This window comes from Mastigocoleus testarum BC008 (genome assembly GCF_001456025.1).
Classification (GTDB): Bacteria; Cyanobacteriota; Cyanobacteriia; order Cyanobacteriales; family Nostocaceae; genus Mastigocoleus; species Mastigocoleus testarum.
On record NZ_LMTZ01000151.1, the window covers coordinates 115,344 to 173,014 of the forward strand.

A 57,671-nucleotide genomic window follows, 5' to 3' on the forward strand; every position below is an offset into this window, starting at 1 on the left:
AGTCCCAAAGGGACTTATTTTCATTAGCGGATCCGTAAGGTAGCGGCTCCGCAGGTAGCGCAGCTATAGCTATAGCGTGACCGCAAGGTCATTGGTTTGAGATGAACCGCACCTACGGTGAATGCTATTTCCTTGCAGAAACGCTTTACTAACCCATCGTCGTAATGACTGTAATTGCATTGTCCGTGCGCAAGTCCTGTACCAGTTAATTATCGAACTCGTACCTATTGGAGAAAAGGTTTTAAGCTGTCAGCTAAAGCTTTAACGTGGGGTTCCAAAATAAAAGTATAGTGATTGCCCGGAACATCAACAATCTTAATATCCTGTGCTGCCATCACAGAGAATAATTCAACCCAAACTAAGGTTGGATCGGGAGCCATAATATGTTTTTCCCTAGCGCGGAAGACAGTAACCTTTCCTGGATATGGTCGACGTACGTAAGAGTAAGTTGCTTTAAGAGTTCCCACCAACACATCAAGAATTCGGCGATTTTGCTGGCGTTCTACACCTGGAGGAAATATCTTGAGTTCTCTTGCCTTCTCAATAATGTAATCGATTTGTTCTTCCACACCCAAATGTTTAATCTCATCTGGCGAAACCAAATTATCTTTACCAAACATCCCACCAAAAACTCTTGACAATACTCCTACTAGATAAGGATTGTCAATTTTCTTTTGTTTATCCAAAATAACTGGCATGTAAGAATCTAATATTGCTAGTAGGGAAACCTCATGTCCTTGTTTTTGTAGTTGTTGAGCTACTTCAAATGCTACTACCCCACCAAATGACCAGCCACCAATTTGATAAGGTCCATTAGGTTTAATTTTTTGAATGGCTTGGACGTATAAGCTTGCCATATCCTCAACTTTTGTCAAGGGTTCTTCTTCGCTGTTAAAACCTTGGGCTTGTAAGCCATAAAATGGTTGGTCGTCGCCCAAATAACGCGCCAAATTGAAATAGCATAGAACATGACCACCTGCAGGGTGGACGCAGAAAAATGGTTCTTTATTACCTTTTGTTTGAATCGGAACTAAAGGAGAATTATCAAAACTATCAGAACTTAAATGGAGAATATTACTCAGTTCTGCAATTGTTGGATTCGTTAAAACTGCTGCTAGGGGTAAATCTTTTGCAAATTGTTTTCTAATTTCAGCCATCAAATAAATTGCACTAAGGGAAGTACCACCTAATTCAAAGAAGTTATCGAAAACACCTATGGGTTGAATGTCGAGAATCTGCGACCAGATCTTTGTCAAACCTTTCTCTGTATCGTTGCGTGGAGGAATAAAATTATTTTGCTGGCTAAAGTTCGTAACTGTTGGTTTGGGTAATCCCCGACGATTTACTTTTCCGCTTGGTGTTAGTGGTAGGGCTTCCAGAATAACAAAAGCTGCAGGTACCATGTAATCGGGTAAGTTCTGCTTGAGAAATTCCCTGAATATATCCGGTGTTGGCTGTTCCCCATCAACAGTAATATAAGCTACTAGTTGTTTGTCTCCCTGTTTATCACTGCGAGTAATTACAACAGCTTCGCGGACTTGTGGATGAGCAGATAAAGCATTTTCAATTTCGCCTAATTCAATTCGAAAACCTCGAATTTTAACTTGGTAATCTGCTCGACCAATATATTCAATATTTCCATCCGCTAAATAGCGACCTAAATCTCCAGTTTTGTATAGATTGGGGACTGGGGTTAGCGGATCCGCAGGTAGCGCAGCTATAGCGTGACGCGACAGCGTCATATTGGGACTGGGGATTGGGGTTAAGAGATCGGGAGGTGCGATCTGTTTTGACTTATAAAAAGGGTCGGGAATAAATCTTTGTGTTGTTAATTCAGGAAGGTTTAGATAACCTCGTCCAACTCCAAACCCACCAATGTAAATTTCTCCTGTGACCCCTGTTGGTACTGGTTGCATTTGGGAATCAAGGATATAAATCTGCGTGTTAGCAATTGGACGACCAATGGGTACAGATGTGAGTTGGTTATTGTTATGACGTTGACATTGCCAAAATGTGACATCAATTGCTGCTTCCGTGGGACCGTAAAGGTTATGCAGTTCGCATTCTAAAAGTTGGAAAAATCTTGTTTGTAAGTCTAATGGTAAAGCTTCACCGCTACAGATTACTCGTCTGAGAGATTTACATTTTTCTAAACCACCTGTGTCTAAAAAGACTTGTAACATAGAAGGAACAAAATGCAAAGTAGTAATCTGGCTTTTGATTATAAGATCCCTGAGGTAATTATTATCTCTATGACCCCCCGGTTTAGCAACTATTAACTCCGCTCCATTTAATAAAGTCCAGAAAAATTCCCACACTGAGACATCAAAACTGAAGGGAGTTTTTTGTAATACCCTATCCGTTGAATCAAGGTGATATGCTTCCTGCATCCACAGCAAGCGATTGCAGATACCTCGATGGGTATTCATTGCACCCTTGGGTTTACCTGTTGAACCAGAGGTATAGATTACATAAGCAAGATTCTCTGGGCTAATATCGTTGATTGGGTTACTTGTTTCTTGAGTACTAATCTTTTCTTCCCACTCACTATCCAAACAGACTATCTCTGGAGAGAGATGAAGTTTTAAATCTTTATCTTTCTCTGGAGTGGTGGATAATTCTTGGGTATGAGTTTGATTTTTGGGTAGTTGTTTTAAAAGTTTTTCTTGGGTTAATAGGACCGATACTTGAGAGTCTTCCAAGATATCAGCTAAACGTTGTGAAGGATACTCAGGATCTAGAGGGACATAAGCGCCGCCAGCTTTGAGAATACCTAAAAGTCCTATTACCATTTCTAGAGAACGTTCTATACAAATACCCACCAAAACTTCTACTTTAACTCCCAGAGTTTGTAAGTAATGTGCTAATTGGTTTGCTTTATTATTAAGTTCTTGATAAGTTAGTGTTTCTTCGCCAAAAGTAATAGCATTAGAGTTGGGATTACGTTTAACTTGATACTCAAATAACTGATGTAAACAACGAGACAAATCGTAATTTTTTGCTGTATTATTCCAATTTATAAGTAATTTATTTTGCTCTTTTTTTGTAAGTATCTCTAATTGAGAAATTGATTTTTGTGGAGTTTCAATAATTGATTCGAATAGAACCTGCAAATGTTCTACTGCGCGATTAATACAATCTTCATCGAATAAAGTACTGTTGTAATGAATAGAAGCAAGAAAATTTTCTTGAGATTCAAGAAGAGATAAACTTAAATCAAATTCTGTACTTTGTTGAGTAAATTTAAAAAATTCAAATTCGTGATTGTTTTGGTCTAATATTTGGGAAATTTCTTCTAGTTTTGCTAAATTGTAATATTCAAACCCTACCTGACAAATAGGTGGATAACTTAATTGGGAATTGGGTTGTAGCTCTTTGACGAGTTGAGAAAAAGGATAATTACACCTAGGTTTGGCTAATTCGACTTCTGTTTTAACTTGCTGAAGATATTCTACGAAGTTCAAATGATGAGAAATATTATTTTTAATTACAGTTATATTTGCTAAATTTCCAACTAATTTGTCATATTTAAATTCGTTTCTCAAAGCTGATAGTAAACCGATTAAAATGTCTTCAGTATCAGTGTAACGATAAATTAGTAAACCAAAAGCTGATAAAAAGAATGTAGAAATATCGACTTGTTGTATCTCGGTAAATTTCTTAATTTTAAAAACTAATTCAGAAGGAATAGTAAATTGAATTGATCCACCTTGATAACTTCTTAGGGGAGGACGGGAACGCGAACTAGGTAAATCTATTATCGGTAACTCACCTGTAAGTTTACTGTGCCACCATTTTCTTAGGGTTACTCCTGCTGCACTCTCTAATAAATTATTTTCTTTCTCTACATAATCTTGATAAGTTGTAGAAATTCTTTCTATATTAATATTTATATCTCGACCAGATATTTGACATTTATATAAAATTAAAAATTCATCGACTAGTTTTAATAGACTCCAATGATCGCCTGCTATTCGATGTATAGTGAATAAAACTATATGATTTACAGGAGTAATATTAAAAACTCCGACTCTTAATACGATTCCTTCTGCTAAATTAAATGAAATGTGAGAAAATCTCGAGAGTTGATGTTGTATTTCCTCTTCATTCCAACTAGCAGCATCAACAAATTCTAAAATATTTTCTAATTTAACTTGTACTTGGCTTTTTATACTTCTAGTAACTTTACCAACATCTTCTATATATATACTATTTAATAATAGATGACGTTGTAAAAGTTGCTGTAATGCTTGTGCAAAAAATTGATTATTTATTTTATTATGCCAAGAAAAAGCAAAACTAAATTTATCTGCACAACTGTTATTTTCTAATCTATATAAAAACCAAGCATTTTCCTGTACTTGTGAAAGAGGTAATTCAGTCTTGTTTTGGGTTGAAGAAAGTGAAATTCTATTATTAGTCTGCATAATTTTGTGTGAGTTATAAAACTAGCGCATCCCTAGAACGAGTTAATAGTGTCAGATAAACCCAGACACTAAACCTGTGGAGATGAATGTAGGAAATGCAAAATTTTTCGAAATTGTAATTTGTAGGGATTATAGGGATAATTCCCAACAATTATAAAAGGGGCTTAACAGTCATATCAAGTATGACTGTTATAAAATTAAATGTAAAACTAAGCTTAATCTCCTCCCGATTCCACAAGCTTACCAATGTTGAAATCTATTCTGGTCCAACCCTTAAGTTTTAATAGATTCTGTAAAAGTAACAAGGGAATTTGCCAGTGATGTACCATCAGAAATGGCAATGGATCGTTGAATTGATAAATTGCATCTGTTCCTCGCCAAATATTAACTAGCCAATTTCTTAATTGTCCTGAGGAACGAATGCCAGTTAATCGCCAAATTTCGTGGTACAACCAATATGTGGGTTTACTATGCACTAAAGGCTCGATAGGTTCTACTTGTGGTTGTTGACCGATATAAGCATTTGCGACTTCGGGATGATTATAAAAAGTGGTAATTGCTGAGTGAGTTCTAGGATTACATTCAATGGCATAAACTTCGCCATCTTCTGCTTCAATAAAATCAAAAGATAATTGTCCAGTAACTCCTAATTCTCCCAAGAAATGAGTTACCCATTCACGAATTTTACTATGTTCGATGTTTTCGTAGTTAACCTGAAATGCTGAAGATTCACAACAACAGTGCAGCCTTACTTCACCATCACGTACTGTACTATGGGTACAGTATTCTTTACCTGGAATAAATTCTTGCATTATCCAAGGCTTTTGAGGGCTAATTGGTAAGCTTCTCACAAACGCTTCCATTTGTTCGAGTGTATCGCAGGGAAGTTTAGTTAAATCTAAACGTCGGACAGAATCATAAGGAATGCTTTTAAGGATATATTTGCGAGTTTCGCCACTGAAATCAAAGTTAAAAACTTGCTCCGGAGCAGTAATTTTAAAAGATTTTGGTACGGATAAGCCCATACCACCTGCTCTTTGGCTAAAAGTAAATTTATCGTCAAGCATTTCTGTGATTTCTACATCTAGGTGAAATACTTGACAATGCTCAGAGATAATTGGTTTTGCTAAAGAGTCATAATAACTTGCAACCGGACTAGTTACAGGAATGTAAACATCTATATTTTCTTTTTTTATGATGTCAATTAAATCTTGAATATAAGCTTGAAGGTTCTTTTCAGGAACACTTATTGTATAAAATTTATCTACAGAATTAGAAAAACGATGACCGGACAACCAGTATTTGTGTGTCTCCATTAGCACTACTCGATGTCCTGCAGCATGGAAAGAACGGGCTAATTGTAAAGCCTTAGTCATTTTCCCACCGCTAATCAAGATATTTTTCGGCTCTACTGCTTCGGAATCTATATTTTTACCTTTTATGCCGAATCTTTGGAAAATCAAAGACAATGTAACAATTAAAACATTAAAGGGGAGCGCAAGCAGAAGAAGTCCTAAAGTAGCAATATTTTTCAGGATAACCTTTAAGTTTGTCTTCAAAGACATAGATGTTATTTTATTGTCAAAATTGGAGGAAAAAACAGATTGTGCCATCGGAGTGCAAAGGAGGGAACGCAAAAGACTTCAGAACTTGGGAGTAAGCAGACTAACAAGTCTCTTAGTTACAGTGCAAAGATATAAGAAAAACCCATAAAAATGTGAGAGTTTTTCGTGAATTAAGTCGCTCTTTGAGAGCAAAATGCAGTGCAAAACATAAATGTTATGGATGAGAAGTTTGTGTGGGCAAATTTATTGCTCATCACCTAAGGAAAAGCTAAACATGACAGACCCTAGTTTTCCCAATCATCATCTGCAATAAAAGATTCGCGGAATAGGATTAGAGCCTGATATCTCTACAAAGCTTTGATTTAAATCTTGAAGCTTAACCCTACCCTAACCCGCGAAAGAAATCAGTTAAATTAGCTAACTCGACGAATGATAGTTAGACCATCACGCAGTGGTAACAAAACCTGCTCTACGCGGGTGTCAGCAGCAACAAAATCATTGAATTTAGCAATTGCTTCTCCATTGGGAGTTTGTCGTTCTGCTTCTAAATAAACCTGTCCTTGAAGTAGAGTATTGTCCACACAGATAAATCCAGATGGAGTCAATAAATTTTTCTCCAACAAGGTTTGGAAGTACTGTACGTACTCTTTTTTGTCAGCATCAATAAACACGAAATCAAAGGGCTCCCCTGCTGCAGCTAATTTATCGAGAGTTTCTAAGGCTGAGCCTACTTCTACTCGAATTTTGCTACCATCAGTTGATTTTGCAAATTCTGCTTGGGCAAATTCTGCCGTATAGGGATCAACTTCGCAAGCGACTAATTCCCCATCTACAGGTAAAGCTTCCGCCATAGCTAAAGCTGAATAACCGGTAAACATCCCGATTTCCAGAATTCTTTTGGCTTTAGTCATGTGAACAAACATTTTCAGAGTTTGTCCCTCTACATGACCGGAAAGCATTTCTTGTTCTAAATGGCGAACGGTAGTACCGTCCTGGAAACGTTGATTCCACCCTTCCCGTGCAGTTTTAGTTGCGAGGGCTGTTAAAGCAGATGATTCACTTGTAGTACATCCTTCTAAATAAGGATCTAAACCTGCAGCTAACTGCCAAGCTTGTTCGAGATTCTGCTGAAATTCAGCAGGTAAATCTGTTTGTTCCTTAGCTGCTTTGACTAAACTTTCTAGCTGTTGAGCGAGAATTCCCACAGGTGTAACTGGTCTGGGGGCTGATGTTTGTAAAGTATTGTTCATCATTGTTCACTCCCAACTAACTCAGGTTCTGCTTGATAGTTCATTGGGTAAACATCTACACCCTCACCCGCACGAGGATAGTTTTTACAAATTTCCTTATGGGCCGCAACAGCATCAGCTAATTCTTCCCGAGTGAAGTCATTAACAAAGAAACAGCTTCCAATGGGCTTAGGTACAGCAGCTCTTTGCTTACCATCTCTAGTGAGAGAAATAGATTCGGTCGCGCGCCATAACAACTCTTCATCTAACAAAGGATGGTCCAGGGAAAGACCAATACGACTCATTAAACCAAGAATACGGTCACGTTGTTCTGGGCTAATATAACCTCTCTTTTGGGCAATAGTTGCAGATAAAGCCATATCAATGTTAACTGCGTGACCGTGATAAATCGGTACTCGGGGTGCTAATTCTAGGGTCGGACTCCAAGTGTGACCGTAAGCAATTACTCTATCCAAGTCTAGTTCATGCAGGTTTGGAACTTCCAATTCCAACATGGTTTTGATTGCTTCGTATGTAACTTTCTGAGCAATCTCTTTAATTTCAGGACTTGCATCGATGTTACCAAAGTGAGTACGAAGTAATTCTTCCCCATGCTCTTCAAGCAAATTAAAGACTTCTTCGTTGGCTACTACAGCTATTTTGACTAGCTCAGCCATACCATTACGGACTTGCTCAGTTGGTAAAGTTCCTAAAAATGAAAAGTCGAGAAGTACTTTCTTGGAAGCATGATAAGCACCGAGACGATTTTTTAACTTCTTATGATTGACTGCAACCTTAATTGCAACGCTAGCATCAATTAAACCAATCAGCGTGGTCGGAATACGAATATAGTTACTACGACGACGGTAAGCAGAACAAGCAAAACCCGTGACGTCCGTAACTAGTCCACCTCCGACTACTAATACAGGTTCCTTACGAACCAATTTAAAGTCAACAAAAGCATCAACAATTTTGGAGAAAGTCTCAATACTCTTATTGGGTTCTGTAATGGTAACGGGAAAAACAGTTAGGTCAAGATTGTAATGTTGGAAGTATTCCTTGATTTGGCTACCATAAAAATTATTGACGTTAGCATCAACAACAGCTAAACAACGCCCAAATTCTTTATATGTCTGTGCAAGTTCTGGATTTTTGATATCAAATACTCCATTGACATATATCAAACTAAATTCTATTTTTTCGTAACCTTCCACATGGAAAGCTGTATCAGTAGCCTCAAACTTTGACTGAACAATACTCATTATTGTTGACCTTTTAGATGAAAGAAAATTATGATGACTGGCTTGATGTTGTTTTATTTACAATCTACTGCAATGACAACATAACCTAATAAAGCTTTTCTCCATGACAAGTGAAATTTTGCCAGCAATTCGTGCTTAAATCTGCCCTTTAATTTGACAAAGAAATAAGAGGTCAATATCCTAAATATTTCATTTCCGATGAAGAGGTTTGCATAATAAAAATGCACGCTCTAATCTTTAAGCACATCGATCTCCATTAGCCGAATATATTCATGTAAAGCCTGCATAGAATCCTAAGATTTCTGAAATTTTGTAGGATAATTCCATACCCTCATTCCTATTTACAAAACCCTGTTTTGTGTCGCTTTGCTCGCGAACGGCAAGGACTGATATCAACTGGAGATTGAATTGCCGACTAATTGGAGCGGCTGACTTAACCACCCAACAATCTGAGAAAAGTTTACAATTCTAAACATACCATCCTTTAAGGATTATTGCACAAAGATTAACGGCAATATTTCAGAATTTATATCCTGCTTGCTTTTTAATCTTTACCATAAGGCTCAGAGAAAATTCACCTTTCGGTATAGCTATTCCTACATAATCATATTTTGAATGAAATTATTGCTCAGATGTAAACTTATGATACTAAAAGACTGGTCAAAATTCAGAATTAAAATTTGAATATTTTAAAATTATTTTGCGATTGCTCTATTGATTAACCTAGTTTTAACCGTAAAAATGAAAAAATGTTGTCTTCCAAGACAAAAAAATATATGAATATTTAGCAAAATACTTAGGATTCGTTGAAATCTATAATACCTGTATTAGTCGCATAATGACATCACCGGCAATTGTTATTGTCACTATTATCTGCGATATAAAATTGCAGCATGGGTGCAAAATATAAACCATGGAAAAATTTTAAACTCACAAAAATCTAACCTCGGCTTAGTATGAACTTATCAAAATTTAAATAAATTTGGAAATCTCAAAATCTCCAAAAATAGAAACCTCAAAGTTAAAGAACCACCCTAATTAGAGCCGTATCTATATTGTTGACAAATCACATAATCAGTAAAATATGTATCCATTAGCAAATTTTCATTGATTGCTGTAATCTAATTTTAAGAAATAGAATGTAAAACTTTAAGTGAAAAAATAATCCCAACAACTTTTCTGCGACATTAAGCATTAAGTTGAGGGAATTATTTTGTTAAGCAAGATGAAAAGAAGAAGTTATCGAGTGAAGTTATTTAATGAAATCATCGAGAGAAATGACCTATTTGCAGAATTCATAAATAGCTACTAAACCATGAGCTGCACCCAAACCTTGTTGTAAATTCCATTCCAGATCTCTTAGTAAATAGGCCAGTTGGGGTTCTACTAAATTAGCTCTTGGATCGTCAAACTGAAGAAATTGAGCTTGATGTACGAGACGACGGATAATTCGATTTGAGTTAAGGACAAGAGGTGGATTCTGGATTCGTGGTTCAGCTTGAAGTTTCTCGATATCGCGCCATTCGCTTAAAGCTTCCATACATCCATAGACAATAGAATTCCAAGCTGTCTGTAAATTTTGAAAAAATCGATTTAAATGGGGATATTGAGAGTGAGGTTCATATTTAAAAATGAGTTGGTTTAAGTCAGTATGGAAATTTGGTTCGTACAAAGAATTGATTGCTGCTCTTAGAGACGGAGCTTTTGAATTATACTCCTGAGTATCCATGTGACGACCAACCAAAATTGAGCGATCGCACAATGCATATCGTTGAACTTTAACAGAGTTATCCTCAGAGATTTTGCTAATTAATTTTTCTAATTCTTCTCCTCCCCAATAACGGATCGGAAAAACTTCTACTTGTGCGCTAGCGCGGGTGTGGGGTGGATAGATATAGGACATGGAATAATTATGCATTCGGGCTCTATCAGATCCCGAGTAACCCCAATAACAAGGCCATTCGTATGAATACTTACCTAATAAATCTGCCACAAAAATTGCCCTTTCACCCATGTGGTGACAAATTCCCTCAATGAGGTTAGTTAACGAAGCATCATTGAGGTGGGACAAAGAACCGTAGGAAGAAATGTAAATATCATAGGGTGCTTCCTGGGAAGTTACAGGTAGTCCATCGTTGAGATCGGCGACAATAAACTCGGCTTGTGAACGTTTGTTATACAGTGCTTTGGCTTTCGCAATCATTGCTGGGCTAATATCCACACCTTTATAGGAAGCAATACTTGGATAATCTAATACCTTGTTAGAAATTATATCCAAAGTCGTTGAAGTCTGCGGTAATGTCGTTAAAGGTAACGTCGTTAAAATATTTAAGCCTTCTCCAGCACCACAGCCCAGATCCATCACTCGAATTCCTTGGTTCGAGTTTTTTTTGTGTTCGTATAGTTCTTGAATAAATGGACTAAGGATGCGACGAGTATATTTGTCTTCCCAATTTCGTCTAACGTAGTCTTGTTTGCCAAATTGGTAAGAGTGACGGCAATCGTAAGCTCCTACTGCTACAGCTTTTGCATAGTTGCTCAAAATGCTCTCTTGATCGATTTTCATAATTCAAGGAGTATTTTTGATGTGAATTGTAGAATTTATGACACAACCAATTTAAATTATTTTTTACAAATTTCAAAATATAAATCTCAAAGTTTAAAGTTTAGTTGGTTTAATTTTAGATCTTAAATCTTGAAATCTTAACAACTGATAGTTTGAACAATCTAAAATAATCACAAAAGTTTAAGTATATCTCTAAATTATTATTTATAAAAGACAGTGATTTTTATTGACTAACTAGAAAAAATCAAGATTTTTCTTAACAAAATATTTTTATTTAACCCAGGCAATTCTACCATTATATAATTTATAAAATTATTTTAAATCATTCAAAATGAATAACTTTATAATAACTGGAAATTGAAAATAAAGCTTAAAATTTTTAATATTCTAAATAATTTAATGGCTTAAAGAATTTACTGACTTTTAAAAATTGTAAAAAACAGTCGTAAGACCATTTTTTATTGATAGCAACAAAGAATTTGCGGAAAGTAAAGTAAAATAGAAAATAAAAAAACAGACAGACTTTTTGTCTGTCCGAAAATGATATATTAAAAATAGTTCTACCTGCTAAAAATTCATTTCTGCAGCCTGAACTTTCTCGACTTGTTTCTTCTTGAGGACTAGCATGATTTGAGCCATCATTACCAAGCAAATAAATGCTACTAATCCAATAATTCTATTACTGCTTTGCAATACAATTTCTGCATCCATTTGACCAAATCCGCCCATATTGGGGTCGTTGGTTAACGGCTCACCTGCAGCAACTTCTTGACCTTCAGAAACAATCAATTCTGGGCCAGCAGGAATCGTATCAAATACAACTTCTCCAGATTTTGTCTGGATATCTACTGTATATTTAACACTGCCGTATTCATCTTCTTCTTTAGCAATCTTACTAATGGTGCCAGCAGCAGAAGCGGTGTAAACGGTGTTATTGCTTTTCTCTCCGGTAGGGTAAACCTGTCCGCGTCCGCGATTACCACCTACGTGAACTGAATACTTACCAAATTGAATGTTTTTATCTGTAGCGGGATTGGGAGAAAGAACAGGGAAAACAATTTCCTGATATTGTTCGCCTGGTAAAGGTCCGACAATAACAACGTTTTGCTTTTCTTCGCTGTAAGGCTGATAATACAATCCCTCAATCTCTTCCTTCATTTTCTCCGGAATACGATCCTCGGGAGCGATTTTAAAGCCTTCTGGCAGCATTAACACAGCACCAACGTTCAAACCAACTTTTGAACCATCGGCACCTACTTGCTGAATGCCATTGTCATAGGGAACTTTTACTACTGCTTTAAATACACTATCAGGTAGTACTGCTTGAGGTACTTCAACTTGTGTGGGTTTTTGTGCTAAGTGACAGTTAGCGCAAACAATTCTTCCAGTAGGTTCCCGGGGAGTTTCTGGATAAGTTTGTTGCGCCCAAAAAGGATAAGCAACGGCTGCTTGCGGTGATGCAAAATCGCTAGTGAAGAAAATTGCCACTGTAGCGATCGCAACTAATAATGTTTTAGCGAACCAAGACGCGCTGCGAGTTAATCTCGCGGTTTTACAGACGTTTCTCATCTCTATAAGGACAATGTTTCTCTATTTCCGATCGAGTTCAAACAATAAATACTTTGGTTTTCAGACTTAGAGTTTAGCTCCAAGTAGAAACCTAATTTCCGATCCCCCATTCTTAAGCCCACCAAGGCTCTTCACCAGTACGGAAATCGGTTTCCGTCCAAGGACTTAAAACGATACTTTCGTCTTCAACTTTGGCATGGGCGAGTGCCAAAGAACGAGGTGCTGGACCTCTAACTACTTTACCTGTCGCATCGTACTGGGAACCGTGACAAGGACACTTGAATTTGTTCTCAGCAACATTCCAGGGTACAACACAACCTAAGTGAGTGCAAATAGCATTGATACCATAATCGGTAATTGCTTCTTTGCTTTCTACCACAATATAAGTTGGATCTCCTTTAAGTCCCTGAACTAAAGTGCGATCGCCCACATTATGGCTTTCCAGAAACTCGCTGATTTTAATGTTATCTCCCAGCGCGTCTTTAGCGGTTGTTCCACCACCACCACCACCGGTAGCCGGAGGAATAAAGTACTTAACAACAGGATACAATGCTCCTAGAGCTACCCCTGTGACAGTACCAAAGGTGAGAAGATTCATGAACTGACGACGCCCCATATCGGGCACATCTACTGATTCCGAAAATTGAGCCATAACCTACACGTTCAATCTGTATTTTGTTAACAATTATGACTTGAGTTCTAAATTATTGAGAAACTCTTGTCTAAGCCGAGATAAACAACCCCTCAAATACACCAGAATTAACTTTTTCAAGATATTTCTAGCATTTTTGTTAGCATTACATTTCTTTATACTCTTATCATACTTGAGTTATGGAACTTAACATCATAACTAAAATTTAAAATATAATTGGGGGAAGTAATGACAGGAAAGGAATTACGCGAGCTACTGATTGATAAATGGGGATACTCATACGATGTTCAGTTGCGGCGCACTCAGGGGAAAATATTTGTTCAGGTAATGTGGAAGTATCTCGAGCAGGCTTCTTTCCCTTTAAGCGAATCTGAATACGAAGAGCACTTAGATAGTGTAGCTGATTATTTAAATAGTTTAGGCAGTAGCATTCAGGTCCAGAATTTTATTCAAGAAACACGAGAACGTCCTCGATTAGGTAAAGCCGTTAGTATACCACTCGATTTAGGCGAGCGTGCTGCTGAATGGTTTTTGTGAAGAATAATATGGGCACTCACATCAATGAGTAATGAGTAATGTTAGCACCTGGCGCAAGCGTACCGTAAGGTATTGCGGGGCGCGTAGAAGCGCGTAAGCGTACCGGATCCGTAGGTAGCGCAGCTAGAGGCTATGACTAACGTCACGTTCCGAGCTGCCGTCGCCGCAGGCTCTAGGTATTGCGCACAGTAATGAGTAATGAGAGTATCTTCCTATTATTTTGATGACGCTTGGTAACTGAACACTTTATTGATTTAAATTATTAATATCTCAAATTTTCCTCAGTAATTAATTGATAAGCCTATAGCATATTCTGACCAGTTAAAAGGCGACACTTTTAGATGCGTAGTTCTCAGTGCTAGTCGCTAACATCACTCATTACTCCTTACTTATTACTTGTTACTTATTACTTATTACTCATTACTTCCCAAACTAGCCGCTAAAGCGATCGCCTGCGGTAAAATTCTGTGTTCTTCGAACTGAATTCTGGTATGAAGTGTTTCCGAAGTATCCCCGGATAATATGGGGACTGCAGCTTGCATCAAAATTGGTCCGCTGTCCATCTCTAATGCGACCAAATGAACAGTGCAGCCGGTAATTGTCACCCCTGAATTCAGAGCTTGTTCGACAGCTTTAAGACCCTTAAAACTTGGTAGTAAACTGGGATGGACGTTAATTATTTGGTTGGGAAAAGCCTCAATTAATACCGGCGTAACTAACCGCATCCAACCAGCCATGATTACCCACTCTACATCCCATTGGCGTAGTTGTTGCACGATTTTAGTGTCAAAATCTTCGCGGTTTTTATAGTTGCGATGATTTATTAACACCGTAGGTACAGAGCATTTTTCTGCCCTTGTTGCAACATAAGCTCCCGGATTGTTGTAGATCAAAACCTGGATTTGGGCATTTATTTGCTGATTCTGTATTGCTTGGCTAACTGCCTCAAAATTGCTACCGTTACCAGATGCCATAATTCCTAATTTTAAAGTTTGACCAGAAGTGGGCAAATTAATATTAGGAGATATTAAGCTGGGGGTAATCGATTGGATGCTCATTTAATTTCAGTTTCTGTCTAGAATCGAAGCAAGGAAAAAATAATACGAAATATTCAATAAATACAATAAATTGAGATCATTCTTGACCTTGCTTGGTTGGAGATGTTTCTCAGTTTTTGCTCAAATTATTTTTTCGGTTTGTTATTACCTGAATTATTTTGGGGCTCATTAGTTGCAGGCTGATTTTGAGGTGCCGTAATGGTGTTATTGTTGGGGCGTCCGGGGTCAATTACTTTGGTATCCTTTGGTAAACTAGTAGACTTGGAAACTTTTTCGAACAGTGGTGTATTTTCAGGAAAAGTTTTTGGTCGAGATTTTCCAGGATTAGATTCATACAATTCTATTTTTAGTTTATCATCGTCCGTAAACTCAAAAATTGTCTGGACTGTTTTATTTTCAGGCAAGGTCACATCTAAATGCATTGGTTTCGGGTCGGAATTAATTTTATAGCCAGTTTCATAAACTAAAGGTTTTTGAGAAACTCCCGAAGACATTACGATTAAAAGTTTACCTACCGGTGTAAAGATAAATTTTAAATTTCCTGATGTTGAAGGGGTTTGAAGATTTTTTGCTTCCCAAGTACCCAGTAATTTCTGGGTAATAGAATTATTAGCAGAATTTTGAGTTGTTTGTGGTTCTGTAGGTGATTTTATGGGGCGCGTTTGTGCAAGCGCTTGATTTGTAGATATTGTCAGCAAGCTGATTATTAAGCTATTAATCAGAGTTCGAACAGAGTTTTGTCTAATGCAGGTAAAAACTGTTTTATGCATTTGCCTAACTGCCAACTAATTAACTAGAATCTTAAACGATTCTCAAATGAGTTTATATACTCTTAATCGCTACAAAGGTTTTTGGACAGAATATAGAAAAATTTTTGAATTTATAAATTTGAATTTGTAAACTTGAAAAACTCGAAAGAATTCATTAAATCATTATAAAATTTATTACGAGTACTAGATTATTAATGGCCAACTGTTAGGGGAAACAAAACTCTTGTGGCTAGAGGCTTAGAACGCTTCAAAGGTATAAGTCAGCCTCTTGCTGAGCATCACTGCAGCTTCTGTTTTCAGGCTTGATGCTGATACTGTAACTCTAATATGGGCAATAGCGCATTAAATAATCATTTAATCAACAGTAAAATAGCTCTGCAACTATATCAAAGTAACTGCAGGCTGGGATAAATGACTCCACCAAGCTTTTCCGAAAAAAAACTCTTAGATAACGATGCAGTAGCCGCATGGGTTTTTCTTGCACCAGCATTAGTAATTCTTAGTATTTTTGTGCTGTTTCCCATTTTTTACTTGCTATACCTTAGTTTTACTGGCGGTAGTTTTACTTCTACTGGCACCTACTGGGTAGGTTTAAAAAATTATAGGCGTTTATTTTTAAGTCCTGATTTTTGGCAAGTTATCGGCAATACAATTTATTTTACCCTTGCTACAGTTATGCCCAGTTTAATTATTCCTTTGGGGTTAGCTGTGTTGTTGAATAGGTCTTTATTGGGGCGTGGACTGCTACGAAGTGCTTATTTCTTACCTTCTATTGTTTCTTTAGTTGCTGCGGGATTGGGTTTTCGGTGGTTATTTCAAACGGATGGTCCGGTTAATTCGCTTTTAGAAGCATTAGGTTTAGGAACAATTCCTTGGTTAGGTAGTACCCTTTGGGCAATGCCAGTACTGATAATCTTGAGCATTTGGAAACAACTTGGTTTTAACATGGTTGTTTTTTTGGCTGGTCTGCAAACAATTCCCCCTAGCCGTTATGAAGCCGCTCAACTTGATGGAGCAAATAATTGGCAACAATTTTGGTATATTACTTTGCCTGGATTACAACCTACTCTGATATTTGCAATTGTCACAACTGCAATCTTCACTTTACGCAGTTTTGAGCAAGTTTATGTCATTACTGGTGGTGGTCCTTTAAATTCTACGAACTTACTAGTTTATTACATTTATGAGGAAGCTTTTGGCTTGTTTGATTTTGGCTATGCTGCTGCCGCTGCCACAGTTTTATTAGGAGTAACTCTTATTCTTGTATACCTACAATTGAGAACTTGGAGTGATTAAATAATAAATGATTGAAAATTCACTTAATATTGCTAATTCTGTTACTTAATACTAACTGATTATATGTTAGGCTATCCTGACACAATTAGTATATTAATCCATAGGCAAAAAATCACAATTTAAGACTATTTATATCCCCAATATTAATTTAGTGCTGTTAACTATATTTTCATCAAAATTTTTATCGAAAATATATATTATCAATAGCTTATAAATTTTGTTTATAAGCTATGGAGATATTCATGGATTAAAATGTCACGTTAATTCAGAGATTGATGACAATAAAATAGAAGTTTTATGTTTTTCTCACCTGAATATAATTATCAAAAAATTATGACTTTAATCAAGATGTTTTGACATGCTTTATTAATTACATAGTGTGTTCTTGCTGTGTAAATAAAAATTCACTGATTTTTGATTTTTTTTTGAAATTTTATCGTTTTTTTTTACCTCTAAGGTGTACTCTCAATATACGGTAATTGATAAAAAATATCTTAAAGCATGGATATCTAGAGGCAAGCATCATGAATAACTATGCACAGAAACAGAATTTTTTTCTTAGTCAGATTACAGATAAATCGAATGATAAAAGGGATTTTAGCGGATACGACTTAAGTGGAATCGATCTTAGGGGGGTAGATTTAAGTGGAATTAATTTGATGGATGCTGATTTGCAAGGTGCAAACCTAGCTCAAGCGAATTTAGCTGGTGCAAATCTTGATCGTGCAAATTTGATGCATGCTTCTTTAAGGGAAGTTAACTTATCTGAAACCTTTTTGTGCTACGCAAATTTAGTTGGTACGGATTTAGCATACGCGAACTTGTGTAATGCTGTGTTAAAGGGTGCCAAATTAAATCAAAGTAATTTATGGGGTGCTTCTTTATGTAACGTAGATTTAAGTGAAGCAGACCTGAGAGATGCAAGATTAATTGAAGCTTCTCTAATCGAAGCCAAGTTGATCGATTCTAATTTAAGTAATGCAAAATTGTGTGGTGCAATTCTTATGGAAGCAAACTTAAACCAAGCAAATTTAACTGGTGCAGATTTGACTTGGGCTAACTTAATGGAAGCTAATTTAATTGAAGCTGACGTGACGGAGGCAAATTTAGCTAACGCAAAATTATTAGGTACTATTATGCCTGATGGAATCATTGATTATAGAGCTTTTTATGCCAGTGAAATCAATCACCCTTGCGTTAATACTAGTCAATAATTTATCGATTGACACTTGCAAATAATAAATTACTGCAATTCACTCACAAATACTCATCGTTCGATACTTGTAAACTTACACATCTGTGAATTTATATAGCAATCTTAAGTAATTGATGGAAATGAATTTGGTAGTCATATCTCGTTGGAGTTTCTACAAAATTTATTTACTTGAAAAATATGGTTGCTATATAAGGTTAAATCTGATCGCCTTTAGAACTTAATTTATTACTTTTCTTACTTAAATTTATTTAGTAAATAACGTATAGAGATAAATTTTAAATATTAATGAATGCTAAGGGCTAATTTATAGGCATAAATATATTACAAAATCATATTACAAAACCCAACTGTAAATATAGTCAATTATATGTTTATATTTTCTTTTCTACTCTTTCAATTTCATCTGTTCTTTGAATATTAAAATTCTCGCTGGGAAAAAATTAAGATAGTAAGTGCTAAAATCATGATGCAGTAGAGTAAGCTATAACCTGCATCAAATAATAGTCCTTGAGGTTGAGGTAATGCATTTAAACCGTATAATACATCATCCTTGAAATCTAAACGTGATAAATCTGGAACAACTAAATACAAAGCCTGAGTTAATCGTTCTATACTTAGGCTCCGACTTGTACGACCAAGCTCTAATATATCTTGGGAGATATTACCCATTAGATAGACAGCAAAGGTAAGTGCTGTAGCAAGTAATTGATTAGTAAATATACTCAAAGCTAAAGCTACAGCAGTAATTAAAGACAGTTGTAATAATAAAAAAACTACGAAAATAAAAATACTAGCGAGCGAATAATCAATATTCTCGTAGTGCAAAAAACTCAGAAAAATAGCTGTCATAACTGCAATTAGTACAGTAAGAACCACTATTAAACCCAAGTATTTACCAATCACAAATTCAGTACGACTCACAGGTTTAGCAATTAGCATTAATATCGTACGTTTCTCTATTTCCTTGTTAACGATTCCAGTACCAACAAAAACAGCAACAATTAAACCTAGGATGCTCATTGCTGCTAAACCAAAATCGGGAAACATTTTATGTTCTGTTGCTGCAGCTAATTCCGGTAATAAAGATGCAAGTGCCAGCAAAATTATCCCGTAAAAACCTATGATGTAGAAAATGCGCTCGCGTACTACTTCCTTAAATACGTTACTCGCTAATACAAAAATCCTGCCGGCACTCATAAAAATACACTATTTGGTAATTGTAGGTTCGATGGTTTTAGATTTACTGGTTGCAGGTCAAATATCCAATATAACTTGCATAGAATATGTTGCAAAATTGTTTTTGGGAAATATAAAACTACTAAAAATAAATTAGATAATAATATTTGATAATGCAATATTGTAAATTAAACTATAATCTTCAAAGAGATAATATAGATTCAACAGAGAAATCATATTATCTATCAATGAGTTAAAGCTAAGCTTTTTGGGCTTATTCCTTAAATTTTGCTTGCTCAGTCAATTTAAACAAAGCCAAATAAATCATTTATAGGTCGTAAATTTTACTGTATTTGCCGGCTAGTGTGAAAGTATTTACACTTGAAAATACTGGTGTGTGAATATGTCATACATTTTTCTTGTAGAGATATTAATTATTAATATCCCTACAGGTTTTATGGAAGCTACGGGTTTTATGGAATAAAATTCCACCCGAAATTGATACAGAAGGTATTCATCCCACAATCCTAGCAAAATAAACCCGACCAAATACACCCGTGTATATTTAAAAGTCTCAGATGCAAATTATTACTTGGTGTATGAAATATTTCGCTACCAATCAAAGGAATAAATAGCTTTGAAAATCAGCTTTGAAAATCAATCAATTTTTCGCTGGGGGTTTTTTGGGAATGAATGAGACATTAGATTGACATTCAATCTCTGCCACATTAACTGTCGCATTCTCATCCGCATCATCTTTCAATTGCTTGGCAAATGGGGTAATTTCACAAGATTTCTGTAGATAGTACTTATCAGACATAAAACTTGGGGCATTCCAAATTGCAAGTAAGTCCAGTTTATATCCTGTCTTCGTGTTAGATACCCTAGGCTCAATAGACCAAAATCCTTTTTCCGGAGATAGTTTTAATACTTCTTGTTTTACTTGTTGGGCTAACCTTCCTATTGGTTTATCTTCCTTACCTTTATTCACGGAATCAAGCAGCCATCTTTCAACCTCTCCCCATGGTCGTTCGTTTAATTGTTGTCTAACTTTAGGCGAAAGTTTATTCAGAAGCTCAGCGCCATTTTTTGGCAGAATGAACTGTATTTTTCTTTGTTCTCCATCTTGAATATTTAATAATGGCGTTTCTCCTCTGTGGAGTATGAGTTTACTACCTCCAAAATTTTCTACTTCTGCTTTTACAGTTGGATATTTATCGAACCAATCATCGATAACGTAATAAAATTGTATCCAACAACTAATCATCATGCATACGCTGAGTAAAACAAGAATTTGCTGGCGGACAAGTAATTTAGGAAGTTGGCGTTTTACATCCGTACCACTACCTTCAAAAAATTCTGGAATTGCTGTAATTACTGCTGCAAGTGTGGGCCAAACCACTACAGATACTGGCTGAATGATGTCCGAATTCCCATTAAAAAATCGGGAAAATAGAAATACACTAACAAAAGCACTGGTTATTAATGCTCCAATGGGCATATTAGTTGCAGGTATTGTTACTGGTTTGTCTGTTGTAGACCAAGCCGTACCAGCGATTAAAAAGAACCAACCAAAATACTCTATTAAGTACCGTATTGTACCGATCGCAAAGTATGAAGTGATGAAAGAAAAAATACTCAAATAAATTAATGTTTGCCAAGCGTAAGCTTTCTTGGGGACTAATAAATCAATAATTGGTTTGAAAAGTTCCTCAAAAAAACCAAATATACTTTTCAATAAAATCATATTTTCCTCTGCTAACTTATTGCTTTCATAGATAAATTTTTAATAACTGTAACTAAGACTGTGGAAAAATTATAAATAGAAGTACAAGAATTGCACTGTAGCTTAATGCATTGGCAATTAGTACGGTGAGCACCAGATTTGTATTTAGTATTTTTTTCCTACTATTGCGTCGAGAGTATCTAGCGATTGGCGGTAGTTGAGTTTTAAGTGTTAGAGTAATCTCTTCTCGCAGGGAGAAAATCAAAAACTTTAAAAGTACTAGTTTCATTAAAAATGTGAAAAAGAAAGCTACTGAAGCAAAAACAACTACAGAACCGAGCACTTCGCCAGATGAGGACAACCGGTTGAAAAAGACAAAATTAATTAGTTCTAGTCTCCAAGAATCGGGTAAAAATGGTTCGATTTGAAAACATATAAACCAGCCGATAGCGCTGGAAAAGAAGTTAATGCAAACCGCATAAAAAGTGCTACTTTTTTTATCAAAGTTGAGCCGGATATTTAAGATATAAGCCTCAATGGGAATTGCGACTAGCAAGAATAGTATGTCGAACAAAATTATTCCGAGTGGAAAAACTTCCGGAATTTGGAAAGCTTCAAACATAAGTTAGTGTTTGGGTAAGGTGTAACTCGAGAAGATTTAGCTGAGTTGACTAAACGCTGGTAGCTACTTCACCCTCATAGAATAAGGGTTTTAGTAAAAACTTGGTAGTTATTTACCAGCAAAATTAAACAGCGAGTACAAGGTATTTGTTACAGATTACACAATAAGCTGCAGATCGTAGAAATCGATCTATCAAACTGGATAAACATTACGTTGTTATTTGCCAATTGGATTTTAGTTATAAAACTGGCACAGCATAGCATACGGATAAAGAAAATTATCGCATTTTGCTTATATTGCAGAACATTCAATCAAATCAAAACTATCTGGCGGAAGGAATTTATCTTAAGGAGTAATAATTTTTATTGTCCTTGGATTAATTTTTATTTTTTCTTTATTCTTTTTATCTGCTGACTGTTGGATGATCGCTTCTAAATTCTGTTTTCGAAGATTTGTATGATTTGTCGCAAACGGGAAAGCTTAATTTATATAATGCTTTCTGATAGTACTAGACCTTCGGTATTATGTAAGACTGCCACATTACAGCTTTTGGACAGATGATAAGGAATGGCATAGGTATCAAGACTGCACAAGTACGCCCCTCAAGGCTTACTGGTCAAATACACGTCTACGATGGTGCAGGAAAAGGTAAATCCCAGGCTGCTTTGGGCGTAGTTTTGCGTTCAATTGGTTTGGGAATTAATTCCCAAGGTAATTTTGAACGAGTGTTGTTAGTGCGGTTTTTAAAAGGTCCAGAAAGAAGTTACGACGAAGATGGAGCTATTGCTGCATTACAAAGTGGCTTTCCTCACTTAATTGACCAAGTCCGTACTGGTAGAGCAGAATTTTTTGGTCCAGATGAAATTACTCTATTCGACCGGGTTGAAGCTGCACGGGGCTGGGATGTAGCTAAAGGTGCGATCGCATCCCATTTATATTCAGTTGTAGTTTTAGATGAAATTAACCCCATTATGGATTTGGGTTTGCTGGATGTGGATGAAGTTATCAAAACCCTCAAATCTAAACCCCAGGAATTAGAAATTATTACTACCGGACGAGCAGCACCACAAAAGTTATTGGATATTGCTGATTTACATTCAGAAATGAAACCATTGGATCATCCAATAGCTGAAGCCCAAGGAATTCAGGGAATTGAAATTTATACAGGCTCCGGTAAAGGTAAATCTACCAGTGCTTTGGGTAAAGCTTTACAAGCTATTGGACGGGGAATTAATCATCCCGGTTCGACTCGGGTATTAATTATGCAATGGCTTAAAGGTGGTAGTGGCTATACAGAAGACGCAGCAATTTCGGCATTACAGCAATCATACCCAGAAGTTGTAGACCATCAACGTTGTGGACGAGATGCGATTGTTTGGCGTAACTGTCGTCAAGAATTGGATTATGTAGAAGCAGAAAGGGGTTGGGAAATAGCTAAAACAGCTATCGCTTCGGGATTATATAAAACAATTATTTTGGACGAACTCAATCCCACGGTTGACTTGGAATTATTACCCGTCGAACCAATTGTCCACGCTTTGCTCCGTAAACCCAAGGATACAGAAATCATCATTACTGGGCGCTGTCAAAATCAACCAGCTTACTTTGATTTAGCTAGCATTCACTCCGAAGTTTACTGTCATAAACATTATGCCAACCAGGGAGTAGAACTTAAACAGGGGGTAGATTTTTAGAATGTTGAGAGATCTAGATAGAAAGAGAAAAGTAGCAACTATAAGCAAATAAGGATAATCTTCGTGGAAAACATTAATAATCTTGATTTAGTTACAGGGGGAGTTGCTGTTGCAATCCTACTTGGTGGTTTTCTGATGATGTTTACAACTGTATTTACTACTAAAAATAAATAGTGCAGTAGTAATGGAGGATTTATTTAGATTCTTTCCTGGATCGGGAAAATGATGGAGGAAATGAGAATATCAGCGGAACTAACGGTTAGGTGTTTAACAACTCCCATCTAATGCCTTATGCAGTTATTAGCTATCATTTACGTGGATTTTAAATAATTAAAAAAAGGGGAAGTGAAACTTCCCCTTTTTTCTGTGTTCGAATTAACAAGTGAAAATACTTGATTTTAATTAATTTTAAAGATTATTTTTACTATTCCTCCCACAACTATGAAGTGAGAAAATAGAAAACACTAGTGTCTATAAAATCGACCTTTTTTTTGATTTCTGGTCTTTTCAAACTAATTTCACATATAGTAATGACTTCCAATTAGTGCAAAAAAAAATACCATCCTTGTCATTATTTAAAAAAGCTCATATTTATTAAAAACTGCATTTAGGTATAATCAATAAAACACTAAATCAAGATTTGTTCCGACTTGTTTCCTATTATACGATTTATTGTTTTTTGATTTTTATACTTGTGGCTAGAGATTAAGCGCCTAAATTATCTCCTAAGGAGACTTAAGAGTAAAAAAATATGTCTGTTTTATAGCAATTTTGCTACTTAGTATAATTTACTATGGTAGTATAACCGGTTTGCATCAATTGAAAAAAATTTGATATAGATATTAAATAAACTATGCCTAGGATTTATCTGAGGTGTTTTTGCGATGATGTAAACAATCAAAATTCTGTCTAGAAAGCGTGTAACTCACGTACAAATATTTTTGCAATCCTGGTAAGTAAAAGTGTTATTTATACACAAGCAGTTCTAAAGAAATGATGAATTATGGGAACACATTCATTTATTTTCGATTTAGGGTGCTTTACTAAAAATAGATTTTAAAACAAGCGTTTAGGGTTTCAATCTCTCTTAACAGTATTAAGTTGCAAAATACCGATGAAAACGCGGATTTAGTATCATTAATCCGCTAAAATCACTTTTAGGCAGTGTGGATTTTTTATAAAACTAGACAGATTTTCTTTACTTTTATATTTTACTAAAACTCGTCTGCCTGTAAATTTTCTTTTGTGTTCCCAAGATAGTTATGCAAAATAATCCAAAAATGTCTAACAGAGGTCAAGAAATTTCTCGTCCAGAGCGACATATCTCTGACTATTTATCCGATGATATTACTAAAGCAATCATTGAAGACGTGCATCAAGAAGTATTTACTTACGAGCAAAATCTTGAAATAGATTGGACAGAGTATTTTACTGATGCGGTTAGACTGATTCGGGCTTCTTTAAAAGAAGAAGATATTCTCGGGACCACTGTGGAAGAAGTGCGTCGAGTACTCGATTCCGATCGGGTAGTAGTTTATGGACTCAGTTCAAAGTCTAAAGGAACGATAATTGCAGAATCAACTGCTCCAGGTATTTCAAGAGCTTTAGGAAGAACAATTGAGGACCCCTGCTTTGATGCAGAATATATCCATAAGTATGAGAACGGTCGGATCAGGGCTACCGATAACATTTATGAAGCAGGTTTAAATCCGTGTTACATCAACCAACTTGAAACACTACAAGTAAAGTCGAATCTAGTAGCACCGATTATCAACCAGGGAAAGCTATTGGGTTTGTTAGTAGCACATCAATGTTCTCAACCACGCCAATGGCAACAGCATGAAATCAGGTGGATATCCCAGATTGCAATGCAGGTGGGATTTGCTCTGGATAATGCCAAACTTTTAGCAGAAGCAGAACACTTTCGCCAGCAAGCAGAACTTGAGAAGAAATGGACGCAGTATTTCAATGACACTGTTAAAGTTATTCATGCTTCCGTCAACAAAGAAGATATTCTCAAAACCAGCGTAGAAGAAGTACGTCGAATAATAGAATGCGAGCGTGTGGTGGTTTATGGACCGAACCCAAATTCTGATGAAGTCGTTCTTGCTGAGTCAGTAGCTCCAGGATGGCCAAAATCCGCAGAAATTACTACTAACGATCCCTGCTTTGAAGCGAAATATGTCGATCAATACGAAAATGGTCGTGTTGTATCGATGGATAATATTTACGAACAGAACTTGAGTTCTTGTCATATTCAGCAACTAGAAAAACTTTCAGTTAAGGCGAACTTGGTCGCGCCAATTATAAAACAGGGCAAGCTTATGGGTTTACTGATTGCCCATCAATGTTCTGATACGCGTAATTGGCAAGAACATGAGATAAATTGGTTTTCGCAAGTCGCGATGCAAATAGGTTTTGCCATTGAAAACGCTAAACTGAATGCAAAAACTTCAGATCTGCGCCACGAAAAAGATATTGAAACTGAATGGACCAAGTATTTTACCCAGACAGTCAGACTTATTCGGGCTTCTTTAAAGGAAGAAGATATTCTCAGAACCACTGTTGAAGAAGTTCGTCGAGTACTAGAATGCGATAGCGTTTTGGTCTACGGACTAAGACCAGAAGCTGAGGGCGTGGTAATTGCCGAATCAGTTGCTCCTCGATGGACTAAAGCTTTGGGAATGACAATGAAAGACCCTTGCTTGGAAGTACAGTACATCGAGAAGTACCGCAATGGTCGCGTTAGGGTTACAGATAATATCTACGAAGCCGGCTTTAGTGCTTGTTATATTCGCCAACTTGAGAAAATCGATATCAAGGCAAATATTATCACGCCAATAATCTATGAAGATAAACTGCTGGGTTTATTAGTTGCAAATCAGTGCTCTGGACCCCGTCAATGGTTATCTTATGAGGTTAGATGGTTATCTCAGATTGCGATGCAGGTAGGTTTTGCAATTGATAATGCCAAACTTATTGCCACAACTTCTGATATTTGTCAGCAAACAGATATTGAAACTGAATGGACTAGTTACTTCACTCAAACAGTAAAACTGATTCGGGATTCTTTAAATAAAGAAGATATTCTCAAAACAAGTGTCGAAGAAGTACGCCGAGTTATGGGATGCGATCGAGTGGTTATCTATGGTCTGGATTCGGAATCCATGGGAATAGTCACTGCAGAATCAGTGGCTCCAAGGTGGAGTAAATCCTTGGGAGCGATGATTGAAGACCCCTGTTTTGCAAGTAGGTATATTGAAAAATACCGGAATGGTCGTGTTATCGCAATTGGTAATGTTTATGAAGCTAGTCTTACCCCCTGTTATATCGAGCAACTAGAAAGATTTGAAGTTAAGGCAAATTTAGTTGCGCCAATTATTCACGAAGGTAAGCTTATGGGTTTGTTAATAGCCCATGAGTGTTCCCAAGCCCGTGAATGGTTACCCCATGAAGTTAGGTGGTTTTCCCAGATCGCGACACAAGTAGGTTTTGCTCTGGAAAATGCCGCACTTTCGGCAAAAACTTCACTTCTTCGCCAAGAGAAAAATGTTGAAGATGAGTGGACAAAGTATTTTACACAGACTGTGAGACTGATTCGTTCTTCCCTAAAGGAAGAAGATATCCTCAAAACTACTGTAGAAGAAGTACGCCGAGTTATTGAATGTGACAGCGTTTTGGTCTATGGGCTCAAACCAGAAGCTCAAGGAGTGGTAATTGCAGAGTCAGTAGGTCGTCGATGGACTAGGGCTTTGGGGATGACTATGAAAGACCCTTGCTTAGAAGCAAAGTATATTGAAAAATACCGTAATGGTCGCGTTAGGGTTGTTGACAATATCTATGAAGCTGGTTTTACTGCTTGTTACATTGAGCAACTTGAGAAAATTGACATTAAGGCAAATATAATCACGCCAATTATTCATGAAGATAAGTTGCTGGGTTTATTAGTTGCAAGTCAGTGTTCCGGACCCCGTGAGTGGCTTTCTCATGAAGTGAGATGGTTATCTCAGATTGCAATGCAAGTGGGTTTCGCTATTGAAAATGCTCAAGTCTCAGAAAGTAGAATTCAAACTTACCAGGTGTTCAAAAAAGATGCACCCGTACAACATTCTCAACAAGAAGACTTCCAAGAATTGATTGCTGAATTGCTCAAGGATAATGAAAATAGTTTTAAAGCATTTTCTACTAAAGCTTTGAACCTATCAGAATTTGTTACTGTGGCTTTGAAGCAAATTCAAGGGGTTAGTGATGGGGCTAAAGGTGTAGCAACTACAGCTAGACAAGCAGAACATCAAGTGAAGCGAAATCATCAGTCCTTACAAGAAGCGCAGAAAAACGTAAAAAGTATACTGCAAAGTATTTCTGCTCATCATGAGGCGGTAGTATATGGCGCGCAGAAAGTCAAGCAAGTAAGTGAGGACTGTCAAAGGCTTTCTGTTCTAATAGATGAAGTTTCGACCAAGCTAAATAAGCAAATAAATAGTCAAAATATAAATGCAGCGATCGCCAAAAGCGAGTTGGAAAATAGCGAACAAGAATTGTTAGTTTCCAACGCAGAAGAAACAGAAACTACGGAGAAGGAACTAATTAATACAGTTGCACAAACCCAATCCCTACTGACTACTGTTACCAAAGAAATCAATCATATATCTGGAACCATGGAAACCGGTAGCCAGCAAACATCAACTTGGACAAAATCGTTGAAAAATAATGAGTTACAGATATATCACATCTCTACCATAAATACTCGGGCAGGTAGATTAGTAGAGAAAATAACCCAAGCTGCAACGAATCAGATACGTTCTTCTGATGAAGCAAGACAACATATACTTTCGGCTAGTACTGTTGCTCGTAAAATATCTGAACAATCACAGGCTTTAACGAAATGGTTTACTCAACTTTCTACGTTTGCTCAAGACAATATCCAAAAAGCTGAGTTTTGGGAGAATATTAAACGCTTTTTGCATTCTTCCCATACCTTGGTAACAGGTTTGACAGAGAAGAAGTAAGTTGATTGATTTGTCTGAAATTTAGATTTTTGTCTAAAAATTTCTGTCTATAAAATTCTGTCAGTTGATTGCATAGTGTTTAATTGAGTAATAATTGGAACATTTAAAAAATACAGTGTGCCTGCTACTTCACTCTTATTTCCCATTTTTGGGGAGTAGGAGTGATTTGTATTCTGAGTTCGCTAATATTAAATCTGATAGTCGGCAGTAATAGCACAATATTCGTTTACTAGACATACAGAATTTTCAACTTATACAGGTCAGCCATTCCAATTCATTTTCATCCCTGGAGTTCTTTCTCTAATACTTCCATTGATGCATGCTAATACGTAAAAACTTAGACCTGTTAGTTACTTCTATGACGTCGTTGAGTTTGAAGCCAAATGATAATTCCTGTAATTGCGAGTGTCAAAAGACCAAAAGCATTGAGAAAAGGATAAATTATCTCAAAATTAATCCGACCGAATTTTCCCCTATGTAATTCTAGTAACCAGAGAAATTCTTCTCCTTTACCGGTTATTACTGCTACTTGAAATAAAGACCCTGTAATCAAGCTGAGTATTATAGGGAACAACATTATTGGAGCAAAGTAATAGTGAAGTTGACGGATATGAATTTTTTTTATTTCCATATTGAATGTGTATTAGTTACTCGTAGCGAAGAGAATCAAGATAAAACAAACTAAAAATATTTACCTGTATATCCATCGCTTGATCGAAAATAGTGAAATAGGTACAGCGAACAACAGAAGGAAAATTAATTCTTCTGGTTGTGGGAGAAAATTTATGTTGTTGATTTCTGACCTTATCACTGAATTAAAATTTTTTTCTTTCTGAGTTATATTAATTTTTGTCTGAGATGAAGACAGGGGTTTTTCCTGTATTTTTAATTTTGGTATAACTTCTTGAGGAATATCCTCTGTTGATTTGTCTTCTATTTTTGCCTTACTTGGTTTATTCCGTATGTGAAGGCGTTTGTCGTGAGCCAATAAAGGTCTACTTTCTGTTAGTATTATTACGCCAACTATTGCACTAATAAATTTTTTTTTACTGATGTTCGACTTCATATATTTCATTGAAAACACTTACATTAAAAGTCCAGAAAACTATTTTTTGTTTCAACAGAAGCTAGATACAGTGTGATAATTATTTTTACAAATAATTCGTAATATTTACTATCGTTTAGCAATCATTTATTCTCGAAAAAACTAAACTTTTCCAGGCAAATTTACCGTCATAATTTTCTTCCTGAAGTGAGTTAGCCGGTATGTAATATCATCGACAAGGGAATAAACTGCGGGAACGACGATTAAGGTAAGTAAAGTAGAGATAAGTAAACCACCTAAAATTACTGTCGCAATCGGTGAGTAAGCATCCATTCCAGTTTCTGGGAAAAAAGCAAGTCGAACAATTACAATAATTGTCGTTAAGGTTGTCATCACAATCGCCTTGAGTCGAACAGGTCCGGCTTCGCGGATTGCTACATCCCTAGGTACTCCCTCTTGACGTTTGGTTAAAATTAACTCTAATAAAAGAATTGCGGCGGAAACAGATAAACCAGATAAAATAACTATTCCGAGAATAGAAACCGTAGAAAGAGTTTGTCCTGCAAGTAAAAGTGCTCCAAAAACTCCTACTAACTGTAAGGGAATTGACAGCATCATGACTAAAGGTTGAATAAATGAGCCAAACTGAATCACTAAGATTAGATAAATCAGTACTAGCGATATAACCAAACCCTGCAAAAGTCGCTCGAACTCAATCATCATATCCGTCATATCCCCCATTGAGTCGATACCATAACCGGGGGGAAAGTTTAATTCAGTACCCGCGCGCATAGTGATCGCCATTGACAAATCCATTGAAGCAGGACCGTGTTTGCGGTAATACCCATTAACGTAAACTACCCGTCGCCCGTTAACCCGTTCGATTAAGGTGGGTCCTTTTTCTGGTTCTAAAGTAGCCACACTAGTTAGGGGTACCTGTTGACCATCTGGAGTGGTAATGTAAGTTGCAGATAAGTCTTGCAGGGTTCCTCTGTCTTGTTCGTTGTAGCGGACTAGGATATTATTCTGTCTTAAATTAGGACGATTGTAGAATCTACGGGTGTAACCTCCATTTAAAGCATAACGAGCTTGTTCGGCTACTTGTTGGACGCTTAATCCTAGTTCTTCTGCTCGACGGCGATCAATTTTTAACTGATATTCTGGCTGAGACATTGTCGAACTAGTATGGGGCATAATTAAATCTGGTGTTTTTTCGGCAATACCCAAAACTCCATTAGCGAGACGGTGTAGTACATCTAAATCTTCACCGTAAACTGCTAGTTGTATGGGAGCAGCAGAAGTAGCCATGACGTCCACTCCCATTTCTTTCATGGCGATCCGGCGCAAGCCAGGAATTGAACTATTTGCTTTGGCTTTGACTGTATCGATAATTTCCCAAATATCTCGTTCTCGCTCACCAAGTTCTTTGAGGGTAACAATCGCGGAAGCACTATTAACACCACCCATATTATAGCCACTAAAGTAAGTACTATTGCGCGTCAATTCAAAGCCGATTTGTGAGGAAACTTTTTCTACTTCCGGCTGCTCTAGGAGAATTTGCTCAAACTTTTGGGTGACTCGGTCAGTTTTGCTAAATGAGCTTCCCGGTTCTAACTCAATGGTAGCCATAATTTGACCGGAATCTCCCAAAGGCATCATTTCTTGTCCAATTAAGGGATATAAGCTAAATGCTAGGACAATTGAGGCTCCTGCGATCGCTAGGGTAATTTCCCGGTTGCGCATACAAAGATTCAGTAACCATCCGTAACTCCGTTCTAATTGGTAAAAGCTATAACGTGCAGGAGTCAGCAATCTTTGCAACCAAGTTTTGGGTTTTCCTTTTTGGTGTAGAGGTTTGAGAAAAAACGCTGCGAGCAACGGAATTAACGTAATCGAGACCAATAGGGAGGCGACAAAAGCAAAAACCATCGGATAAACAATACCAACAAACATTAACCCAGTGAGTCCGCCTGCAAGTATTGTTGGTAACAGTGCCGCAATCATTACGCAGCTTGCTGCCGCACTAGCAAGAAAAACCTCTCCCGTACCCTTAATTGCTGCTTCACGGGGTTTCATCCCTGCTTGTAATTTCCGGTCAATTGAATCAATAATAATAATTGAGTCATCTACCAATTTTCCAATCGCCATCATCATCCCAATTAAAGTTGAAGAATTAAGGGACATGCCGATGGGGATGAATGGTAACATTGATAGGGCGAGGGATGTGGGAATAGAAATCATCACAATCGCCGTCGCCCGGAAATTTTCCAAGAAAACTAAGATTACCAAACCCGCTAGAACAACACTTATCAATAATTCTCCAGTGGTACTGTCTTTAATCAAATTGACTAGGTAAGAATTATCGTAAGCTTCTTGAAACTCTAAACCAGGATATTGTGCTTGAATTTTCTTTAATTCGGCGCGTACCCGTTTGATGACTTGAGGCGAACTCGAATCTGGTTTCTGAATTATATTAACGGCTAGTGCTGCTTCGCCGTTATAACGGTAACTGCTACGGCGTTCTTCATAAGTATCTTTGACATTGGCGACATCTCTGACATATACAACTCGTCCTTCCTTCTCGAAAATGGGGTAATCCATTACCACTCGAGCATTTAGGGCTCGTTGATCGCTACGTACCAAAATTTCGCGATCGCCATTCGTTAAAACCCCTGCACCTTGACTAATATTATTGGCGTCGATAGCATCTCGTACTTGCAAAATAGATAAACCATAAGCCGCCAACTTTTGCCGATCTACAATTACCTGTAATTGTCGCCGATACCCGCCGAAAATCGACACAGCTTGTACGTCACGCACCTGAGTTAGCCGGTCGACTAAGGTATTATCTGCAAACTCTCGCAATTTTACCGGATCCCATTTTTCACCCCGTAAAGCTAGAGTTAATACCGGACGGTTGAGGGGGTCGATAGGTAAAACCCAGTAAGAGCGCGTATTAATGCCATCAAGTGCTAAATCCCCTTCAGCAGATGTCATCACACTTTGCACTTCTTGCACCGCTCGATCTATTTTCCCACCCCATTCAAACTGCACTGTTACTAATGACATATCTTGCTGGGAACTGGAGCGAATAAAGCGCACTCCATCCAAGACAGTTAAACGTTGTTCAATGGGCTTACTAATATAAGTTTCTACCTCAGATGGTGACGAACCAGGAGCCATAGTTACAATTGCAACCAATGGACTTTGAACATAAGGCATCATCCGTACTGGAAGCAGGAAAAGGGTTAAGACTGCGAGGACAAGAATGCCGATGTACAAAGCAGTAAGCACCACCGGATTCTTAATTGACCAGCGGGTAAGAAAATATTTCATATTAATAAGATTTAAGAGTTATAAGTTTAGGGCTTACGCCCTCTTGGATGGGATGATAAATCATCTACCCAACGCCCAATCCCCAATCCCTACTGAACATTAAAGCTATAACTAACTTGACCTTGGTGTTGGGGGTCTTTAACTTGGGCGACCACATCCCACTTTCCTTGCATACCGAAATTGGTTTTAACTTTGTATCGACCTGGCTGTGAGTCTGGTTCAACTTTTGCCATTGAGGTCATGGGCTCGTCACCTTCCATCGCCATAGAAACTTTGACATCTAGGTCCTTGACTGCTACTGGTTTTTGGGTTTGGGAGTCGAGAACTTCTACAACCAATTGAGTATTACCCATTTTGACTGTTTCTTGAGAACTAGGACTGACTAAATTGATTTTGACATTTCCTTCTTGGGGTTGTTGTTGGGATGAGTTGGTAATTGTTGGTGACGTTGCTTCTGTTTGATTTTCAGGAGTATTGCAAGCAATAGTTAAAAAGCTCAGGCTTAGGAGGAAGGGTAAAAGTTTTATCATTGTTCTGTCTCAAAATACAAGTTCAAAAATTGAATAAGCTTTTAGAGATAAAGGAGAGGACTTACGCACTCGTAATGAGAAATTAGGTATTTGGGATTGCAACATGACGTCGTAATGACCGTAATTACGTTGTTCATACGTAAGTCCTAAAAGGAAAAAAAGTAAAGAGGTAATTATTGAACGTTAAGATTAAAGTTGTTTTGACCTTGATGTTTTGGGTCTTTAACTTTGACTTTGATTTCCCATTTCCCTTTCATCCCAAAGTGGGTATCGACCTTGAAGCGTCCCGCTTGAGAATCGGGTTGAACTTCGACCATTGAAGTCATCGGTGGCATATTTTTCATTGGCATAGTAACGTTTACATCAAGGTTTTTTACTGCTAAGGGCTGATTAGTTTTAATGTCTTGAACTTCGAGAATTAGTTGGGCGCTACCCTTTTTGACTGAATCTTGAGGGCTGACTAATCGCACCCGCGCACCACCTGCAACAGGATTACTATCTAAAACAACTGACCTTCCTGCTTCATCAACTACTGCTACGGGTGAATTCTCAATCAATTTTGAGTTTCCGGAGGTAATTACCGCATCACCCGGTTTGAGACCGCTTTTAATCTCTACTTGCTCTCCACTTATTAAGCCAGTGGTAACAATTTTCCGTTGCGCTGTTTCCCCATCAACAACCCAAACTGCAGTCTTACCTTTAAACTGCGTCAGGGCTGAGCGTGGAACAGACAAAGCATTCTTGTAACGAGCAGTAATGATTTCCATTTCCAGAAACTGTCCAGACAACAATTGTCCTCTGGGGTTATTGACAACAGCTTCGATAGTTACGGTGCGGGTATTACTGTTCGTTTGGGGAAAAATACTAGTAATTCTACCTGTAATTTCCTTAACATTAGTTCCAGGAACCTTTGCCACGATGGGAGTACCAACTTTAATAGTTACTACATCTTGTTGAGCAACATTGGCACGTAGGCGTATTTGCTGGTAATCTCCAATCTTGAGAACCCCCATTCCTGGCTGTACCACTACCCCAGGGTCTACCATGCGTTCTTGGACAATACCTGCAATGGGAGAGCGCAATTTAGTATACCCTTTCATAATCGCGGCGGTATCAGTTTTTGCCCTTGCTTCCTTAAGTTGGGAACGAGCGCTTTGAGCTTGAGCTTTTAAGCGGATCAACTTCACTCGCGCTCTCTTCAAAGCTGCTCGTGCAGTTTGAGCTTGGGTATCTTCGACATCGTATTGGTCTTGAGAAATAGCCCCCTCCTTAACCAACAAAGCATAGCGATCGCGTTTCTTTTCTTGATAGGAAAGTTCTGCAGCTAACCTTTCAATCTCTCGTTGTTGTTCGCTTAACTCGATTTGAGCAGCCTCTAAACTAGTTTCCATTGAGTCTGCTCGTGCTACAGCTTCCGCCACTTCAGTTAAACGTTCGCTAGCATCAAGTGTGGCTAAAATTTGTTCCTTTCCTACACGATCGCCAGGGTAAACTGAGTAATTGGTTAATTGTCCGGCGATTCGGGGGTAAACAGTTATTTCTTGATAAGGATGAATGGAGCCAGTATATTTAACGCTAGCCGTGAGTAAACTAGGTTTAACAATTTTAACCGTTACAGGAGTCGGGTTAAATGACCCATCCACTTGCATCATGTCATCATGGGACATATTACCGTGGGACATATCATGTCCTTCCATCCCCGTCATTGATGAAACAGGTTTAAAATGATTGGTAACTGTCAAAATTCCACCTGTAAGTAGGACAAAAACAGCAATTCCCAAGACAGTTTTGCCAGGGTTTAATGAACTTTGCACGGGTTTATCCTCTTGATCGCGCAGATTGTCAAAGATGTAAGATGTAGCACTCCTCAGAAATTGAATAAAATTACTTTTAGAATCAGGTATTATATTTAACCTTTCAGTTTAATTCTGCAACACATTATAGGAATGTACCTTGGATTCTCGCATCAAAACAATGATGGCAGGAAAAAATGAAATTGTCATGAAATTGTCTATAATTCCTGAAGGATTGGTCTAGCTGATTTATTTATTTAAAGGCTTAGTACTACCATATACTGCCTCATAAATTTACACTTATTTTGTAGTAAGGCATGGGAAATTTTCCGATTTATAAGTGCCCACCCAATACGGTAGGAAAAAAGTGCAACAAATAAATGTAAAATTTAGCTAGCTTCACATGTAGTGTAATTGTGTCAGTAGCATTCATGAATACGCCGTACACACACCTGCCTTTAATCTCTCCTCTGTATCGAACTATTCGTCGTGGATACCGACGACTAAAATATGCAGGAGATAAAGTTAATTGTCCTTTATGCGGTAAGAAGTTTACTTCCTGGGTTAACCACTTGGAAAATGGCTCCTGTCCAGAGTGTGATAGTGCAACCCGACACAGATTATTATGGTTATTCCTAGAGAAATATGCTGATATATTGCGTCAAGGTGGCAAATTACTGCATTTTGCACCAGAAAGATGTCTAAAAAAGCGGTTTCGAGCTTTATCCCACATCGATTATACAACAGTCGATATTTCTGCTCCAGGGGTAGATTATCACACAGATATTACAGATTTAGTCTTCCAAGATAATACATTTGACGCGATCATATGTTCTCACGTATTAGAGCATATTCCTAATGACATAGTTGCGATGCAGGAACTATATCGAGTGCTCCTTCCCAATGGTATAGCCTATATCCAAGTTCCTTATAGACGCCACAGGCAGACAGATGAAGATCTAAGTGTAACCGATCCTACAGAACGCGAAAAAAGGTTTGGGCAATTCGACCATGTTAGGGTTTACGGAACCGATTTTCAAGAACGCTTGGAAGGAGTTGGTTTTCAAGTTAGTGTGGAGTATTTTGCACAAGAATTGCCAACAGAAGTTTGGAAATGCTATGGACTTTGGGACGATGTTATATTCTGCTGTCGGAAATCACCCTGATGAAGTAAAATTCCTGGAAACTTCGCCTTTTGAGAACATAGTTAAAAGGCGAAGTTCAATACTAAATCTTAGGGATTTTTCAAAATTGGGACGCTTCCAGTAAATACTATTCTCTAAATATTAATTTCAATAAAATATTATGTAAATTACTTTCTTTTTTATTCCATGACTGATATAAATTATCGGCTTTAATTGATTATATAAACCAAGATTTAAATAACATAGGAATATGAAATTGGGATGAAATATACTCGCATCAATAGTTAGAATTAGGACTATTTCTTCCGTTAGATGAAATTGTGCTTCGTAAACCAATAATGTAAAAATAGCAGGTAATTAGACCTGGTTGAATTTACGAGTTTACAAGAAAAAATTATGACATTTACTCAAACTCAATCATCTAATTTAGACTCTTGTATCCAAGCTTGTTTAGATTGTTTACGAAACTGTGAAAACTGTGCTACTGCTTGTTTGAGCAGTGACATGGTACAAATGATGTCTGAATGTATAAAGTTATGTCGTGACTGTTCCGATACCTGCGCTCTGTGCTCTCGTCTAATGATGCGTCAATCAGGGATTCATACTCAAATGTGTGGTGTCTGTGCTGAAGCTTGCGACCGATGTGCTAATGAGTGCAGCAAACATGATAGCGAGCATTGTCAACATTGTGCTGAGTCTTGTCGTCGTTGTGCGGAGTCTTGTCGGCAAATGACAGCAGTATAGGTCTTAATAACTATTGGTTTTTAGAATAAAAGTATCTCTGAGCTAATAGCTATAGGCTTTCGTGAAAGATTGAAATATCTGAAAAATTTTTGCAAGTATGCTTGACTCTCTAGATGACTAGAGAGTTTACCCTAAATTTACAGCAAATAAAACTATTTAAAATCATGGCTGATACTATAACCGCACAAAAAGTTAGAGTGTATCGAATGTCTACTCCCCAACATGAATGTCCTTGGGGGTTAAAAGCAATTAATCTACTCGAGGAAAAAATGAAATAAGTAAGTCATCAGAAGCACCATCTCTTCTTCGTGCTTTTCTATAATATTTTAGGGATTCTCATTGCTGCGGGAATTTTATTTCCCTCTTTTAGTTGGTTACTAAACCCAATTATTGCAGGTGCTGTAATGACTTTTAGTTCCCTTTATGTGGTTACTAACGCTTTACGTTTGCGAAAATTTAACCACATTGAGAAAAACCACATTGGGAAATAATTAGTAATGAGTAATGAGTTATTTATATCTGTTCGCTAGCTCAAAAAACGTTTGATTAATTTTGAATTTTGCTCAGGTACTTAACTGATAACTGATAAATGAAAAAAGATGCGAATCTTATTAGTAGAAGACGAACAAGACTTAGGAGCAGCCATTAAGCGAACTCTTAATCAAGAAAATTATATAGTTGATTGGGTACAAGATGGCACAGAGGCTTGGGAACTTTTAGCAGATAATTGGAAGGAGTATACCGTTGCTATTTTTGATTGGTTGTTACCAGAAATCTCAGGAATAGAATTATTACAAAAATTACGTCAGCAAAATAGTTTCTTACCAGTCTTGATGCTAACAGCGAAAGATACCCAAGCAGATAAAGTCACAGGTTTGGATGCTGGGGCTGACGATTATTTAGTAAAACCTTTTGGTATTAATGAATTGCTTGCAAGACTGCGAGCCTTACAGCGACGTTCTCCCGAACTAAAACCACAACAATTAAAGCTGGGAAATCTCTGCTTAGATTATGCTAACCATAAGGTTTTCTTGAGGCAACAAGTTGGGGAAAATCAAGAAATACCTCTTACAGCAAAAGAATTTCAACTTTTAGAATACTTTATGAGGCACCCCAATCAGATTATTACTCGAGATCGACTTTTAGATCGACTTTGGGAAGTGAGTGCAGAACCTATGAGTAATGTAGTTGCAGCTCAAATGCGGCTGTTACGACGTAAATTAGCTCAATATAATTGTGATTCTCTAATTGAAACCATTTATGGTTTAGGATATCGCTTGAATATTTCTTGAAAATAAGTTAACAGTTAACAGTTAACAGTTATCAAAGGTTGGTTATTAGTTATTGATTATTAATTACTAATTGCAAATGCAATCCCCTGTTTATTTTAAAGGAAATAAATTATTTCTCCAAACTCGCTGGCGATTGGCAAGTTGGTACGCTGGGGTAATGGGATTAATTTTAACGTTGTGTGGATGGAGTGTTTATGAAGCGATCGCTCATGCTCATTGGGTAACACTGGAAAGAGAACTCAATTCTGTTTCCGCTACAATTCATAACAGTCTCGAGTTTGTTTTGGAAAAGCCAGGATATTTAACAATTGAACAAGTTCGTTTTTTACCTAGTATTTGTCTGGTAGGAGATTCCTCTTGCTCTAACCAAAAAAATGAATCTCACCATACTTTAACTAATGCAATCCAACAAGATGATTATTACATCCGTTTGGTGGATATTTCTGGTAAACCTTTGGCTTTAGCTGGAGAATTTCCCCAAAAACTTCCCCTCACCACACCTCAAGTAAAATGGCATACTTTTAAACTGAGAAAAAGTAATAGTCTTGGAGAAGATAGTAAAAGATATCATCAAATCACTCTGCTTTTACATACTAGAGATAATCATGATTGGGGATATCTACAAGTAGGACGTTCAATTAAAGATTTTGATAGTTATCTAGGGGCGATAAGATTAATTATGTTTGTGGGTTTACCTTTAGCTATGCTGCTTGTAGGTGTTGCTAGTTGGTGGCTGGCTAAATTCGCAATGCAACCCGTATACCAATCCTATCAACAAATACAGCAATTTACTTCTGATGCCGCCCATGAACTTCGAACCCCTCTTGCTGCTGCTAGAGCAACTGTTGAGTCAGTTCTAAGACTATCCAATATTAGCGAACAAGAAGCGCGGGAAAGCTTGGAGGTAATCAAGAGACAAAATTACCGTTTATCAAAACTTGTTGATAGCTTACTATTACTTTCTCGCTTTGACCAACAGGGTGTCCCAAAGCAAAATAATCTTCAACTAGAACAGGTATCTCTCAATGATTTAGTGAATGATGTTGCAGAGGAATTAGCACCTTTAGCAGTTGCTGTTGACATCGAACTAAAAACAGATGTTCGGATTAATCAAACACTGGAAATACCTGCAAGGGAAGAACAGTTATATCGGATGTTAACTAATTTGGTTACAAATGCTATTAACTACACCCCTGAAGGAGGAAAAGTCAAAATAATTCTAGATATTAATTCCTCACAAGCACTAATTAAAGTACAAGATACTGGAATTGGAATTGCAACAGAAAAACAAAAGCAGATTTTTGAACGCTTTTATCGCGTCGGTAGCGATCGCTCTCGTAAAAGTGGAGGATTTGGTTTAGGGTTACCTATTGCAGTTGCAATTGCTCGGGTTCATCAAGGAGATATCGAGTTAGACAGTAAACTAGGTCAAGGTAGTACATTTACTGTTCGTTTACCTATTAAGAAATTTAACTATTGTTGAGTTAACAGGGTAACAAGTACCCCAAAAGCTTTACTAAAGCATGGCTGAGAATTCCGAAATAGCAGAACTTGCTTTATCATTTACCTATGAGGCGAAGGTATTTAGCTGTTACCCAATTCACAAAGTCTAATTTTGCGACACTTAATTTGTGAACGGTTTGAAAAGTAGAGTCGCGACATTAATTTGGGAAAAAACGACAACAATTTGTGAAATGCGACATTAATTTGGGAACAGCGACATATAATTTGTGAATGTACAAATGTACAAAAGGGCGTATTTTTAAAATAAAGCCAGCAGTCGGATTTGAACCGACGACCGCTCGATTACAAGTCGAGTGCTCTACCACTGAGCCATGCTGGCGAAATCAATCTTAGTTGCGTAAGTAAATCAATCTACATGAACACAAATGCTATCTCGTTTACCCGCAACGAGTACATATCATATCACAATTAGATAAATTGTAAACCCCAAAACCAAAAATATAAACCCCAAAAATAACTCAATCGAGCTCCTATCCCTAATCTCCAATTCCCAACATCAAAAAAATAGTTTTCTGTTAATAAGCTAAATGTAGAATATTAAATACCGATGGCAAGGGATAATTATATGGTTATTTTTTATAGATAGGGCATATGACAGCTTTGATTGGACGGGATTTATTAAGTTTAGCGGACCTTAGTCCAACGGAAGTTAAACTTATTTTGGATCGGGCAAGCAAGCTAAAATCACAGAAATTACAACTACGATGCAATAAGGTTTTAGGCTTGTTATTCTCCAAGGCTTCAACCCGTACAAGGGTTAGCATGACAGTAGCAATGTATCAACTTGGCGGACAGGTGATTGACCTAAATCCTAATGTCACCCAAGTAAGTCGAGGAGAGCCAGTTCAGGATACTGCACGTGTACTAGACAGATATTTGAATATTATCGCGATTCGTACTTTTGCCCCTCAAGAGTTGGAAACCTTTGCCAAATATGCCAAAATACCAGTAATTAATGCTTTAACCGATTTAGAGCATCCCTGTCAGGTATTAGCAGACCTAATGACTATTCGAGAGTGTTTTGGCAGTATTGAAGGACTTACCTTAACTTATGTGGGTGATGGAAATAATGTTGCTAATTCTTTGATGTTGGGCTGCGCACTGGTGGGAATGAATGTTAGAGTGGCGACACCTGTAGGTTATGAACCCAACGCCGCAATTACGGAGAAAGCACGAGCAATTGCAGGTGGTAAAACAGAAGTTGTCCTAACCCAAGATGCAGAAACTGCAACCAAAAATGCTCACGTATTGTACACCGATGTTTGGGCAAGTATGGGGCAAGAATCAAAAGCAAGCGACCGCATTCCCATTTTCCAACCCTACCAAATCAACGAAGATTTATTAAATCTTGCCGATCCCCAAGCAATTGTTTTACACTGTTTACCAGCACATCGAGGCGAAGAAATTACGAATGAGGTAATTGAAGGTTCTCAATCGCGAGTTTGGGAGCAAGCAGAAAATCGGATGCATGCTCAAAAATCCTTACTTGCAAGTATACTCGGCGCAAAAGAAATTTAATTTTTAGAGCTATCGATTAATATCGAGATCGCCTCCAATTTCTAGATTTTCAGTTCCCATTCTTAATTGCTCATTCTTAAAAAAACTATAAAACTAGCAAATATCTTTGCCGTAGGATGTTCTTTTGTAGTACTAATGTCCTATGGACATTTGTATTTACATCCCTATGAATTTATGGAAAAACTAACAGAAGCTCAAAATGAACTTTATGAGTGGTTGGTGGAATATATCAAATCGCGCCAACATTCTCCTTCAATTCGGCAGATGATGCAAGCAATGAATTTAAAATCGCCTGCACCAATTCAAAGCCGTTTAGAACATTTGCGTAACAAAGGTTATATCGAATGGAGTGAGGGTAAAGCTAGAACAATCAGAATTATTCACCCTGATCGTAAAGGTATACCAATTCTCGGTGCTATTGCTGCAGGTGGTTTAATTGAACCCTTCACTGATGCTGTAGAACACATAGACCTTTCTAATTTATCATTACCTGCAAAGACCTATGCTTTGCGGGTAACCGGTGACAGCATGGTTGAAGATTCTATCGTAGAAGGTGACTTAGTATTTCTACGTCCGGTGATGGAACCAGATAATTTAAAGAATGGTACCATTGTTGCCGCCAGAGTAGAGGGATATGGAACAACTTTAAAGCGGTTTTATCGTCAAGGCGATCGCGTAACTCTCAAACCAGCCAATTCTAGTTATGCTCCTATTGAAGTTAATGCAGCACAATTGGATGTCCAGGGTTCTTTAGTTGCTATTTGGAGAAGTTACAACTGATAAGTTACAACTAGCGATCGCTGAGAATATTTGTAGCTACTGGCTAATTGCAAAAGATAAAGGAGGTATTCGCTGTGCAAGCAATTAGCCACTAGCAACTAATGGGGTAATGAGTAATGGGTAATTGGTAATGGGTAATTGGTAATTGGTAATTGGTAATTGGTAATTGTTCGCTGACTAATCCTGGCTCCTAACTCCTTACTTCTGACTCCTGACTCCTGACTCCTGACTACTTTTAACTGTTAGCGGCTCCGTAGGTAGCGCAGCTAGAGGCTCCGCCGTCGCCGCAGGCTCTAGCTATAGCGTGCGCGACAGCGCATTAACTGATAATTAAAATTGGGCGTTCGCCAAAGAAATGTATTTAACGCAGAAGAAAAAACTGTATTTACCTGTTAACAAAAGGGAGTATTCCCACGAAGATGGGGAGTCACTTACTAGAAAATTTTTATTAAAAAAACCATTTGTTTGCGAAAACCGAGGTGGCGATCGCGCTGGATATCGCACTAGTCAGCATCAAAGCAGTAAGCATCAAGCTAATAAATTATTATTCGGATGTCCGCAAATTCCTCAAGAATTACGATTAAGAGACTATCAAAAAGAAGCTATTAATAACTGGTTTGCGAATAATGGTAGGGGAACCTTGAAAATGGCAACCGGTAGCGGTAAAACAATTACAGCCCTAGCAATTACCTGCGAACTATACAAGCAAATAGAATTGCAAGTATTGCTAGTAGTATGTCCCTTCCGTCATCTCGTTACTCAGTGGGCGCGAGAATGCCAAAAATTCAACTTACAACCTATTCTCGCCTTTGAAAATGTCCGTAATTGGCAAACTCAACTTTCTACACAATTATACAACCTGCGCTCTGATTCCCAAGCATTTATTACAGTTATTACTACTAATTCCACATTAATTGGTGAAAAATTTCAATCTCAACTCAAGTACTTCCCTCAAAAAACTCTAATTATTGGTGATGAAGCACATAATTTAGGTTCGCCGAAATTGGAAGAAGGTTTACCTCGCAGTATTGGTTTGCGTCTTGGTTTATCTGCAACACCAGAAAGATATTTTGACGAAATTGGAACCAAATCTTTATTAGGCTATTTTGGTAAAGTCTTGCAGCCAGAGTTTAGTTTAAGAGATGCTATTGATCAAGGTGCATTGGTACATTATCTTTATTATCCAATATTAATAGAATTAACAGAAATTGAAAGCTTTAGCTATGCCAAATTAACTAGAAGAATTGGTAGAGTATTACAGAATAAAGAGCAAGAAAATCCAGATATCGTATCTGACTTACATAATGCAGACTTAAAGCCATTATTAATTCAAAGAGCAAGATTAATTGGCGCTGCGGAAAATAAATTAAAAGCTTTGCGCGAATTAATGATAAATCGCCGCGATACAACCCATACTTTATTTTATTGCAGTGATGCTACTCCAGATTCTGGAAGATATTCAAATTTACATCAACTCAAAGAAGTGACCAAAATTTTAGGGGTAGAAATAGGTTACAGAATTAGTACTTATACTGCTGATACTCCACTTTTAGAAAGAGAAACTTTACGTCATCAATTTGAAAGTGGAGAGTTGCAGGGTTTAGTTGCGATTCGCTGTTTAGATGAAGGTGTAGATATTCCAGCAATTAAAACAGCAGTAATCTTATCGAGTTCCGGAAATCCCCGACAATTTATTCAAAGACGAGGTCGAGTTTTACGTCCCCATCCAGGGAAAGAACGAGCTACCATTTTTGACATGATTGTTTTACCACCAGAGTTAGATCGAAAAACTTTGGAAGTAGAACGTAATTTGCTAAAAAAAGAACTACGACGCTTTGTTGAATTTGCAGATTTAGCTGATAATGCTGGGGAAGCAAGAATGAAGTTATTTAATTTACAAAAGCGCTATGGTTTGATGGATGTTTGAGTCTATATTAGTTGACAATAGATGATAGCTAATAAAATTCAATTGGTTATTTATGGAATTTCTTTTTTTGAACGTTGGAATTTTAACTTTTTGTTAAATTTACAAACCTCGCCGATAACTGGTAACAGGTAATAGGTAAATGAATTACCATGACAACACTTTTTGCACCCTGCTTCAGCTAATACAAATTACCAATTACCAATCACCAACTATCAACTCTCAAAATGTTAATAATGCAGAGTAAAAAAGAATCCTTAATGTGCTGAAAACTAACAGACACAATGGCTCTTACTTCATATCTAGGATTTGCTGTTAAAAAAGTCTTCTGGTGAAGTTAGGGAACAGGGAACAATTTCACACTTATTTTTCTAGTTTTTCTAACCAGAAAAAATTTTATTTGCAAGCTTTTCAAGCATCATACCCCTATTCACTTATACTTTTTCCTTCAGTTACACCCTGAGAATTAATCACCGTAAGAGTTTTATCGCTATTCAGCAAGCCCTTCTACATACGTGTAAGAGCTGCTATTTTAGTTAGCTTTGCTCGTTCTAGACCTTCTAAATCACTCATATCCAACCATTTCTCTTTAAGTAATCTAGCAAATACAAATATAAGAACAGAATATCTATAATCGTACTTGCCGTCTATGTCATGTCTCCTTGCACTTAAGAAATCATGTAAGCGCCATATTTGGTCTATTTCAGTAATATTGCTCGCTTGGGTACGAACCTCTTCTAGCAGAGCATTAATTTCTCTTTCATAGGCTTTATCAAAGGCTTGATGTGCGACTTCTTTTTCTGTTTCAGACCAACTAATACTATTCACTTGCATTTTTAAAACTAAAGTCTATCTATTTGTTTGAATGGGATAATTGCTTCACGGAAAACTCACAGCAATAGGATTCAGCTTTTACTATAAAGCTAAGATTCAAAGTTTGATTTCAGTATATTGAAATAAGCGTAATGAAAACTTAGGCTTTTAGTATTAGAAATAAAGCTTTGGCTATGGCATAAAGATGAGTCAAACACGCGATTTCGATTGGAGTTTATGATTGTAATAATATTATTTTATCAGGTTACGCTAACTACATAGTGATAAAATAGTACTTTTTACAACAAAGATTTTAAGTAGATTAATTGTGAACTTATATTGTTGTATTTTATGTAAAATTGAAAATCTCTCTTAGAGGAATAAATTTACTTCCAAGAGAGATTTTTAATATTTTATATTCGATAAAAAATATTTACAAAGATTAGGACTACAACGTTACTCGAACGCCTCAAATGATCACTAATCTCTATATAAAGTAGAGACACATCTCGTCTTTATCAAGACTTACGTTAGTCCTCCTATTAATTGTAGGATTTGGAAGCATAAAACCCAATGGCACTTTTACTAAAAGCTATTTGCAAAGAAGATATCCTCTGGGTGGTGCAACTTCACAAACCCTTATTATTCAATTTAAGGAGGTGTAAGTTATATTTATTAGTCTCTACATCTTTATGGAAAACTCTCTGGTTAAATACCAGTTTTACTAACCACGAGCTAAGTTTAATAATTCCTTAGGAGAGGCGAGCAAATCAATTGCAACAAAGAAAATCTTATCTTCGGGATTTAGTAGGAATCTCCAAGCAATATTCATCCCAACACCTGCACCAAACCAAGGAGTTTGTACTTTACCGGTAACTTTTATTTGAGTGTAACCATCATCAGCAGCTTCGGAAACTCCTCGCTCTGGAATTAATTTAAGATTTTGACACTCTTCTCTAAAGAAACGAAGAACAGCTTCTTTTCCAACAATAGGTTTGCGGAAAGGAGGTTGCAGAGCACCATCATCAGCAAACAATTGAATTAAAGCATCAAAGTCATTTGCATTTAAGTTATTCATATAACTCAATACAGTGTTATTGGTAACACCTTCGATTTGGACTTGGGTGCGCTTAGACATTTCTTGGGGAGGAACAACAGGCTCAGCAATCCGTTTAAAGTCGCCTAGTTTACCTGTGTCATATCCCATATCAACCACAGCATTACGTAAGACTGTGATTTGCTGACCTGAGTCAAGATTTCTAATAGCTTGCAACACTGCTGCTGCATTTGCAGACAGCTGATAGCCTTCTGGAATAGGAGCAACAATTCCTTTTTCCATCCATTCTCCAAGCTGATACCAAAAGCCTAGCTTGATGTTTGGAGACCAAGTTGCATAGGTTCTCCCAATTTGTGTATCTGCACGATTTGCTAAATCGCACATTACTTGTGACTGTTCTAGAGGAGTCATTTGCCGAATCTGATTCATTGTATTTTCGGCAAACTGCATGTTAGCTGCTCCTGGAGCTGCAACTGTGATTGTTTTACCCATTTCTAGGTAAGCAAACCAGATCAATGCTAGTTGATCTTCAGCCCCAAGCTGAGTAAATCTGGCAATTGTCGCTGGTACAGCATCAGCAGATAGGGTATTAGGGAAAATACCGCGAGCAGACTCAATGGAAAATGGCATAGACTCACCTTAGATATCTCTACAAGACGTCAACTTGAACGGAAGTTTATTTTTCACTTTACATGTCAAATGTCCTGAAAGTCACCCTCATGACAAAGGTAAATTTCGTAAATATTAACTTAAGTAAAGAAATGTAAAAAAACATTACATTTATAGTCTACACCTATTTTGACTTACTTGGGTTTACTTCTGCCAGAAGATCGCTAGTGAATAGACTATAAAATTTTAATTAAAAGCATTAAATAGACTAATAATGACTAATTTCTATCCAAGTTGCCCTAGTCTGCGTTAATATTGAGTTCTAAGTATAGATATCTGACGTTCTGCAGACCCTGTATTTCAACTTAACGTGGCGGCTTGCATTCCATGAGGGGTTCAAATAAATGAAAGTTATACAGCAATTCTACATCTGTTAAGGTACTTGCTGTATATTAATTTTTTAGGGTCAGTAGTTGATATATGCTCAACTTAATTGCTTATTTAAAAAAAATTATTACTATGCCTAACAGCTTCTTATGCTGCTCCTGCTGTCATTTTTCAATAGAGGCGTTCAGCAAGCTATTACTTGTCTATTACGAACACGTCGCTGTTTCAAACTTATATCCTGCAAGGCGTTGAACCTCTCTAGCAGACATAACTAAAACCCTTGACCTTTACTTTTATTCCTTATCTTTGTCTTTATCCTTATCCAGTTCTATCTCCGACTGATTTAAACTTTTCACCAAATTTACCTGTACCGTTGTCTTAGAAATAGCCTTAGCATATGCAGCATTTAGATAACTTGCATACTTCCGATTGCTAGCAACGTAATTTTGAAAAAAAAGTAAACTCAAAACACTCACATAACTTCGTGTTTGCACTGGATCTTCCCCAACCACTTCAGAAGGTAACGGAAGCTGCTCTACATCACCCGCACTATTTCCAATCGCCGAAAAGTGAGTTGCACCAGTGAGTAGAGCCAAATATTTTCGCGAAGCATTTAGCCAGGAAAAAGGTAATATTTGCTCGTATAAAGCTGGTGTAATCGTATCATCACTGCTAGCAACAATCATAACTGGAATTGGCAGACTCTTTAAGCCAGCTTCGCCAAAAATTGCACTTGTGAGGGGATTCACTGCAATTACAGCCTTCACCCTTCCATCCCGTAAATTATTTCCTTGTCTTTGAAAGCTCCCATGCAATTGCTTTGCTCGACACTGGAGTAACAAAGACATGTTCCAACTTTTTCGTAAGGTTTGCTCTTGACAACTTTTTTGTAAATTTTTGTAGTCAATCTTTGCACCGGCTAAGGCTAAAACTGTATAGCCTCCAAAAGACTGACCAAATAAGCCAACCTGTTGTAAGTTTAAGCGTTCTCCAAAGCGGGAATCAGAGCGATTGATTCTCTCCAACTCATCGAGAATATAGGTCACATCCAAAGGTCCATTATAAAACTCCTCTGGTTGCGCAAGTTCGCTCGCACTTCCATCCAATAGCGATCGTAGTTGTTTGGTGTCGCTTCCTGGATGATTGGGAACCACAACCGCAAAACCGTGGGAGACTAAATAATTAGCTAAATATCGAAAATTTGTACTATCAGAACCCAAACCATGAGAAATCACGATCGCAGGTATTTGATTTTTGAGATTTAATTTTGTATTTGGGAGATAAACATCTGTCAGTAAAACTCTACGTCGGGATGCATCAAAAAATTTGAATTGATGTTTATTAGCCGCGAAATTCCCCTGTCTTTGCAATGAAGGTAAACGGGAAAAATTCGTTCCTGCTGGGGTATTTCCAGCCTCTATAAGTGACCTCTTGGATATCGCATCAATCGCATAATTAGTTTGATTAACTAGTTGCTCCCACTCAGCAGCAATTCCTAAAATTCGAGATAAATTGATGTGAATTCCCGGGCTAGGGTATTTCCGCATCAAATTTAATAGGGTCAATCCTTCCGGTTCAGCTGCAGCTAAAATTAAAGCAGAACGTAAAGCATGAAATCCTGATTTTTCTTCTCCGGTCTCATTTTTAATTACTTCTCCCAATCTTTGCAGCAAAAATTCTCCCTGTGGAGTGTACAGAAACTGCGAAACTGCAACCCGATCTAACTTAATGGGGCTAAGTAAAATCCGCCGGAATTCTTCTAATTGAGCTGGTTCGAAATACTGGGTATAAGCAGCTAAATCCTCACTAATGACACCTTTAATTGCATATTTTTCCAGAGAACTAACAGAAATAGAACGTTCTAGAGCAGAATAAGAAGCATATACTCGCTCGGCCGCAAGTGCAGAATCGTAACTTCCTAAGCCTGGCATTAAGGCCAACAAAAGTAACGAACGCGAATACCTCCCCAGAATTTTCGTCCAATTACCAAAAATGCTTTTCATCCCTCAATGAAATAAGACAGTTGTTGTGTTTTAAGGCAGGAACGAAGAGTAAATCTTTAGACACCCTGGATAGTATTAATTTTATTTTTCTCTAGCCAATGTGTTTTAACTTTTTTTAGTTTACTAAGCTCAAATTGAACTTACATAGATTCCTTATCGGTAAGTTCAGATACTTACCCTAAAGAATATTTATAAAATGATTTTACTAACTATGTAATCATAACAAATCGATAAAAAAACTGCCTCAGTATGTAAAAAGTCACTATAAAGGTACTGCGTTTGTAGTGAGTAAATCAGTGTAAATACATGGCATATTAAATACTAAGATAATCTGTATAAATTTAACTAAAAATTAGATTTTTAGCGGGAATAGTTAGATAAAAGAGAAAAAAACTAGTTTTATAGATCGATGAGCTTGATGATAAGACTAATACAATTAACTTGAATTATAAAATAATAATTATGGTTTGAGTTAATACTATTTTTAACCGTGAAGTTTACCAACTTAACAGAACTGCTGACAAAAGTCTTTTCAGTAGTTAAGGTCTTCAAAAGACGAGAAATAAAACCTGCAAATAATGGTAAATAAGTGTAAAAAATCTTTTATATTGGACAAATTAAACGAATCATAGAACACATCCTTTATAAATCATCAGAATAAGCAGTATTAACTACGAATTAGTAACATAAATAGCAATTTTAGATCGAGTTTAGATCAAAAGAAATCTGCCATCCAAGGAGAGACGCTAGGAAATAATTGAGTAGCTGCAAATATAGCTCCTTCTGGGGCGGAGATTTTCCCAGCGATTTGTAATTGTTGTGGGCTATACAGACCACTATAAAGTGGTGCTAATGCGCTGATGTGCAGTTTCAATTCACCTCTACCACCTTTAATAACTTTTCCGCGCCCATCTGCAACGGTAAGGATAAATTTACCGCTATTATCTGGAATTAACTCATCTTCGATTTCTAAATGAAGTTCGATTTTAAGATTGGGGTGATAACCCCGTAAAGATAATGCTTTGATGACATCAACGATTCGCAACATCCAAAGTTCTGAATATCTTAGTTTAGCCGCTTGTTCCGGTAGCAATAATGTTAAAGGATCGACAACAGAACCACGCCAACGTACCTTATCTATCTGAGAGCTATGGCGGAATAGAAAGGACCAAAATGTCTGTGCAGCAGCAGGGGTAAGAACTACCCAATCCTTGACCCGCAAAATAGAATCATTTTGCATGTGATGTTGACTAAAAATTATGTAACCTTGGGGATCCTCTACCGAACCGATCACATAGCTGTAAAATTTCTCCTGCTCATCGGGTTTAAAAATAAGCTTCCAAATAACTGGATTGCGATCTAAATATCCATCGATATGTCGTGCTTGCTTTGAATATAAATCATAAAAAACTCCAGAATCATTAGGAATTGAGATCACAGGTAATGATTTTTCCTTAATTTGAATACTTTCGGTTGGGATTTCCCAACTACAAAAACTACCTGCTTGTTCGTATCCGACCTTGCGATAAAGCTTTTGAGTCGCGGGATAAAGGGCTGAGATTGCAACACCACTAGCATGAATTTCTTTTACGGTATGTTGCATCATGTGTAAGGCTGCACCACTACCACGATATTCAGGAGCAATTCCAACTCCACCTATTCCAGTCATACTTACGCACTGACCACCCCACCACTGACCTTGGGAAATAGTTGCTAATCCGCCAATGATTTGTTTATCTTGACGAATCACGCGGAAATTATTTAAACCAATGCTATTTACATAAATTTCTTCATCACCGGGGGAACTAATAAAACATTGCTCTAAAATGGTAGCGATTTGTTTAACTTCCTCTGATGTGGTTATGGCGCTGCATTCAAATTTCGATTTCATAGCAAATAAAAGGAACAAGGAACAGGGAACAGAAATAAACTATTTGTTTTGTTCTTACCTACAAACATACTACAAAAATAAATTACATTAATAATTTTCTCTGCGAGGTGAGAAGATGTTTGAAGGGTTGAATTTTGACCAACAACCTGTTTACTTTTTGCGCCCGTACTCGCACCACATTAACAATTGATAACTTGCAGTACTTAAGGGCTTTACCTGATAACTGTAGCCTGTAAGGGCGTGGCGTTAGCCATAAACTGTTAGCGGATCCGTAGGTAGCGTAGCTATAGCGTGCGCGACAGCGCATTAACTGATAACTGATAAATGATAAATGAAACAGCGATTAACAGAAGGTAATGTTGGTAGACAACTAATAGGACTAACACTACCAATGGTTTGGGGTGTGTTTGCGATTATTGCCTTTAATTTGGTAGATACTTACTTTGTCGGTCAACTAGGTACAAAAGAGTTGGCTGCAATGAGTTTTACATTCCCCGTCGTCATGACCCTAGGAAGTTTAGCATTAGGCTTAGGAGTAGGAGCTTCTTCCGTCATTGCTCGCGCCATTGGAGAAGGCGATCACAGTCGCGTGCAACGATTTACCACCAATAGTCTTACTTTGGGACTAGTTGTAGTAGCCATATTTGTCAGTTTAGGTTTGTTTACTATTGACCCTTTGTTTACTGCTTTAGGTGCTGATGCGGAGGTGTTACCTTTAATCCGAGAATACATGCGAATTTGGTATTTTGGGATGATATTTCTGGTAATACCAATGATTGGTAACAGTGCTATTCGTGCATCTGGGAACACCGGTACGCCCAGCATAATTATGACTCTGGCGTCTGTGGTGAATATCGTTTTAGATCCAATTTTAATCTTGGGTTTAGCAGGTTTTCCCAGATTGGAGTTACAAGGAGCTGCACTTGCGACAGTAATAGCCAGAGCAGTTACATTAGTTGCGTCTTTATTCTTCTTGCATTTTAAAGAACGGATGATTTCTCTCAAAGTCCCCAGCTTACAAGAAACATTGTGGTGTTGGAAAGATATTTTGTATGTGGGTTTACCTGCAGCTTGTACCAATGCGATCAATCCAATTTCTATCGGTGTTATTACTAGTTTTCTCGCAACTTTTGGTGCTACGAGTGTTGCTGCTTTTGGAGTTGCTTCGCGGATCGAATCTTTTGTTTTAATCGCTCTGTCTGCGCTATCTGCAAGTATTGGACCCTTTGTCGGTCAAAATTGGGGAGCTAAAAAATATATAAGAGTCAGACTATCTCTGAGATTAAGTTTTATTTTTTGTATGATCTGGGGAGGATTAATGACCTTGATTTTAGTACCCTTGGCTCCTTGGTTGTCTTCCTTATTTAATAAAAATCCTGAGGTTGTTGAAATTGCAACTCGCTATTTATGGATAGTACCTATCAGTTATGGGACTGCTGGGATCATTCTCGTTGCTAGTTCAGCTTTTAATGCTCTAGGTAAACCAATTCCTTCCATTGTGATGACAGTGATGCGAACGTTTATTCTTTATATCCCAATAGCATACTTTGGAGGAAAAATTTATGGAGTCAATGGTATTTTTGCTGCTGCTACTATTTCCAATTTAGCAGTGGGAATTGGTGCTTATATATGGAATCAGAAAAGCTGTAGCCTCAAAGCAGTTGAGAAAGCAGAACAAGCTGCATCTGCATCTTAAAATTTTCTAGAAAGGGAACAGGGAATGGGAACTAAGGGGTAACAAAATTTTTTCATAGCTGTAACTGCTGCTGTGAAAAAATAATATTTTGATTTTAGGTAATTCAACTTTTAATCAAAATTTTTAATAATTAATCATTCGTGGTGGTTAATTTATTTCGCATTACTTTTGCTCGTATTCTTAATATTGACATAGTACCAGCTGTAAAAAGCATTCCAATTAGCAAATTTTTTAAACTAAGATTTTTGCCACTACCATTAATTAAAGTTGCTTCCAAAATCAGGGAAGGTAATAATATTCCTGTCCAGAGCAAAATTCGATAAAAGTTCAACCTCCTTTTCGCTAAAGTTGTTAGCAAGGCCAAGTATACTCCTAAGGGTATAAAAGTGATGCCATAATAGAATAATATTTGCCTTTTGGGGATAATTTCTAACAAGTGTAAAGAGTGATAGTTTTTAATTTTATCTATATATATTTCTAATGTCGCTTTAGAATAAGTAATCACTATATGGTGGGATTTCTCCCTTGTAAAAACGGCAGGTATATTGAGATTTAAATCAGAACCATTAGAACCTGTCAGTGGAGTTCTGACTCGGAATTCTAAACTATCTTCCTGCTGTCCCAAAGTGAAATTACGATGTTGACCATCTGCTGACATGGAAATAATACGTCCAGGTCCAGCCACTTTGGGATCCGCAGTGGTTATATTTGCACTAATTGTGAACTCTGAAGTTTTACCAATTCTTTGGCTCAAAGTGGTTGCTGGAGTTTTGGTCTTCAGCCAATGATGAGAATTAAGAGGTGATTCTCCTTCCTTTGATACAGTTTGTTTTTCAGACGGTTCTTCACCTTCCCAAACTAGCTCTGATAAATTTCCCGTTCGGTCTTGATAATTGTTTTTTATTTGGGTTAACTGATAATCCGCAATTAGGGAATCTATTTCCCACTGAAAATTATTCTCATCAGTTAGTAATTTTTTAACTTCATTTTGAGATATTGCCTGATCGCTAATATATAACTGGGAAACATCACCTTTCCAGGGTCTATCTCCCGTTCCTTCATTACCTAAGATTAAATGAAAATCGCGATCCCAGCTATTCAAGCTTGTCATATTTTGCCAAGGGATAGAAATCAAAAAGGCAAAAAGTACATAAGCAAAAGAAAATATTACAATTTTTTTAATTGATTTACTAGAATGACTATTCTCCAATTTATTTAAAGTTAAATTAAAACTCCTCGAACCATAAATATAGAAGCATAATAAGCCTAAAAATCCACCGAAGGAGTTATGAAATATATCAGATGGGGTAGGAGCCCTGGAAGGAATTAATGTTTGTAATAATTCTACGCTTAATGATAGTGTTGCGCTCAAAATTATTGTAATGAATAATTGTCCTAAAATCTTTATTTTTTTTCTTTGTAATATACTGGCTAAACCGAACCCAAAAGGCATAAATAATAAAACATTATTTACCTGATCTTGGAAAAAACTACTATTATTAAAATCAGTCACTAAATCTCGAATTGACCAACTACCTGATAATTGAAAATTAAAAGGATGAAGAGTTGCAAAGAAAATTATAAAACTACTAATTACGACAATAAAATAATCCCAATTTGGGATTATTATAAAAAACTTTTTATCCTGCTTACTAATAGTATTTTTTGTCATAAGATTTTATTATCCCAAGAATAGTTTTAGCTAATATTTTTGTATTAGCTTTGTTAGTTCACAAGGACGCGTCGCAAAAGGTAATCGATGCACACCAATTCCACATCAAACATATTTGTAACTATTTCGCATACTTAAAAATATTTTTAGATATTGTTAGAGTTTTGTTAAGATATCGTTAATCCGCTAAGGATATGTTTGCTATTTTTGGCGAAACATGCGTGTCATAGAATCGGCTTGATTGTCACAAAGTTGAGATATCAAAATTGGGACATTAAACTTAATTTTCACAAAGTTGAGATATCAAAATTGGGACATTAAATTTGATTGTCACAAAGTTGGGATATCAAAATTGGGACATTAAATTTTAAACTTTGAGGTAAGTCGCAAGTGTATATATTAAAACATTTACTATCCTCATTCCAAAGACATCCTGGCTCATTTTAAGAAAAACCCAAACCATTGAAAAGTAAATCCAATAAAGTAACTTGTTTTATAAAGTCAATTTTTAACTTTGGACACAGATAAAGAAGAAAAAGTTATTGAATCGATAAAATAAAATCTTTTGCCTTAGACTAAAAGGCTCTTTGAAATGAATATTGAGATAAATTGTAGTGGTCCCAGAAAGTTTCAGATTTGAAGAATAATTTCAGTGACTCTTCTAGTATAATTGGATTTTACTTGGATGAAATCAATTCAATTTATTTTGTCATTTGTGTTGCCTGTAACTGAGAGTTTATGTTATCTGTACTGAGGTATCTCAAATAGCTAATACATGTATAAATTTTGACTAAAAAGCCTGCGAATCAGTAATAATATCAGTAAATGAAGGTTGAAGGATTTTATTTATATTCCCACTTTATTTATATGCTCCCATTTCCTGCGATCGGGATAAATCAACTACAGTCATGACTGAACTCAAACTGCATTTAAAACAGGGAGACACCGGACAAACAGTTCCAGTACATCAAGATGTATTTACGATCGGTCGTTTGCCCAAATGTGATTTATACTTACCCTTTGGGGGAGTTTCTCGCTGTCATGCCCGAATTGTTAGAGTAGCAGCGAATGTATGGACTATTGAAGATTTGGGAAGTAAAAATGGTACAAAATTGAATGAGATTCCAATTTATTCTCCTCAACAGTTGCACGATCGGGATAACCTATGGGTAGGCGAAGTAAAACTGCAAGTGATGCTTGTTAATACCCAAAGCAAGAAGTCCAATTCTTCTTCTCCATCTTTCGAACCACCAGAAAAGCTGACCGAAGCAAAAACAATCTTGCACGATGTTAAACAGCTACAAAAGCAATGGGTGCAAGGACAAGAGCAAAGTAATGATATTGAATTCAAAGATAAAGCGATCGCTCGCTTAATAGATTTAGTAGAAATAGCTAAAAATCTCAGCGCCGCAACATCAATCAAAGAAATTTTTTTTCAAGTACAGCAAGTAGTTTTCCGTTATCTCAAGAGTATAGAACGTTTGGCATTGTTAGTGCTCCGGGATGGAAAACTGGAATTAATGGACGCAGCACCTAGAAATCCTTCCGAACAAAATAATCTTGCTTCCAATGCTAGTTGGATTAGTAGGAGTATTTGTCAAAGAGTATACGAAGAAAAAGTTGCGATCCAAACTGCTGATGCTCAACAAGATGCGAGATTTGCAGGGGAAAACAGTATTTTAGTTAAAGGTATTCGCAGCGCGATGGCTGTACCTTTATGGGATGAGACTAAAGTTGTTGGGGTGCTGTACGCAGATGCTCATTTTTCTTCTTATCATTGGGAGTCGGAAGGGGAAGAAGAACTGAGATTTTTTTCCGCTTTAGCAAATTTAGTTGCGTCAAGCGTCCAGCGTTGGTTGTTAGCAGATAAGCTGAAAAGTGAAGAGGTAATTCGTCAAAAACTCGAAAGGTACCACTCACCAGCTGTTGTGCACCAATTAATCGCCGCAGGTGCTTTACCTAATGGTCGTCTTCCACCCCGAGAAAGTGAAATTAGTATTTTATTTGCTGACCTTGTGGGTTTTACAGCAATGTCAGAAGTCAGTACACCCACAGAAATTTCCCAATTGTTAAATAATTTATTTGAAGAAATGCTGCAAGAAGTATTTGCTTATGGTGGAACTTTAGATAAATATATTGGCGATTGTATTATGGCGTTTTTTGGCGCTCCAGAGGAACAAAAAGATCATGCAGATCGCGCCGTAGCTTCAGCGAAGGGAATGCTATCTCGTCTTTATAATTTAAACTTAAATAATTTTTGGCGCGAACCCTTAAAATTAAGAATTGCTATTAATAGTGGTAAAGCAGTAGTTGGCGATCTTGGAAGTTCCCAAAGAGTAGATTACACAGCCTTAGGAGCTACAATTAACTTGGCTGCTCGTATGGAAGGAGTATGTCCTCCAGGTAAATGTGTAGTTGGTGAGGCTACCCATCGAATTTTAAGCGACCCTTCTGCCTTTGAAGAGTTAGGAGATTATCGCTTTAAAGGAATTAATCGGTTAGTGAAAGTTTATCAGAATAAACATTTTTAGCTATTATTTATTATTTATTATTTGTTATTTTGCTTATATCTAATTCATACCTATTTTAGATTTATTCTTATATTTTTGTATATTGCAGATTTGTTTTTTATTTACTACTAAAACCCTAATTATGCTGAGTAAATAAAAATATCATAAAAAACTTAAACACCAATATCTATGTTTCGATTTGTAATTGGCAAACCAGTTACATAGAGGATAAATAATGACAAGTATAATAAGCGATAAAATGTAATCCAAAACTTTTTGCTGTGGCGAAATAAGTAAGTATCGAACTTAATTTTAAGTTTTAAGTAATTCCGAGCCATAAATACAACTGGAAAAGGTTTTAGTATCCCAGAGGAGGAAATTGCCATCCAGATTATTGAGGTTACTTGGCAAATCCATCAAAGTATAGAAATTTCACGAATTCTGAAGTTGTAGTATTACAACTATAACGTACTGGTAATGATCGCAATCTTCAGAAGTCATCAGGGTAAACATCATGGACATAGATTTTTCTACCGCTACATGGTTAAATAAACCAAAATTATTTGAAATAACCCATAGCTCGGTAGAAATAACCACCGAACCCAATACGGATTTTTGGCAACGCACTTACTATGGATTTAGAAACGATAATGCTCCCGCTCTTTTGCTTGAGAGTCAAATTAACTTCTCATTTACAGCTAAAGCCTCATTTCAATATTGCACGAAATTTGACCAATGCGGTTTAATTATTTATCTCGATCGCAATAATTGGTTTAAAGCATCTATAGAATACGAAAACGAAAATATTTCCCGTTTGGGTGGTGTGGTAACCAATCGCGGCTATTCCGATTGGGCTACAACCGATATACCGAATACAACTACCATGTGGTATCGTCTCCATCGTCGAGGAGCAGATTTTTTGATTGAGTCGTCACCAGATGGGGTAGATTTTAAGCAAGTGAGGATTTTTCATTTGCACTGTTTGGGTGAAACATCAATTGAAATGGGTAAGCTCAATCCTCCAGAAC

The 57,671-nt window shown here is 37.0% G+C and carries 37 protein-coding genes, 1 tRNA gene and 1 pseudogene (1 of these 39 only partly in view); 16 read left to right on the plus strand and 23 right to left on the minus strand.

Annotated elements, in window-relative coordinates:
- Nucleotides 1-224 precede the first annotated feature (224 nt).
- The 7 genes from BC008_RS40770 to petC all read right to left on the minus strand — a co-directional run bounded on the left by BC008_RS40770 (nucleotide 225) and on the right by petC (nucleotide 13,270).
- Nucleotides 225-4,427, minus strand: a complete 4,203-nt coding sequence (locus BC008_RS40770; RefSeq protein WP_036265298.1) for a non-ribosomal peptide synthetase — start codon at nucleotides 4,425-4,427, stop codon at nucleotides 225-227.
- A 215-nt stretch (nucleotides 4,428-4,642) separates the two neighbouring features.
- Entirely contained in the window at nucleotides 4,643-6,040 is a 1,398-nt protein-coding gene (locus tag BC008_RS40775; protein ID WP_027843118.1) for an ATP-grasp domain-containing protein, read from the minus strand.
- 365 nt (nucleotides 6,041-6,405) lie between these two features.
- Nucleotides 6,406-7,242 (minus strand): O-methyltransferase, encoded by an 837-nt coding sequence (locus BC008_RS40780; RefSeq protein WP_027843119.1) that lies wholly within the window; start codon nucleotides 7,240-7,242, stop codon nucleotides 6,406-6,408.
- Nucleotides 7,242-8,483: a sedoheptulose 7-phosphate cyclase gene (locus tag BC008_RS40785; RefSeq protein WP_027843120.1), complete on the minus strand. Its 1,242-nt coding sequence runs from the start codon at nucleotides 8,481-8,483 to the stop codon at nucleotides 7,242-7,244. The genes BC008_RS40780 and BC008_RS40785 overlap by 1 nt, the downstream gene beginning before the upstream one ends.
- A gap of 1,282 nt (nucleotides 8,484-9,765) precedes the next feature.
- Nucleotides 9,766-11,049 (minus strand): class I SAM-dependent methyltransferase, encoded by a 1,284-nt coding sequence (locus tag BC008_RS40790; protein ID WP_235596012.1) that lies wholly within the window; start codon nucleotides 11,047-11,049, stop codon nucleotides 9,766-9,768.
- 567 nt (nucleotides 11,050-11,616) lie between these two features.
- On the minus strand, nucleotides 11,617-12,618 hold the full coding sequence (gene petA, locus BC008_RS40795; RefSeq protein ID WP_027843122.1) for a cytochrome f: 1,002 nt from the start codon (nucleotides 12,616-12,618) through the stop codon (nucleotides 11,617-11,619).
- A 112-nt stretch (nucleotides 12,619-12,730) separates the two neighbouring features.
- Complete coding sequence (petC, locus tag BC008_RS40800; protein WP_027843123.1) at nucleotides 12,731-13,270, minus strand: cytochrome b6-f complex iron-sulfur subunit; 540 nt, start codon at nucleotides 13,268-13,270, stop codon at nucleotides 12,731-12,733.
- Between the two features lie 228 nt (nucleotides 13,271-13,498).
- Between petC and BC008_RS40805 the strand changes: the two genes are divergently transcribed.
- On the plus strand, nucleotides 13,499-13,807 hold the full coding sequence (locus tag BC008_RS40805) for a DUF3067 family protein (RefSeq protein WP_027843124.1): 309 nt from the start codon (nucleotides 13,499-13,501) through the stop codon (nucleotides 13,805-13,807).
- Between the two features lie 413 nt (nucleotides 13,808-14,220).
- Here the strand turns inward: BC008_RS40805 and purN are convergent, their stop codons facing one another.
- Together purN and BC008_RS40815 are read right to left on the minus strand one after the other, a co-directional pair.
- Nucleotides 14,221-14,865, minus strand: a complete 645-nt coding sequence (gene purN, locus BC008_RS40810) for a phosphoribosylglycinamide formyltransferase (protein ID WP_027842957.1) — start codon at nucleotides 14,863-14,865, stop codon at nucleotides 14,221-14,223.
- A gap of 125 nt (nucleotides 14,866-14,990) precedes the next feature.
- Nucleotides 14,991-15,635 (minus strand): hypothetical protein, encoded by a 645-nt coding sequence (locus BC008_RS40815; RefSeq protein ID WP_058184621.1) that lies wholly within the window; start codon nucleotides 15,633-15,635, stop codon nucleotides 14,991-14,993.
- A gap of 411 nt (nucleotides 15,636-16,046) precedes the next feature.
- On the opposite strand from BC008_RS40815, the gene BC008_RS40820 reads away from it, so the two are divergent.
- Nucleotides 16,047-16,931 carry a carbohydrate ABC transporter permease gene (locus tag BC008_RS40820; RefSeq protein WP_027842956.1) on the plus strand — a complete coding sequence of 295 codons (885 nt, stop codon included), beginning with the start codon at nucleotides 16,047-16,049 and terminating at the stop codon, nucleotides 16,929-16,931.
- A gap of 524 nt (nucleotides 16,932-17,455) precedes the next feature.
- Nucleotides 17,456-18,145, plus strand: a complete 690-nt coding sequence (locus tag BC008_RS40825; RefSeq protein WP_058184623.1) for a pentapeptide repeat-containing protein — start codon at nucleotides 17,456-17,458, stop codon at nucleotides 18,143-18,145.
- Between the two features lie 419 nt (nucleotides 18,146-18,564).
- Here BC008_RS40825 and BC008_RS40830 read toward each other — a convergent pair whose 3' ends face one another.
- The 3 genes from BC008_RS40830 to fraC all read right to left on the minus strand — a co-directional run bounded on the left by BC008_RS40830 (nucleotide 18,565) and on the right by fraC (nucleotide 21,671).
- Nucleotides 18,565-19,344, minus strand: coding sequence for an ABC transporter permease (locus BC008_RS40830; protein WP_027842955.1), 780 nt, complete (start codon nucleotides 19,342-19,344; stop codon nucleotides 18,565-18,567).
- A 640-nt stretch (nucleotides 19,345-19,984) separates the two neighbouring features.
- A complete protein-coding gene (fraD, locus tag BC008_RS40835) occupies nucleotides 19,985-21,070 on the minus strand; it encodes a septal junction protein FraD (RefSeq protein WP_036265252.1) in 1,086 nt (361 codons plus the stop codon).
- Between the two features lie 52 nt (nucleotides 21,071-21,122).
- A complete protein-coding gene (gene fraC, locus BC008_RS52860) occupies nucleotides 21,123-21,671 on the minus strand; it encodes a filament integrity protein FraC (RefSeq protein ID WP_027842954.1) in 549 nt (182 codons plus the stop codon).
- 557 nt (nucleotides 21,672-22,228) lie between these two features.
- On the opposite strand from fraC, the gene BC008_RS40845 reads away from it, so the two are divergent.
- The gene (locus tag BC008_RS40845; RefSeq protein WP_027842953.1) at nucleotides 22,229-23,365 is read left to right on the plus strand and encodes a cob(I)yrinic acid a,c-diamide adenosyltransferase; all 1,137 of its coding nucleotides are present in this window, start codon (nucleotides 22,229-22,231) and stop codon (nucleotides 23,363-23,365) included.
- Nucleotides 23,366-24,627: 1,262 nt separating this feature from the next.
- Entirely contained in the window at nucleotides 24,628-28,374 is a 3,747-nt protein-coding gene (locus BC008_RS40850; RefSeq protein ID WP_058184625.1) for a GAF domain-containing protein, read from the plus strand.
- Nucleotides 28,375-28,720: 346 nt separating this feature from the next.
- Here the strand turns inward: BC008_RS40850 and BC008_RS40855 are convergent, their stop codons facing one another.
- The 5 genes from BC008_RS40855 to BC008_RS40875 all read right to left on the minus strand — a co-directional run bounded on the left by BC008_RS40855 (nucleotide 28,721) and on the right by BC008_RS40875 (nucleotide 35,099).
- Complete coding sequence (locus BC008_RS40855; RefSeq protein WP_058184627.1) at nucleotides 28,721-29,005, minus strand: hypothetical protein; 285 nt, start codon at nucleotides 29,003-29,005, stop codon at nucleotides 28,721-28,723.
- Nucleotides 29,006-29,065: 60 nt separating this feature from the next.
- Nucleotides 29,066-29,440 carry a hypothetical protein gene (locus BC008_RS40860; RefSeq protein ID WP_153009746.1) on the minus strand — a complete coding sequence of 125 codons (375 nt, stop codon included), beginning with the start codon at nucleotides 29,438-29,440 and terminating at the stop codon, nucleotides 29,066-29,068.
- A gap of 141 nt (nucleotides 29,441-29,581) precedes the next feature.
- A complete protein-coding gene (locus tag BC008_RS40865) occupies nucleotides 29,582-32,755 on the minus strand; it encodes an efflux RND transporter permease subunit (RefSeq protein ID WP_036265250.1) in 3,174 nt (1,057 codons plus the stop codon).
- Between the two features lie 89 nt (nucleotides 32,756-32,844).
- Nucleotides 32,845-33,285 (minus strand): FixH family protein, encoded by a 441-nt coding sequence (locus BC008_RS40870; protein WP_027842952.1) that lies wholly within the window; start codon nucleotides 33,283-33,285, stop codon nucleotides 32,845-32,847.
- Between the two features lie 173 nt (nucleotides 33,286-33,458).
- A complete protein-coding gene (locus tag BC008_RS40875; protein WP_036265249.1) occupies nucleotides 33,459-35,099 on the minus strand; it encodes an efflux RND transporter periplasmic adaptor subunit in 1,641 nt (546 codons plus the stop codon).
- A gap of 410 nt (nucleotides 35,100-35,509) precedes the next feature.
- Here BC008_RS40875 and BC008_RS40880 point away from each other — a divergent pair, with 410 nt between their 5' ends.
- From BC008_RS40880 to rppB, 5 genes and pseudogenes are all read left to right on the plus strand, one after another.
- Entirely contained in the window at nucleotides 35,510-36,244 is a 735-nt protein-coding gene (locus tag BC008_RS40880; RefSeq protein ID WP_058184628.1) for a class I SAM-dependent methyltransferase, read from the plus strand.
- A 375-nt stretch (nucleotides 36,245-36,619) separates the two neighbouring features.
- Complete coding sequence (locus BC008_RS47170; protein ID WP_072207817.1) at nucleotides 36,620-36,967, plus strand: four-helix bundle copper-binding protein; 348 nt, start codon at nucleotides 36,620-36,622, stop codon at nucleotides 36,965-36,967.
- Nucleotides 36,968-37,257: 290 nt separating this feature from the next.
- Nucleotides 37,258-37,458, plus strand: a pseudogene (locus BC008_RS40885) (hypothetical protein); the annotation flags it as partial.
- Nucleotides 37,459-37,566: 108 nt separating this feature from the next.
- Nucleotides 37,567-38,259 carry a two-component system response regulator RppA gene (gene rppA, locus BC008_RS40890; protein ID WP_027842950.1) on the plus strand — a complete coding sequence of 231 codons (693 nt, stop codon included), beginning with the start codon at nucleotides 37,567-37,569 and terminating at the stop codon, nucleotides 38,257-38,259.
- A 76-nt stretch (nucleotides 38,260-38,335) separates the two neighbouring features.
- A complete protein-coding gene (gene rppB / locus BC008_RS40895; RefSeq protein ID WP_036265253.1) occupies nucleotides 38,336-39,742 on the plus strand; it encodes a two-component system sensor histidine kinase RppB in 1,407 nt (468 codons plus the stop codon).
- 288 nt (nucleotides 39,743-40,030) lie between these two features.
- On the opposite strand, the gene BC008_RS40900 is transcribed toward rppB, so the two are convergent.
- A tRNA-Thr gene (locus tag BC008_RS40900) sits at nucleotides 40,031-40,102 on the minus strand.
- A 272-nt stretch (nucleotides 40,103-40,374) separates the two neighbouring features.
- Between BC008_RS40900 and argF the strand changes: the two genes are divergently transcribed.
- The 3 genes from argF (at nucleotide 40,375) to BC008_RS40915 (ending at nucleotide 44,008) form a co-directional block, all read left to right on the plus strand.
- Entirely contained in the window at nucleotides 40,375-41,301 is a 927-nt protein-coding gene (argF, locus tag BC008_RS40905; RefSeq protein WP_027842948.1) for an ornithine carbamoyltransferase, read from the plus strand.
- Between the two features lie 174 nt (nucleotides 41,302-41,475).
- Nucleotides 41,476-42,081 carry a transcriptional repressor LexA gene (lexA, locus tag BC008_RS40910; protein ID WP_027842947.1) on the plus strand — a complete coding sequence of 202 codons (606 nt, stop codon included), beginning with the start codon at nucleotides 41,476-41,478 and terminating at the stop codon, nucleotides 42,079-42,081.
- Nucleotides 42,082-42,436: 355 nt separating this feature from the next.
- Entirely contained in the window at nucleotides 42,437-44,008 is a 1,572-nt protein-coding gene (locus BC008_RS40915) for a DNA phosphorothioation system restriction enzyme (RefSeq protein WP_027844243.1), read from the plus strand.
- 504 nt (nucleotides 44,009-44,512) lie between these two features.
- On the opposite strand, the gene BC008_RS40920 is transcribed toward BC008_RS40915, so the two are convergent.
- From BC008_RS40920 to BC008_RS40935, 4 genes are all read right to left on the minus strand, one after another.
- Complete coding sequence (locus BC008_RS40920) at nucleotides 44,513-44,839, minus strand: hypothetical protein (RefSeq protein ID WP_027844242.1); 327 nt, start codon at nucleotides 44,837-44,839, stop codon at nucleotides 44,513-44,515.
- Between the two features lie 703 nt (nucleotides 44,840-45,542).
- Entirely contained in the window at nucleotides 45,543-46,505 is a 963-nt protein-coding gene (locus tag BC008_RS40925; protein ID WP_027844241.1) for an orange carotenoid-binding protein, read from the minus strand.
- Between the two features lie 659 nt (nucleotides 46,506-47,164).
- The gene (locus tag BC008_RS40930; protein WP_027844240.1) at nucleotides 47,165-48,874 is read right to left on the minus strand and encodes an alpha/beta hydrolase; all 1,710 of its coding nucleotides are present in this window, start codon (nucleotides 48,872-48,874) and stop codon (nucleotides 47,165-47,167) included.
- Nucleotides 48,875-49,589: 715 nt separating this feature from the next.
- Complete coding sequence (locus tag BC008_RS40935; protein ID WP_027844239.1) at nucleotides 49,590-50,765, minus strand: GNAT family N-acetyltransferase; 1,176 nt, start codon at nucleotides 50,763-50,765, stop codon at nucleotides 49,590-49,592.
- Between the two features lie 331 nt (nucleotides 50,766-51,096).
- On the opposite strand from BC008_RS40935, the gene BC008_RS40940 reads away from it, so the two are divergent.
- A complete protein-coding gene (locus BC008_RS40940) occupies nucleotides 51,097-52,461 on the plus strand; it encodes an MATE family efflux transporter (protein WP_027844238.1) in 1,365 nt (454 codons plus the stop codon).
- A gap of 130 nt (nucleotides 52,462-52,591) precedes the next feature.
- Here BC008_RS40940 and BC008_RS40945 read toward each other — a convergent pair whose 3' ends face one another.
- Nucleotides 52,592-54,133, minus strand: a complete 1,542-nt coding sequence (locus BC008_RS40945; RefSeq protein WP_027844237.1) for a VanZ family protein — start codon at nucleotides 54,131-54,133, stop codon at nucleotides 52,592-52,594.
- Between the two features lie 908 nt (nucleotides 54,134-55,041).
- On the opposite strand from BC008_RS40945, the gene BC008_RS40950 reads away from it, so the two are divergent.
- Nucleotides 55,042-56,664, plus strand: a complete 1,623-nt coding sequence (locus BC008_RS40950) for an adenylate/guanylate cyclase domain-containing protein (protein ID WP_027844236.1) — start codon at nucleotides 55,042-55,044, stop codon at nucleotides 56,662-56,664.
- A 493-nt stretch (nucleotides 56,665-57,157) separates the two neighbouring features.
- A protein-coding gene (locus BC008_RS40960) for a DUF1349 domain-containing protein (RefSeq protein ID WP_027844235.1) crosses the window boundary here: on the plus strand, nucleotides 57,158-57,671 show its 5' portion. The gene runs 122 nt beyond the window's last position; 514 of the gene's 636 nt are visible here — the first part of the coding sequence; it begins with the start codon at nucleotides 57,158-57,160; the stop codon falls past the right edge of the window.

What these genes read in the sequence shown, in the direction of transcription:
- BC008_RS40770 (WP_036265298.1), bottom strand. Translation starts at nt 4,427, where the DNA reads ATGCAGACTAATAATAGAATTTCACTTTCTTCAACCCAAAACAAGACT.
- BC008_RS40775 (WP_027843118.1), bottom strand. Translation starts at nt 6,040, where the DNA reads ATGGCACAATCTGTTTTTTCCTCCAATTTTGACAATAAAATAACATCT.
- BC008_RS40780 (WP_027843119.1), bottom strand. Translation starts at nt 7,242, where the DNA reads ATGAACAATACTTTACAAACATCAGCCCCCAGACCAGTTACACCTGTG.
- BC008_RS40785 (WP_027843120.1), bottom strand. Translation starts at nt 8,483, where the DNA reads ATGAGTATTGTTCAGTCAAAGTTTGAGGCTACTGATACAGCTTTCCAT.
- BC008_RS40790 (WP_235596012.1), bottom strand. Translation starts at nt 11,049, where the DNA reads ATGAAAATCGATCAAGAGAGCATTTTGAGCAACTATGCAAAAGCTGTA.
- petA (WP_027843122.1), bottom strand. Translation starts at nt 12,618, where the DNA reads ATGAGAAACGTCTGTAAAACCGCGAGATTAACTCGCAGCGCGTCTTGG.
- petC (WP_027843123.1), bottom strand. Translation starts at nt 13,270, where the DNA reads ATGGCTCAATTTTCGGAATCAGTAGATGTGCCCGATATGGGGCGTCGT.
- BC008_RS40805 (WP_027843124.1), top strand. Translation starts at nt 13,499, where the DNA reads ATGACAGGAAAGGAATTACGCGAGCTACTGATTGATAAATGGGGATAC.
- purN (WP_027842957.1), bottom strand. Translation starts at nt 14,865, where the DNA reads ATGAGCATCCAATCGATTACCCCCAGCTTAATATCTCCTAATATTAAT.
- BC008_RS40815 (WP_058184621.1), bottom strand. Translation starts at nt 15,635, where the DNA reads ATGCATAAAACAGTTTTTACCTGCATTAGACAAAACTCTGTTCGAACT.
- BC008_RS40820 (WP_027842956.1), top strand. Translation starts at nt 16,047, where the DNA reads ATGACTCCACCAAGCTTTTCCGAAAAAAAACTCTTAGATAACGATGCA.
- BC008_RS40825 (WP_058184623.1), top strand. Translation starts at nt 17,456, where the DNA reads ATGAATAACTATGCACAGAAACAGAATTTTTTTCTTAGTCAGATTACA.
- BC008_RS40830 (WP_027842955.1), bottom strand. Translation starts at nt 19,344, where the DNA reads ATGAGTGCCGGCAGGATTTTTGTATTAGCGAGTAACGTATTTAAGGAA.
- fraD (WP_036265252.1), bottom strand. Translation starts at nt 21,070, where the DNA reads ATGATTTTATTGAAAAGTATATTTGGTTTTTTTGAGGAACTTTTCAAA.
- fraC (WP_027842954.1), bottom strand. Translation starts at nt 21,671, where the DNA reads ATGTTTGAAGCTTTCCAAATTCCGGAAGTTTTTCCACTCGGAATAATT.
- BC008_RS40845 (WP_027842953.1), top strand. Translation starts at nt 22,229, where the DNA reads ATGATAAGGAATGGCATAGGTATCAAGACTGCACAAGTACGCCCCTCA.
- BC008_RS40850 (WP_058184625.1), top strand. Translation starts at nt 24,628, where the DNA reads ATGCAAAATAATCCAAAAATGTCTAACAGAGGTCAAGAAATTTCTCGT.
- BC008_RS40855 (WP_058184627.1), bottom strand. Translation starts at nt 29,005, where the DNA reads ATGGAAATAAAAAAAATTCATATCCGTCAACTTCACTATTACTTTGCT.
- BC008_RS40860 (WP_153009746.1), bottom strand. Translation starts at nt 29,440, where the DNA reads ATGAAGTCGAACATCAGTAAAAAAAAATTTATTAGTGCAATAGTTGGC.
- BC008_RS40865 (WP_036265250.1), bottom strand. Translation starts at nt 32,755, where the DNA reads ATGAAATATTTTCTTACCCGCTGGTCAATTAAGAATCCGGTGGTGCTT.
- BC008_RS40870 (WP_027842952.1), bottom strand. Translation starts at nt 33,285, where the DNA reads ATGATAAAACTTTTACCCTTCCTCCTAAGCCTGAGCTTTTTAACTATT.
- BC008_RS40880 (WP_058184628.1), top strand. Translation starts at nt 35,510, where the DNA reads ATGAATACGCCGTACACACACCTGCCTTTAATCTCTCCTCTGTATCGA.
- BC008_RS47170 (WP_072207817.1), top strand. Translation starts at nt 36,620, where the DNA reads ATGACATTTACTCAAACTCAATCATCTAATTTAGACTCTTGTATCCAA.
- rppA (WP_027842950.1), top strand. Translation starts at nt 37,567, where the DNA reads ATGCGAATCTTATTAGTAGAAGACGAACAAGACTTAGGAGCAGCCATT.
- rppB (WP_036265253.1), top strand. Translation starts at nt 38,336, where the DNA reads ATGCAATCCCCTGTTTATTTTAAAGGAAATAAATTATTTCTCCAAACT.
- argF (WP_027842948.1), top strand. Translation starts at nt 40,375, where the DNA reads ATGACAGCTTTGATTGGACGGGATTTATTAAGTTTAGCGGACCTTAGT.
- lexA (WP_027842947.1), top strand. Translation starts at nt 41,476, where the DNA reads ATGGAAAAACTAACAGAAGCTCAAAATGAACTTTATGAGTGGTTGGTG.
- BC008_RS40915 (WP_027844243.1), top strand. Translation starts at nt 42,437, where the DNA reads ATGTATTTAACGCAGAAGAAAAAACTGTATTTACCTGTTAACAAAAGG.
- BC008_RS40920 (WP_027844242.1), bottom strand. Translation starts at nt 44,839, where the DNA reads ATGCAAGTGAATAGTATTAGTTGGTCTGAAACAGAAAAAGAAGTCGCA.
- BC008_RS40925 (WP_027844241.1), bottom strand. Translation starts at nt 46,505, where the DNA reads ATGCCATTTTCCATTGAGTCTGCTCGCGGTATTTTCCCTAATACCCTA.
- BC008_RS40930 (WP_027844240.1), bottom strand. Translation starts at nt 48,874, where the DNA reads ATGAAAAGCATTTTTGGTAATTGGACGAAAATTCTGGGGAGGTATTCG.
- BC008_RS40935 (WP_027844239.1), bottom strand. Translation starts at nt 50,765, where the DNA reads ATGAAATCGAAATTTGAATGCAGCGCCATAACCACATCAGAGGAAGTT.
- BC008_RS40940 (WP_027844238.1), top strand. Translation starts at nt 51,097, where the DNA reads ATGAAACAGCGATTAACAGAAGGTAATGTTGGTAGACAACTAATAGGA.
- BC008_RS40945 (WP_027844237.1), bottom strand. Translation starts at nt 54,133, where the DNA reads ATGACAAAAAATACTATTAGTAAGCAGGATAAAAAGTTTTTTATAATA.
- BC008_RS40950 (WP_027844236.1), top strand. Translation starts at nt 55,042, where the DNA reads ATGACTGAACTCAAACTGCATTTAAAACAGGGAGACACCGGACAAACA.